The sequence below is a fragment of the Providencia sp. CIM-Carb-044 genome, from assembly GCF_033901115.1.
GTDB lineage: Bacteria > Pseudomonadota > Gammaproteobacteria > Enterobacterales > Enterobacteriaceae > Providencia > Providencia hangzhouensis.
Genome location: NZ_JAXADV010000001.1, coordinates 1 through 57,671 on the forward strand (window position 1 = coordinate 1; position 57,671 = coordinate 57,671).

Sequence of the window (57,671 nt, forward strand, 5' to 3'; positions counted from 1 at the left end):
GTCGTTAGCTCAGTCGGTAGAGCAGTTGACTTTTAATCAATTGGTCGCAGGTTCGAATCCTGCACGACCCACCATCTCAAGCCATTCCTAAGCAAATAATCCAATTTAACAATCACCTAAGTAAACACTCAGTCGTTAAGCCATACCTCGACAAGCTGGTTGCAGGTTTAGCCCGCAGGGCAAATCCGAAGGATTTCAATCCTGCACGACCCACCATCTCAAGCCATTCCTAAGCAAATAATCCAATTTAACAATCACCTAAGTAAACACTCAGTCGTTAAGCCATACCTCGACAAGCTGGTTGCAGGTTTAGCCCGCAGGGCAAATCCGAAGGATTTCAATCCTGCACGACCCACCATCTCAAGCCATTCCTAAGCAAATAATCCAATTTAACAATCACCTAAGTAAACACTCAGTCGTTAAGCCATACCTCGACAAGCTGGTTGCAGGTTTAGCCCGCAGGGTAAATCCGAAGGATTTCAATCCTGCACGACCCACCATCTCAAGGCATTCCTAAGCAAATAATCCAATTTAACAATCACCTAAGTAAACACTCAGTCGTTAAGCCAGACCTCGACAAGCTGGTTGCAGGTTTAGCCCGTAGGGCAAATCCGAAGGATTTCAATCCTGCACGACCCACCATTTCAAGCTATTATCAAGCAAGCAATCCAAGTAATATTTACCTAAGTAAGTACTTAGTTGTCTAATCGCTCACAACAATAAAAGCACCGCATTCCTTTGCTGTGCTTCATTTATATTTATCTTATTTTACAGTGTTTCAGGGAGTAGGGCGTTATCCTGCAAAATGCCAATAAGCAGTTCTTGCATTTTTTCTGCCATAAGCTGCATATCATTGAAGCCTTGAAGGCTAGCGAGCTCGGTAGCTACTTCATTAAAGCAACGCATTAAGCACTGAAGAGACAATGCTGCGCTCTGTGTCGTCCCACAATTAAAGATAATTTCTAGTGCTTCGATATAGGGTTTAGGCATCCACTCATGATAATTACGCCCTTTATACCAAACGTCGCATATTGAACCATTTTTGATAAAGATTAACTGCTCTATTAATTGCAGAAAATACTGTTTCATATCAGCACTTCTTGCCCACGCGACCCACAATTCGTCTCTAGTTAATGCTATCGTGACTTGATGAGCTTCATGCCAAAAATCAGAGACAACTTCAGTGAATTGTTCTGCTGTTAATTGAGGTGGTGCTAACATTTGTTGATTAATATTTTCAGGTAAGCCTTCAGTGATCCCTGTTTTATCTAGTAATACAGTAAAACCACGGGAAAAAGTGGCATCTAGACCTTGTTGCTTCATCTTTGATAGTCGTTCAGGTTCGGCAAATGTGAAATCCACTTTACGGCCTTCTTCAAAGATAACCAAACAGGTTGGCCAGTCAGGTGCATCTTCTTCCTGATTTAGTAAATGAAGAGCAACTAAAGGTTTACCAAATTGATTTACCCAAGACTTTTGATTAAATATTTCAGTTGTACCATGACCAATCAACTCAATATCAATATCTGAGTAGCTATCAATGTTTTGTTCTCGACCACGTGACCCCGTCAATACGACAGCTTCAATTCTTGGATCGAGTAATGAAATAGAGATAATTTTATTTATTAAAGATGCAGGTGGTTCCATAACTGACCTAATGAATTAAGTAAGGATGGCTACGATACCGATAAAGGCGTGTAAAAGCGAAGATTCAAACCTAAAAAGCGTAAAAAAGCTAAAGCAAAGCCATAAAAGGTTCTCTAATGAGTGAAAAGAAAGGAGACTTATTAAGCCAAGTGGGGTATCTTGTTTAGTATATAAAACAAAATGTGTGTAAACTTGCGGTTTTAAACTTGAATAAGGTAATAAAATCGCTTTTTGCTAAACAGAGGCAACCAATGAGCGTGTTTATCGATTTTGACCAGTCAGTTTATCCGTTCCCAGCAAAACCAGCACGATTAAGCTCGGATGAAAAAGAATTTTATCGGCAGAAGATTAAGTCGCTATTGGTGGAGAAAAATGCGGTAATCGTTGCACACTACTATACTGATCCTGAAATTCAAGCACTTGCAGAAGAAACTGGGGGCTGTGTTGCAGATTCACTTGAAATGGCGCGTTTTGGGGCTAAACATTCGGCATCTACCTTAGTTGTTGCTGGAGTGAAATTTATGGGCGAAACAGCAAAAATTCTCAGCCCAGAAAAACAAGTCTTAATGCCAACATTAGAAGCCCAATGTTCCCTTGATATAGGTTGCCCTGAAGAAGAATTTATCCGTTTTTGTGATGAGCATCCAGATAGGACTGTGGTGGTGTATGCTAATACTTCAGCAGCAGTAAAGGCTCGGGCTGATTGGGTAGTCACATCCAGTATTGCTGTTGAATTAATAGAGCACCTTGATAGCTTAGGTGAAAAAATAATTTGGGCTCCAGACCGCCATCTTGGGCGTTATGTCCAACAACAAACCGGGGCTGATATTCTGTGTTGGCAAGGGGCTTGCATCGTTCATGATGAATTTAAAACACAATCATTAGAAAAAATGAAAGCCCTATACCCTGAAGCTGCGGTATTGGTTCACCCTGAGTCGCCACAAGCGATAGTCGACCTTGCAGATGCGGTCGGTTCTACAAGTCAGTTAATTAAAGCAGCACAAAATTTACCTAACCCATCGATGATAGTGGCGACGGATAAAGGTATTTTTTACAAAATGCAGCAAGCTTGCCCGGAGAAGACGCTTTATATCGCTCCAACAGCTGGTGAGGGCGCAACATGTCGAACTTGTGCACATTGCCCTTGGATGGCAATGAATGGCTTAAAAGCGATTGCTGATGCCTTAGAAGGGAATTCGCAAGACCATCAAATTCAAGTCAGTGAAATATTACGAGAAAAAGCATTACGACCATTAAATAAGATGCTAGATTTTGCAGAGAGTCTAAAATAATAAAATACAATTTCAATGAAATACTGAGCAATACAACATTAACGAACACTTATAAAGGATTTTGGGATGGATTTCTTTAGTACAGCCAATACGTTAGTGCAGATCCCACTTTGGGGATCAGTTTATGATTTATCTTACATTGAAGCCGTGGGGACCATTGCTGGTTTACTTTGTATTCTACTTGCGAGTCTAGAAAAAACGATTAATTATCTATTTGGGTTAATTAACGTTTCTCTGTTTGCAGTTATTTTCTTTCAAATTCAGCTATATGCAAATCTATTGTTACAGATATTTTTCTTTGTCGCCAATATCTATGGCTGGTACGCATGGAGCAGAGTTACTAGTTCGCAGCAAGCAGAGCTAAAAATTCGTTGGTTGAGCTTACCAAAAGCAGCTATAACATTGGTTATTTCAGTTATCGCTATTATTTATCTGACATTTAATATTGATTCGGTATTTGGTGTGCTGGCGAGATGGGCCGTCGAGTTATTAAATCTATTTGGCGCTAACCTCGCAATGCCTGCAATTGAACCTGATGCCTTCCCATTCTGGGATTCGACGATGACCATTCTTTCCGTTGTCGCGATGATTTTAATGACACGTAAATATGTAGAAAACTGGTTGTTGTGGGTCATTATTAACGTCATCAGTATTGTGATTTTCTTTATTCAAGGTGTTTATGCCATGTCCTTAGAATACTTAATTTTATTAGGTATCGCCCTAAATGGCTCTAGGCTTTGGATAAAATCAGCAAAAGAAAACGGCTCCATGCCCATTTCTCGTACTTAGACAGAAAAAATCATCTAAAACAGCTAAAGTGGCATTATCGTCATTTAGCTGTTTTAGTTATTATTTGCTCTGAAAAATGCCAGTTTTGCCTACTTATCATGCTAAATTTCAACATTTCACCTCATTTTATAATTGGCTACTAATAAAGTCCTAGTTTTATCGTGCGCTTGCCTGTTTACAGATGTCTGTTGAACGGTTAGATTAAAATTTCGATGCTAATTATCTTTTATCCTTTCGAGTACAGTGAAGGAATTCAGCTGTCTACTCTGCGCTTTGTTCGGGCGAAACCAACTTGGATAAATTTGGCATGTAAATCAACTACAGTAAAAATAATAAACATTGGATATACAGGTATGAATTATCAGAACGATGACGTCAGAATAAAACAAATAAAAGAATTATTACCACCAATTGCTCTGCTTGAAAAATTTCCAGCAACCGACAAAGCTGCGTTTACCGTTCATGAAGCACGCCTGGCAATCCACAATATTTTAGCCGGTAAAGATGACCGTTTAGTGGTAGTTATTGGCCCTTGCTCGATTCATGATACTAAAGCGGCTTTAGAATACGCAGAGCGCTTGGGTAAATTACGTGAGGAATTAAAAGGTTCTCTGGAAATTGTGATGCGAGTGTATTTTGAAAAGCCACGCACAACGGTGGGTTGGAAAGGGCTAATTAATGACCCTAAAATGGATTGTAGCTTTGATATTAACGAAGGTTTACGTATTGCTCGTGAATTATTGCTGACAATCAATAACCAAGGCTTACCAACTGCGGGTGAGTTCTTAGATGTCATCAGTCCACAATACGTGGCAGATTTGATGAGTTGGGGAGCTATTGGTGCTCGAACCACTGAATCACAAATTCACCGTGAGCTAGCGTCTGGTTTATCTTGCCCTGTTGGTTTTAAAAATGGTACAGATGGCACAATTAAAATTGCCATTGATGCAATTAACTCAGCGCGTTCAGCCCACTGTTTCTTGTCAGTGACCAAGTGGGGCCACTCTGCGATAGTGAACACCAGCGGAAACCCAGATTGCCATATTATTTTACGTGGTGGTAAAGAACCAAATTACAGTGCTAAGCATGTGCAAGAAGTCCGTGAAGGGCTAGAGAAAGCGGGGCTTGTGCCTAGTATCATGATTGATTTTAGCCATGCAAATAGCTGCAAAAAATTCGAGAAACAAATGGAAGTGGCGACGGACGTTAGCGAGCAAATCCGCCAAGGTGACCGTTCGATTACAGGGATTATGATTGAAAGTAATCTTGTTGAAGGTAACCAGAATCTCGAATCTGATGAGCCATTAGTTTACGGTAAAAGTGTGACGGATGCGTGTATTGGTTGGAGTGATACTGAAAAAGTATTGCGTCAGTTATCAGATGCGGTGATCGCTCGTCGAAATAAATAATTTAAGAATAATAAGTACATAAAGCCAGATATTTTAATATCTGGCTTTTTTTATATATATACAGCACGATGGAATTTTATATTTTTTATCATACAAAAAATAAATTAGTTTTTTATTCTAAGCTGCATTATTATTTTTTTGTCATTTTTATTAATGGCATTCTTTAAAGTTAGTTAAGTTTTCATATAAAGGAGTATATAAAATGGCATTAACTGATAAATCAAGAATTAATTATGAAATCAATCTTAGAGTGCTTTCTAATAAATTGAAAGAGAATGCAGAAATAATGCAAGAAAGTATTATGAATGCTAGGAAAGAGTTAGAGGAAGATCGTGTAAGGCTGAATAATGATATTGATATTAGCATTAGAGGAGGCTGGGGGAATGATAAAGATAAAACCGATTCATTTAAATATATTGATTCGTTAAATGATTATCTTAACATAAGAGCAAGTGAATATAAGGATAATATTAAGGTATCTGAGTTAATGAATGAGTACATTGAAAACCCAGATAAAAGAACGGCTATCTTAGAACAAATCCGCCCTCTCGCTGAAAAGGTAAGTCAATTAGATGAAGTGCCTATTTTGTCTCGCAAAAACTATCCTTCAATGAATTCAGCAATTTGGTATGATTTGAAAGCGAATATTTCTGGACCTAAATTAAATAATGATTTCAAGTATGAAGTTGAATATATATTTAATTTAATGAATGCAGAAATAGATAACGATAATGGATATATTTCCAATAATGTCTATAATTATATGGAGGATGTTAAATATATTCGGGAAGGAATCCCCCGCATTGAGAAATCAATTTTAGAATATGAGGCAGACTATGTATCGGACAAAGAATCATTTCCTAGCACTGAATATTACAATGAATTTATATCAAGTTTAAAAGATAAAGTTAAAGAAGATAAAAGAATAGTTTCTATTATTAATGAAACTATTAAAGAATATGCAATTAAAAATCCTAATAGTACACTTCATTTAAGTGGGAATAGTGGTTTTTCTCCAGTAGATATTTTGGGAGAATGGACTGTCTCGTTCATAGATAATCACTTTATTAGTATAGGTTCTCCTAATGAAGTGAATATTATTAACTTGACTCCACCTGTAATGCCTATGATACCTAACGCAAATTAATCGTAACGACTGCCGGCTTGTCAAGCGGCAGTCATTGTGTCGCCCACTTACTGTTTTTTTTGAATTTGGTTAATGAAGGTATTCAATTTTGACTGTTCTTCAGGTGTTGCATTTGCCGGAGTTGCCGTTAATTGCAATCGTTCAGTATCGGTCTGGACATCAAAATGTACTTTGCCTTTCTCGCCTTTTGTATATTCCACCTCTTTTAATGGAATACGATAACAGTAAGCGAAAATGTTTGGGCGAATATAGAAATATGAGTCTTTAATCGCTAAATAGACACCATCACCCGCTTTTTTGCCAAAGTAACCAAGGAAAATGGTGAAAACAAACAGGAACATCCCTAAGCTTTGGCTTAATATAATAAAGGTGATACTGATTAAGCCAAGTGCAACAACTAAAATACGGTTATTGCGTTTGTTGAACTCAACGCGTTGGTCAAATTGAACATTTAAAGAGGTATCAAATTGGGTTAACTGATGGTAACGCCAGCGGATCGCAGAGAAAATCATTCCCATGGTAAATACAATGGTGATTGGCATTAATGCTAGGCTACTGAGTACGGCAAGGACAATGGATAACCGAGGTTTATAAGTCATCACCATCATACTAATAATTTGTACTGGGAAGCTGATACAAGCAATGATCATTAAGGTTTTCATCAGCTCGGCATTAGCAGCACCATTTGAACCATCAACGACTAATTCGCCACCTTGGATCATATACAGCAGGGAACCCAAGATACTGGCGCTAAGTACAAGGCCAACCCAAACATACATATTAAATTTGTTCATTTTATTGTTTTATCAACCTTTCAATGTGTTTTCCCTATAATAATCGGTTATTGGGATTTCTTACACTGTGAGTTAAGTTTTTTTGAGGAATAGAAGTAAATGGATAAGAAAAAAGGGCTAAGCATATGGCTTAGCCCTTCAATATTTAGAGATAAAGTTAATAATTACTTCGCTTTACCTTGGTTTGCTACTGCGGCTTGTTTTGCAGCAATTTCATCTTGGTTACCTAAATAGTAACGTTTGATTGGTTTCATGTTTTCATCGAACTCATAAACCATTGGTACCGCAGTTGGGATGTTTAATTCCAAAATTTCATCTTCACTTAAGTTGTCTAAGTGTTTCACTAAAGCACGCAGAGAGTTACCATGAGCGGCAATAATGACTTTCTCGCCACTAGTAACGCGAGGCTTGATGACTTCTTCCCAGTAAGGAACGACACGCTCAATAGTGGTTGCTAAGCTTTCAGTAACGGGTAATTCTTTATCTGACAGTTTCGCGTAGCGAGGATCGTGCCCTGGGTAACGCTCATCATCTTTTTCTAGGTCTGGAGGTGTGATAGCAAAACCACGGCGCCATAATTTAACTTGTTCGTCACCGTATTTTGCCGCGGTTTCTGATTTGTCTAAACCTTGCAGAGCACCGTAGTGGCGTTCATTTAATTTCCAGCTTTTTTCAACGGGTAGCCATGATTGTTCAACTTGATCAAGGATATTCCATAAAGTATGAATAGCGCGTTTCAGAACGGAAGTGTAAGCAAAATCAAACACAAAACCTTCGTCTTTTAGCAGTTGGCCTGCAATTTTTGCTTCTTCGCGGCCTTTATCGGACAGTTCTACATCAGTCCAACCTGTGAAGCGGTTTTCTTTGTTCCACTCACTTTCACCGTGTCTTACTAAAACCAGTTTAGTTACAGCCATAGCTAAAACTCCTATCAGTACACTCAAATTAAAAATGAATTATTGCTGACCTACATTATAGGGATAGTCAACTCGAACGCTAGTAGCAACTTGCATTTTCTCCCTATCAATGCGAAAAACAAATTTTACACGAGAGTGATGACTTGTTTTCTAGGTTCATAGATCCTGTGGATACTCTAAATTTAACTCGAATTGAATCGATACAGCAAGTGGTAAAATGATTGTTTGTGCATTCCCATGATAGATATCAATCTAAGCACTCAATTACCTCTAACAAGAAGAACCAGTAATGGTTGTTTTTTACGAGTTATTGGAGATTATTGCTTCTATCTATAATTTTACAGCATTAGATTCTCTTTTCGTATGATTTTTGTTCAAGGATGCATTCACTCTAAATTTTTTAATGATATAGCTAAGAAAAATGAGTATGAAAGTGACTAATGGATTGATAAGGTTGAATTTTTTAATGTTCATTTATGCGTTATTTTATAATCTTATATTGAGTAATATCATTTAGGTGCTTTAGGGGTATCAATCGAATTATTATATTCCTCTATCCTAAATTAATTGTTTTTTGATTTTTTTGTTTCATTGTATCTCTTTAAATTTAGCCAATAAGAAAAATGACATTCTATATAAAAACATATAAAAATAGCTTCTATTGGATTAATATAAAAAGCTCAGATTAATAATTAATAGTATTGCGAAATTCTTAGATTATTATACTTTTAGGTTTTCAGTGAGGTTATTATTTATCTAAAAAATTTATTTTAGATAAATCTTTGATAATCAGGTTTTTATTGAAAAATGAAAATAGCCATTAATATTTTTAGCATTTTAATTTTTATTTAATTTAATAAATGAGGGTGGAATCACAGTAATTTTCTATTTTATACGTTTAGAATGGTACTAGTTTCTAAAGGGGGACACTATGTCTTTACATTTTGCTTTATTTTTTAAAGGCTGCATTTTATTTTTGCTATCACTTGATAGCAAAATGAAAGCTTTATTAAGCAAAATTTGCTGGTTTGTACCAATTGCTTCCCTTGAAAAAGATGAATCTGAGAATTCTAATCAATCTGAAAATGATTTCTCAGTTAATTGGTCGCAGTTATGGCAGAGTGCACAGAAGCTTTATATTTCTGTATTTGATAGCGATTTAACTAAATTAGAAAGAAATGCTTATGTTAATCCTTTAATATCATTAAATATTCGTAAACGTCACGAATTGATCTTTTTATTCCTTGTGTCCAGTTTGCGCCACATAATGATTTGTCGTCATTCTAGTGGTGCACCTGGAAATATTATTTCTTTACCTTTAGCTGCCTTTAAAAAGCACAATGCGCATTTATGCCATTGTGCTTTTTTTATTGTCTGAATTAAATTTTAAGGAGTTGTTATGTTTATTGTTTGTGTTGCGGCTTGTCCTACTGGTGTTGCTCATACATATATGGCTGCTGAATCGTTGGATATCATAGGAAAAAAAAGAGGCCATGAAATTAAAGTTGAAACTCAAGGGAGTATGGGAATTGAAAATGAGATTACCAGTGACGATTTAGCAAGAGCAGATGCGGTCATTTTGGCTGCTGATGTCGCTGTTATTAATAAGGAGCGATTTAATGGGATGATTAAGCTTGAATGCAGTGTTGCAGACCCAATCAAGTATGGCGATGCAATTATTGATGCAATTGAGGAGGAAATGAAAAATGGGGCAGTCTAATGGAACATCGAAACTAGGCATTGGTACGGAAATAAAAAATGCCATTATGACGGGTGTGTCATGGATGCTGCCATTTGTTATCGCAGGTGCAGTGATTATGGGGATATCTCGTATTGGTGCATCTTTATATGGTATTGATAATATTTGGGATTCTAGCCATCTGGAAGCTACAAATTTCGTCGTCCAAGTGCTTCATAAATTTGATGGTTTTGGAGGATTAGCACTCTCTCTTATGTTACCTATCGTCGCGGGGTATATCAGCTTTGCTATCGCGAATAAGCCTGGTTTAGCGCCTGGAATGGTCGGTGGTTTGTTGGCAAGTAATTTAGGCACCGGGTTTTTAGGGGCCTTAGCAGCAGGGTTTATTGCTGGTTATATTGTACGTTTGTTAGCTAAATATACGAAATTACCAAAATCACTTGCATCAGCAGGACCGATTTTTATTTTGCCAGTAGGTGGTACATTACTCACCTGTATTATTATGGCATTTGTGATTGGTGCACCTTTAGCGGCACTTAATCATGGTATGGAGCAATGGCTTTTATCAATGTCGGGATCTAATAAAGTAATTCTTGCTGCCGTTATTGGCGCAATGGTTGGATTTGACCTTGGTGGCCCGGTTAATAAAGCCGCAGTAACCACTGCAATGGCATTATTAGCATCGGAAATTTACGAGCCAAATACAGCAGCTCAAGTTGCTATTATTATTCCCCCAATTGGGATCGGTTTAGCAACGCTAATTTGGTCAAAACGTTTTCCTGAATCATTAAGAGAAGCAGGAAAAGCTTCTACGCTAATGGGGTTAATTGGCGTTTCTGAGGGCGCGATCCCATTTGCTCTTGCTAATCCAAAGATTATTATCATTAACATTATTGGTGCAGCAACAGGTGCAGCTATGGCGGTCGGTCTAGGTGCGATAAATCATGCTCCTATTTCGGGATTTTATGGGTGGTTAGCCGTAGATAAATGGCCGATATATATATTATCGGTTGCTGTGGGATCTGCAATTATTACTATTGGCTCTTTATTAATATTTCGTGGTAATGAAACGATAGAAACTAAAAAAACAGAAACAGCTATTCCTAAATTTAAAGTCGGTCGTTAATTAGAGAGTTATTTTAATAATGTCGTACAGTGTTAATTAGCGTGAATAACGTGACGGGGCTGTTCTGCTAAAAATATTTTAAGGTCATAAAATGAAAACGGTACATTTAATTCAACATACGCACTGGGATCGTGAATGGTATTTCACTGAGAATGATTCAAAAATTGTTCTTTATTATTTCATGAATGATTTAATTAAACATTTAGAAGAAGATCCTTCTCTTGGCCCCTTTGTTTTAGATGGGCAAACCGTGGTGCTGGAAGATTATTTACAGGTTGCACTAGAAAGGCGTGATTGCTTACAGAAATTAATTAAACAAGGCCGAATTCTTATTGGCCCTTGGTACACACAAACTGATTTTTTAGTCGTTGGAGCGGAATCTATCACGCGAAACTTACTGTTGGGAAAAGTAGATTGTGAGCAATGGGGCGGTTATATGCCAATAGGCTATGTGCCTGATTCATTTGGACAAAGTGCACAGCTACCTATGTTTTTGCAAGAGTTTGGTATCAAACATGCGGTCGTATGGCGTGGATGGTGTGAACATGATGTCGCAAGTAGTGAATTTATTTGGAAATCGCAGTCAGGTCATAGTGTGGCTACTGCTGTATTACCTTGGGGCTACGGCTGCGCGAAATGGTTACCTGATAATCCAGAAAAAGCCTCTGCCGTTTTACCTGCTATCTTGGAAAAACAAGCCCGTTTTGCTCACTCAGACCAAATATTACTACCTAATGGTAATGACCAATCCCCTTTTGAATATGCCGTACCTGCGATGCTTGAGCAATTAAATAAAGCTCAAAAGGAATATTATTTTGTCAAAAGTAGTTTCAGTGCATTTTTTGATGCTTTACAAGCAAATAGCACTGAACTACCTGAATTTAATGGTGAATTGCTGAGCCCGAAATATATGCGTGTACATCGTGGTATTTTTTCTACTCGAATGGACATTAAATTATTAAATGCAAAATTAGAACAATTTGTTAGTCAACAACTTGAGCCTCTTCTATCCATTAACTGGCGGCTTGGTTTACCTTATCCACAAACTGCGATTGACAATATTTGGCGTAAAGCTATGCAGTCACACGCTCATGATAGTATCGGCGGATGTAATTCTGATCGTGTTAATAGCATGGTGAAAGCACGCTTACAAGATGGTTTAGAAAGTGCAAATCAACTGTTTGACCTTAATATGAAGATGCTTGCTCGCGGGATTGAAGCAAAACAAGATGGTAAAAAAATTATCATTTTCAATTCGTTGCCACATAAAAGAGATGCTCAAGTTCGTATTACACTTTATACACCTGAAAATGATTTTTGTATTAAAGACGATGCAGGAAAACCTTGCCGCTGGCAACTTATTCATGAAGAAAAACAAGATATGTCTTTGATTGTACAAGAATTGGCGAATAGTACGACAACGACATGGTACCGGAAATGCGAAGTCTTGCTTGAAGTGAAAGAGTTACCTTCATGTGGTTATCAGACTTTTTATTTGGTTGAAGGGGAAAATTCAGGTTTTGAAATTCAACAAAACATTCAAACTGAAAATACATTAGAGAATGAATGGCTGAAACTTGAACTGCACCAAGGGCGATTGTTATTAACTGATAAACGTAATCAACAACAATACCCAAATATTCTTAGATTAATTGATGGTGGGGACGAAGGAGATAATTATAACTATTCGCCACCTGAAGATGATTGGTTAATTAGTAGTGATGGACACTTACAGCAATTTAACTGTGTAAGAGCATCGTTAATGGATTCATTTATTCTAAATTGGCGAATTCCAGTACCACAGAATGCAATTGCCCGCCAAACCAAACAGGTTAATGCGCGTTTATCTGCCACAATGCAGGTTTCTTTACCTCATGATAAGGCATGGCTAGATGTTGAAATCACAATTGATAATACCATTGAAGACCATCGAATTCAGGTTGAAATTCCTACGGAAATTCAACAGACATTTCACTTTGCAGACCAACCTTTTGGTTTGATTCAGCGAGAAAATAATCCAGCCAATATGGATATTTGGCAAAGTGAAAATTGGGTAGAGGCACCAACAGCGCTTTATCCAATGCAAAGTCTGGTAATGCAACATGATGATAAAAAAGGTATTTGTATCGTTACTGAAGGACTAAGAGAGTATGAAATCCCAGCCAATCAACCTGACATGATAAGAATAACACTTTTGCGCAGTGTGGGTTGGCTAGGCCAAGCAGAACTAACTTGGCGGCCAGGGCGTGCATCAGGTATGGTTTTGCCGTCACCGGAATCACAAATTCAGGGGCTTCATCATTTCCATTTTGCTGTATTGCCGATAGAAAATGGCCAAAGTGCTCAACTATGGCGTGATATTGAGCATTGGCGTTTACCTGCATTTGGTTACCTAGATTCCGGTTGGTCTCAATTTAAAACGAATCCTCATTATATTGTTTTTCCTGATAATTATAGTCTATTGACGTGGGATAGTGAGCTGCACTTCAGCACGTTGAAAAAAGCACAGAATCAAGAGTCACTGATTTTACGTGGGTGGAACCCAAGTAGTGAAACCAAAACCTATACAGAACCTAAGTCGAATACGTTGATACATCAAGTTACTTTATCGGAGTCTATATGCATAAACACAGATAAAGCAGCTCCTTGTACACCTGTGTCTTGGTTAATTGACTAATTAATAAAGGAAAAATTATGCAAATACTTCCATTTCGTTGTGAGTTACCTAATGGTATTCATGCAAGACCAGCGAGTGCAATTGAGCAAAAAACAGCTTGTTTTCAATCAGATATTTTACTTTTTAATAAAAGCAAACTACGCCAAGCCAATGCGAAAAGTGTGTTGGCTCTTGTTGGGGCAGATGTCGCTGTTGGTGATGAATGTTATTTTACAATCAGTGGAGATGATGAAAATCTGGCTTATGAAAAACTAAAGGTATTTATTGAACAAGAATTTATTCATTGTGATGGATTAATGCCCAAAAAAGATAAACCAGAGCAAGGAATGATCCCTATATATCTGAGTTGGACATCATCTCAAATTATTCAGGGTTATGGTGTTAGCCAAGGGATTGCAAAAGGTAGGGCTATCTATATGAAATCTTTTGATTTACAAAAGATTTCATTATTAGAGCCATCAAATTCACAATCAGAACAATGTGAAATACTAAAACGTGCGTTACAAAGTGCTCGTCAACAATTTAGTCTAGATATTCAGCAAGCTGATAAAACAGCGGTTGATATTTTAGAGGCACAAAGCCAATTATTGGATGATGAGGATATTGAAGCGTGCTTACTTGAACCAAGAGAGGCAAATAATGCGATTGCTGCGTTATCAATGGCAATTGAAGAGCTCAGCTTACCATTTCGAAGCAGTAGTAATGAATATTTACGCCAACGTGAGTTAGATATTAAGGATCTGGGATTGCGTATAGCAAGGCATCTTGGTATCGAATCTAAAATACAACTTCCTAAATTAACAGAAGATTCGATTATTATTTGCCAAGGATTACTGACACCAAGCGAATTATTGGCATTGAGAGGGGAGTATTTGCAAGGTATTGTGATGGCTTCAGGGGCAGAAACATCACATACCGCTATTTTAGCACAATCTTTCTCTCTTCCTTTAATATGTCTTTCATCTTCCATAATTGAATCAATTCAATCTGCTCATGTTTTATTATTAGATACGCAATACGATTTATTAATTATTGAGCCTGATACATATGCAGATAATTGGTTCAAGTTTGAAAAAGATAAACTATCTCGTTTGTCTATCTCTGCTAATACGCCAAAAAATGATTATTCAGTATTGGATCCGTCTTTAATTTTTCTTGATGAAAGAATGGAAAGTAAAGAGGAAGTTATTAAACGATTAACTGATAATTTAGAAGTTAATCACCGAACTGACTCTGGATCACAAGTTGAACAAGCAATATGGCAAAGAGAAGAGATTTTTAGTACGGCATTAGGTTTCTCAATTGCAATACCGCACTGTAAATCACCTTTTGTTAAACACAGTAGTATTTCTGTATTACGTTTACCGAATGAGTTAGCGTGGGGAGATAATGTTAATGTTAAATTAGTAATTATGCTAACAATTAATTATTCAGATGAAAACCAGCATATGCGAATCTTTTCTGTTCTCGCACGTAAATTAATGCATGAGTCTTTTAGAAATGAAATGTTAAATGCTAAAAAATCAGAGGATATTGTTGAATTATTGAAGCTGGAATTAGAGTTATGAGATAAGAATATAAAAAATTAAAATTTTAATAAATTAATTTTCTTTTAAGTTATTTAAAAGGATGGGATGGTTTTTTTCTAAAAATATAAGGGGTATATCTATAAATAAAAGATAGATAATGAATCATTGTTTTAACGATTAAATAAAAAATAAATATTAATTATAGGAATCAGTTTATGAAAAACTTAACTCTAGGTATCTCTACATTATTATTTTGCACAGCAGCGAATGCGACATATATTGACTATCGTCATGAATGGTTAGGGGATGAACATCGCCATGAAGACCGTGTCAAAATTGGCCATAGCATGCAAAATGGAACTTATTTTAGCCTTGAAGGAAAATGGAGAAGTCGAGATGGTGGTTTTGGTGAAAACCTATCATCAAAAGGAAATGAGGTTGAAGTTGGTTATAAATATAAAGCCACAAAAGATTTTGTTTTAACACCTTCTTTTGCTCTAGATTCAGGAGATAAAGATACGGCTTATAAATTCAGTGTCAAAGCTGCCTATAATTTAACGGATGATTTTAATATTGGAACTCGTTTACGTTATGGCGTAAGGCATTATGATAACTCTAATAAGCCTAAAAAAGATAATCAGCATTATTGGCAGAGTAATTTTTATTTAGGTTATAAGCTGCAAGATTTTTCATTAAGTTATGACTTTGAATATAAATTTGATACTGATTATCCTGCATATAAAGGTAAAGAAAAGGATTATGCACATAATCTGAATGTGTCTTGGGTTGGTAATAAGACATGGGTTCCTTATGTTGAATTAGGGTATGTGTCCTATGATGATGGTTCATATGTCAAAAATGGACAAACTTACCGTGATGCATGGCAGTGGCGTTATCGCGTTGGCATTGCATATAACTTCTGATAGAAATAATTAATTATCTAAAGGGAACAAATATGAACAATAAATTAAAATATAGTTTTGCCCTTGCATTAATGTCCATTGGAACTGTCGCAATGGCAAATGCCCCTACGGCTCAACCTTATAATTATCGCGTCGCGTTTATGCCTGATATCCATTTTCATGATGTATATGGGCAGTTTGCTGATAATGCATTTGAAGGATTAAAAAATAGTAAAAGTGGTCAAAATGCCGTTATTCGTTCTATGTATGCACAATTAACATCTACGCGTTTATTTAATGAAAACTATTTTGCTCTACGTGCTGCACTTGATGATGCAGGTAAGAAAGGTATTAAACTTATTGCATTACCTGGTGATTTTACTGATGACGGCCAACCTATTCACTTACGTGGGTTAGTAAAAGTATTGCAAGAGTACGAGCAAAAATATGGTATGCGTTTCTTTGCTACACCAGGGAATCATGATCCGAACCGTCCATTTGATATGCCAGCAGGAAAAGAAGATTTTCTTGGAACTGATGGTAAAACGCAGCGTATCTTTAGTTTAGGGGCAAGTGAGTGTACGGGATATAAAGGAAAGACTGCCGTTATAGAAACGGGAGCTGAGCTGCCAACAATTTGCTCTGAAGAGATGGTATATAGTGGTTATGGTCGAGTGATGGATGCAATGAAATCATTTGGTATTAATCCGTTACCAGAAGATATTTATTGGGAAACACCATACTCAAACTATGGTTCTCAAGGTTACAACTATGAAGCAGCCTTAAAAGCCAGTGATTTTAACCAAAGGCAGTATGAAATTTGTACTCAAGGAACAGGCGGTAAATATAAACAAGAGGGATATGGGCCTTGTTTTAATGTTGCAGACAGCAGTTACCTTGTTGAGCCTATTCCTGGTTTGTGGTTAATGGCCGTTGATGCCAATGTCTATGTTCCTTCTGAAAAAGCAGATATTAATCACCCTAAAACAGCTAAAAACTTTGCAGGGTCGGGGAATGCGGGTTACAACAAAATGTTGACACACAAACAACAGACTGTTGAGTGGATGGCAGATGTTGCAAAGCGCGCGAAAGAGCAAAATAAAACATTAATCACGTTTAGCCATTTCCCGATGGTTGAATTTGATAATGGTGCAGCAGATGACCTTGAAACCATTTTTGGCAAAGGTAAATTTCAGTTAGAAAGGGCACCAAAAGAAGACACTAGCCATGCAATGGCAAAAACAGGTATCGGTGTTCATGTTGGCGGTCATATGCATTTTAATGATACAGGTGTACGTAAGTATTCGGATGGCAGCTTACTTTTTAATATTCAAGCTCCTTCAATGGCTGCATATGTTCCTGCTTATAAAATATTGAATTTTAGAAATGCGAATGAAATTGATGTACAAACCATTGTAATAGAAGATGTTCCTCGGTTTGATGAGTTATTTGAGCACTATCAGCAAGAGTGGGAACACCTCAAAAATACTAATTCGTCGCATCTTTGGAATAAAGATATCTTAAGCGCAAATAATTATTATGACTTCACTAACTGGCATATTACTGAACTGACACGTTTACGTTTTATTCCTGAGGAATGGCCATGTGAAATTCGTCAAATGTTATTTAGTTTGAATGGCGAAGAGATGCTTATTTTAAGCCAGTTAGATACTAAGAAAGCTTATAATGAAGTATTAACGGCACCATTGAGTCAAAATCATGAAATTTGCGCTAAAGACCCGGGAACTGTCAATGTCACCGAAATCTACTTGAATAAAGACTCCGATGCATGGAAAAAAGCCAGTGATAAAGCTGCTACTCTTGCTAAAAATACAGGGTATCAGTTAAATGATTTTGCAAAATGGAATGGTTTTGACCTTGCTGTGGATTTTTATCGTTTACGTAATGCAGACGAGCTTGCGTTGCAAGATATACCTGTAGAAAGATTAAACCAATATCGATTCCTCACAGGAACCTTGTTATCGTCATTACCAAATGAGACTGATAAAATTAACGCGGATAGTTCATTTGAGAATATTTTTAAATTACGCTTTGGCAGTATTTTCACTGTAATTGATAAATATCTACAAGGAAATCCAAGTCGAGATTTTTATCTTAATATTGAGTCTGGGGAAATTAAGCCAATGAATGTTAATCAAACTAGTCATTAGATTAACGATAGATAACATGGTTATAATAATGAAAAATCACTAACATTATTCGTGTTAGTGATTTTTTACGGTGAAGATCATCCAATTTTTGAGTGATTATGAATTTTTAATTAGTTAACATTAATTAGAAACCAACTTAATTGGATAAGTAAAAAATAACAGATGTCCCAAATTTAACCCGAAGTGAATCGATACAGCCAGCCATAATTTACCACTCCACATCCAAGCTAGGCCATAAATCAAACCCGCTAATGTAGCAAAGAGAATTAACAGTGCTCCACCTGCAAAATGCACGGCGCCAAATAACAGTGAGGTAATCACTAGTGCTAGGTAAGGAGACCTCAACCAAAGGGTTAGACGTTGTTGCAAATAGCCACGAAATAGCGCTTCTTCAGCTAATGAAACAAAAAGTAGGTTGCAGAGCACAAAAGCAGGTAACCAACTAGGAAAATGCCATTCAAAGGCTAATCCGCCAGCAGCAGTTGCGACCAGCAATAAAAGTGGCACAGAAATAACCAGCAATACCCATTGAACTTTAGTTGCATGCTTGGCTGGCCGACAGACAAATAACGTTGGTAAGCAGGCGAGTAAAATAAAGGGGACGAGTGCCTTATCAAAATTAAAATACATTGTGAAAGGGGCGCTATGTTCCCCTACGGTAACTTTATCGAGATATTTCAGGTTATTAAACCCAGGGAATAAGTGAATAAATAACCCAATCGTACAGGTTAGTAAGATGATTTCACTAATAATTTTGGTGGATAGATAGTGTTGGAAACGCAAACGAATAATGGCAATTATTGTAATACAAACCAATAGTAGAACCGCTTGCCAATCAATAACGTGTGTAAGTGCTGCGGTAATAATTGTGCAAGCGAGTAAAAAAAGAGCAATTAAACGGTGTGTTGCAAGTACTGCAAGTGAAGAGGCTAACATTAACCAAGCCATAAAAAATATCCATTATGATGTCTAAATTATTAGAATAGGCGCAGTGTAATGATTTTATGTGAATTTTCTAATTTAAAATAACCTAAAAAATATAAATAAAATAAAATCAAAGAGTTATTTGTGTATAACTTAGTTACCATCTATTAAACATTAGATTAATTTGCCAACAGTTTCATCGTGTCTATTGGCAAATAAGTCAAAAATTAAAGTTTTTCAATATCGTAACGGTATTTCCCATTATCAGGGACAAAAGTGAGCCGATGTGTAATACAAGCAGGGGCGTCTTCTTGATGATGGCTGACGAATAAGAGTTGTGTGTTACCTTGTCTTAGCATTACATCAATAAACCGCAGAACTAACAACCTATTAAGGCCATCAAGCCCTTGCAATGGCTCATCTAGAATAAGCATAGCAGGGTGTTTAACTAGTGCTCGAGCTATCAAGACTAAGCGCTGCTGCCCCCACGAAAGACTGTGGAAAGGTTGTTGAGCTGTTTGCGTAGAAAAACCTAACAGAGCTAGCCATTCATACGCTAATTGTATTTGACGATCAGAGGGGGTTTGGTACAAGCCAATAGAATCATGAAAACCGGAAATAATGACATTGAGTACACTGGTTGCGACACGGTATTCTTGGTGAATGCTATTGCTGACGTAACCAATATGGCGCTTAATATCCCATATGGTTTCTCCTGACCCACGACGGTGACCAAATAAGGTTAAGTCATTACTATACCCTTGAGGGTGATCTCCTGTAATCAAGCTCAATAAGGTGGATTTTCCAGCGCCATTTTCACCGATAATTTGCCAGTGTTCGTTTGGGTTTACCTGCCAATTTAAACCGTGCAAGATCGGTTTGTCATTGTAGCTAACAGTTCCATTTTTCAAAATAATACGAGGTGTCGTGTCATCCAGTTTTTCATCTGCGGTTGGAGCCTCAGTTTCAGGGATAGAAAGCTGTTTAATTTTCTCACTATGCTGTAATTGCGTTATTAGCGTGTTAGCAAGTACTGACTCCCTATTTCCCACCATTGCTAGTTTGCAATCAGCGACAACACCTATGTTTTCAATAAAATCAGGGAGTTCATCAAAGCGGTTCAACACTAACACTAAAGTTAAGCCTTTTTCAGACAAACTTGATAGTAGTTCGCTGAGCTGACTTCTTGAATAAACATCTAGGCCATCAAATGGCTCATCAAGGATCAGTAAGTCAGGATTACCCATCAATGTTTGGCATAACAGTACTTTGCGAGTTTCACCCGTAGAAAGGTACTTAAACCGACGAGACAACAAGTCACTGATACCGAAGCGAGCGGCAAGCTCAAGGCAGTATTCATTGTCCTTATGGTTAAATTGAATGATTTCAGCTGCTGTATATCCCGTGTCATCTTCATCATCACTGAGCATATCTGTATTATTGCGCTGCCACTCTTCATTAATGATTTTTTGTAATTGTTCAAATGATAGACGAACAGGAGAGGTGAATGTATTTTTTACGACACCAGAAAGAGGAGGGAGCTCATTGGAAAGTACTCGAGCAAGTGATGATTTACCACTACCATTGGCACCAATAAAAGCCCAATTTTCCCCTTTTTCGATGTTAAGTTGCTGAATGTCTAAAGTCTGAATTTCGCTGAGCTTAAAGTTGCCATGTTGTATTGTTATTGTGCTCATCAAGCTTCCTTATCATGATTATTTACCTTGTCATCTATCACAAATAATCAGGATTGAAGCTAAAGTCAACAACAGAACGATATGATAAGGAAAAAAGGTGAATGCTTACTTACTTTTATTGTAAGTAAGCAGGGCAAACTAGCAAATTAGCAAAGTGTGGCAACAATCACTTGGTCCGCATTGAATAATGCCATAACGCTATTATTCACTTTCAAAGATTGGGCATCGATTTCGCTATTTGGCATAGTTGAACATAAAGTTTCACCGCCTGTGAGTGTCACAATCACTTCACTGTTCTCATCACCCCGCTCTAAAGTGGTAATTTTGCCTTCAAGGCGGTTATCAAAGCCTGTTGGGTTAGGTTGTTTAGTAATTTTGACCCAAGGTGCTTTAATCAATGCAAGCACTTCTTTTCCTTCGGCTAACCCTAAACGGTTAGCGCTTTGCTCTGTCAATGCGGCGTTGATCACCGTTCTGTTGTCTGCTAAACGAATTTGTACATGTTGCTGAACTTGCATGTGGTCGCGTGCAATTAACGTCCCAAAAAATTGGTTACGGGCACTGGTTTGCAGTGAAAAACGCGAAATAGCTGCTAATAAGCTGTCTAAAGGGAGATTATCTTCTTTGAGTACATCAAAGGCTTTTTGCTGAATTTGTGCTAGTAAATCATATAGTTGAAGTAATCGCTCACCATAGTGAGTCAGTGTTGTGCCGCCACCGCCTTTACCACCTGTCGCCCTATCAACAAGGATATCATCAGTGAGTTGATTCATTTCATTGATGGCATCCCAAGCACTTTTATAGCTGATCCCTGCGAGTTTAGCGCCTTGGCTGATTGACCCTGTCGCTTTAATTTGTTTTAGTAGCGCGATACGGCGAGGATCAGCAAATAAACTGCCCTGTAGTTTCAGTGTGAGTAAAATTTCGGCCTGCATAAATTTCTCCCTTCCGGCGTGGCTGGTGATGACAGACGTAAAAAGCACGTTTAGTATGTCGTTAGTATAATATTTTGTCTAAAATAGTCTCCATTATAACGTAATTGTGCGTTATTATTTTGATTTGATTTATACTCAATATACTGAGAGTCAAGTTTTCCCTCGTCAGCGTATCTTGTAGGCTGGTGGGTACAGTATCACTGAAGAGGCTTTTTCCTATGTTAGAACTAATTAAAAGTTTGGGTTTTGCCCTGATGATGGTTCCAGTTGTTATGTTTTTGATCATGGGTTTGATCTACGGTTTGGGCGCGTTCTTTAACTTACTGTCTAAAGCACACGTACCTCATCATCATAATACTGAAAACAAGTAATTTTTAACAAAATTTCTTGTCTGACTGATTATAGACCCCCTGATTGTAAATGCAGTCAGGGGGGTTTTCATATAGCAGTGGGCATTATAATGATGGATATTTGTTATCATGGTAATTTGAATATAGCTGTCTGCGGTTTTGAATATTAAACTCTTTTTGTTCAGCCATCGTCTTTTTTATAAAACTTTCTTGAAATTCTTTTAATGTATCATAAGGATCTTGCTGAGTATTTTCAGTGAGTTGCTTAATAGCTTCAACAACGAATAATCCACATCCGTTAGGGACTTGTTGTTGGATATTCCCTTCAATATAGGTTATATCTTTTTCTATGATACCTGCCTTTTCTGCGGCTTTTGCTATTTCATTAGTAATTTCAGGGCTGACATTTTGGTATGAATTAAAGACGACACATTTCATATCTTGCTTATGTTCCGGCTGATAGAACACAGCTAAGACCCAATGGTTATCATTGATATTGATAGGAAATAACTCACATTTATCTAATGTTTTATTATTTAAAATTTTTTGTTCAATTACATCGGCTAATAAGTTGTAGCCATTTTGCATGAGTCCTATTGAGCAATTGATGGTCATGTTTGATGGCAAAGTTGGGTTATTTTTATTGCTTGCATCAATCTCATCACTTGTTGTCATCCTGTTATTATCCCAAAGAGTAGATTCCGCGGGTTCATTTTTCATCAATAGTTTAGTTAAACTAATTTTATCAATAACTTTTTCTATTGCAGATCCGACAATATAAAGGAGCTTAGAAGGGGTCGTTAGTTTCGAATCTTTTAGGTGTTTTTTGATTTTTGTATTAAGGTGTAATTGATATAATTTTTTGCTAGTTTCTTGTATTTCTTTATCTATACCTTTCTTTGCAGGCAGCTTTCCACTAAATAAATCAAATAGGATATTTTCTGCTTTTCTTCCTTCGTTGTCTTGCCGTAGAGCGATATTGTGTAATAAATCGATACTCTCTAAGTTCCCATTACCCGCTGATTCTGCTAAAGAAGCTAAAGCTTCAGGGGAAATATTTTTTTCAAATAACCCATTAAATTGCTCAATGGTTAATCCACTCATATAGTGAGCTTGGGTTGGAGAAAGCGCTGTCGGTTGAATAGCCATATTATCTCCTCTGTTTTTATCTATCTGCAAAAGTTGGATAAAATATTCAATTGTGTACGATTTGTGCCGATAAAGTTACAAAGGATATAAATTGTTCTCTATATAAAAACGATTTTACGGCTGAGGAATTTTTCATCGTTAGTGGGGTTTTAGAGAAAACATGCAACAAAATTGCATCATTTCTTGCGCCAGCACACTTTTATCACGAGTTTGACTTTAAGTTATCGCTGTGTCCTGTTATATATAACGTGTCGATTAATACTAGGGTAGATAAAAATGAAAAAAGGTTTGGTATCACTTCTCGCTGGCGCAACATTAACGTTAACGATGGCTAGCAATAGCTTTGCAGCTGATAAAATTACGGTTTTTGCAGCGGCTTCTCTAACTAATGCACTGAATGAAATTTCTGAGCAATATAAGAAAGACACTAAAGTAGAGGTTGTTGCATCCTATGCGTCTTCTTCAACGCTGGCTCGTCAAATTGAGCAAGGTGCCCCCGCTAATTTATTCATTTCGGCTGACCAGCAATGGATGGATTATGCTATCGATAAAAAATTGATGGTAGAAGATACACGCTATACATTATTAGGTAATGAATTGGTGTTAATTGCACCGAAAGATGCCAAAATTGATAAAGTTGAAATTAATAAACAAACTGATTGGAAAAAACTGTTAGATGGTGGTCGTTTAGCCGTTGGTGACCCTGACCATGTCCCTGTTGGTATTTATGCCAAAGAAGCATTAAGCAACTTAGGTGCATGGGAAACAGTTGACCCGCTGTTAGCACGTACAAATAACGTGCGTAGTGGTATGGCATTGGTTGAGCGCCAAGAAGCGCCTTTAGGTATTGTATATGGCTCTGATGCTGTCGCTAGCCAAAAAGTCAAAGTGGTAGGTGTCTTCCCTGCTGATACCCATAAACCTGTTGAATACCCAATGGCAATTGTTAAAGATCAAGATAACAAAGCAACCCGTGATTATTATGAATACTTGAAAACCCCAGCGGCTTCAGAAGTATTCAAACGTTATGGTTTTGAACCTCGTACTAAATAAATGTTAAGAGAGTATTTTTTTGCAGATGTTAAGTCCTTATGAATGGGAAGCGATTTATCTAAGTCTAAAAGTATCCAGTGTGGCTGTAATTTTCAGTTTGCCATTGGGTATTTTAATGGCATGGGTATTGGTTCGCTGTAATTTTCCTGGAAAAACACTGCTCGATAGTATTATTCATCTACCACTGGTATTGCCGCCAGTGGTAGTGGGGTATTTATTATTGATCAGTATGGGTAAACGCGGTTTTATCGGTGAATGGCTATATAACTGGTTTGGATTTAGTTTTACCTTTAGTTGGCGGGGGGCTGCGCTTGCGTCTGCCGTGGTTGCGTTTCCACTGATGGTACGTGCGATCCGTTTAGCGCTTGAAGCGGTTGACCAAAAATTGGAATTAGCCGCGAGGACATTAGGCGCAACACCGTTACGTGTCTTTTTCACGATCACCATTCCGCTTTCTCTTCCCGGTATTATTGTCGGAACAGTATTAGCATTTGCACGTTCACTTGGTGAATTTGGCGCCACAATTACTTTTGTTTCGAATATACCAGGTGAAACACAAACCATCCCATTAGCGATGTACACCTTAATCGAAACGCCAGGGGCTGAGGTAGACGCTGCACGTTTATGTGTGATTGCGATTATTTTAGCCTTGATTTCATTACTGATTTCAGAGTGGCTCACCCGTTGGGGTAAAAAGCGTTTGGGGGTGGCTTAGCATGTTAGAACTCGACTTTTCTCAAAAACTAGGGGACTTGCAGCTTGAAGTCACAACGCAATTGCCAACGGAAAGTATTACTGCCGTTTTTGGGCTTTCAGGCGCTGGTAAAACCTCGCTTATCAATGTGATAGGTGGGTTAACTAAACCTAATACAGGGCGTGTTGTATTAAATGGCCGTACATTGGTGGATATGGAAAAAGGTATTTGCTTACCACCTGAACAACGCCATATCGGTTATGTATTTCAAGATGCACGGCTATTTCCCCATTATCGGGTGAAAAGCAATTTGCGTTATGGCATGTCACCCGTAATGAAAGACCGCTTCGATGATATTGTTGAATTGTTAGGGATTGAAAAATTACTCAATCGCTATCCGATAACCCTTTCTGGTGGTGAAAAACAACGAGTCGCCATTGGCCGCGCATTACTTACAGCCCCTGAAATTCTCCTAATGGATGAGCCGTTAGCCTCTTTGGATTTACCTCGAAAGCGTGAATTGCTGCCGTATTTAGAAAAGCTTTCTCAAGACGTGAAAATTCCCATTTTATATGTCAGCCATAGTTTGGATGAAATATTGCGTCTGGCTGACAAAGTGATTGTCATGGCGCAGGGAAAAGTTAAAGCATTTGGCGCTTTGGAAGATGTTTGGGCAAGCAGTGCTTTACGCCCTTGGTTACAGCAAGAAACATTAAGCAGTGTGGTAAGTGCAACGGTGCATAGCCAACACCCTGATTATGAAATGACAGCGGTGATTGTTGGTAGCCAAAAACTGTGGATCCCTCGAGTTGAAGCCCAACAAGGTGTTGATGTGCGTATACGTATTGACGCTGCAGATGTTTCTTTGGTACTCGAAAAACCACAAGTGAGCAGTATTCGTAATATTTTAGCCGCAGAAGTGGTTGAATGGATTGAAGATGGCGAGCAAGTAGATGTGAAGCTAGATTTAGGCGAAGAACATTATTTATGGGCGCGGATCACTCGCTGGGCAAGGGATGAGCTTTCTATTCGCAAAGGGCGTAAAGTTTATGCGCAAGTGAAGTCGGTGTCACTTTCCCGCCATTTATAGCAAGGACATATTTTTCTCTTCTATCCAAAAAGTAATCAATAAGAGATATCGCAGCTTACGTATAAAATACGATATCTCCTTTCATAGATTAATTTTTATGTATAAATAAAGTTAATCTCTACTTTACTGTTTGCTGTAGATAGTGCTTAACTGTTTCACGAGCGCCAACAGAGATTAGCTGCTGATAGGCTGTTTTTACATTTTTGACGATATCTTGATTTTGAGAAAACTCAAGTGGAAAGATAGCGTTAATCGCTAAAAGCCTATCAACAGCTTCCAAACCAACCCCACATAGGTGATAGATTTCAGCAAATTTATGTTGTAAAGGATCCTTAATATCTATTGCATTACCTTGCTCATCTTGTCCACTGACATATTTCATCCAGGCAGCAACTCCGAGAGCGAGAAATGCATAGTCTGAGCCGTGCTTTTGATGCCACATTATTGAGTCTAGTAAGCGTTGAGGTAATTTTTGGCTCCCATCAGCCGCAATTTGTGCAGTTTTATGTTTGATTGTCTTGTTAGAAAAACGCTTTATTAAAGTTTGTGTATATTGTAATAGGGTTGTATTGTCAGGGATGAAAAGTGTAGGTGCTTGTTCGTTTATTATTAAGCTGTACGCCGCTCTACTGTAATCAGAGTTTTGCATAGCATCGGAAATAAATTCATAGCCACCTAAGTAACCTAGATAAGCAAGAAAAGAGTGGCTTCCGTTTAGCATACGTAATTTCATCATTTCATAGGGTGTGACATCAGGCACAAATTGAGCACCGACATGCTGCCAGTCTGGTCTACCATTCACAAAATTATCTTCAATAACCCACTGGCGAAATGATTCACAAATGATGGCACATGGGTCATCTCTGCCAATTAATTGTTTAATTTCTGCATATGATTCTTGAGTCATGGCTGGGACAATTCGATCAACCATTGTACTTGGGAATGAAATGTGTTGATCAATCCATTGCGCTAGTTGTTTATCTTGTTGAGCGGCTAAACCAACAATAGCACGCCGTGCGGCCTCACCGTTTTTACGAATATTATCACAAGAAAGAATGGTAATAGGGGGTTGTTGTCGTTGAAAACGTAAACGAAGTGACGCGACGATATAACCTAAAACCGATCGTGGTTTTGTTGGGTGTGCGATGTCATGTTGTATGTTGGGGTGTGACAAATTCAACAGGTCTGTTGCAGGAGAAAGGCAATAGCCTTTTTCTGTGACCGTTAATGAAATAATTGCTGTATCAGGGGAAGCCATCTTTTCTACCACAGCATCTATGCCATCAATGCGTGGATGCATTGCTTCTTTTATCACCTTAATCGTTCTAACGGTCGATTTTTCTTCGTCTTTTTCAAGTAAAGTGTAATGGCCGTTATATTTATTTAATTGATTAATTAACACAGCTCCGCTATCGGACATCAAATTAATTTCACAATATCCCCAATTAGAGAGAAATTGTTCAAATAATAAGTGAGTGTAAAGAGCTTGATGAGCTCGATGAAATGCACCACAACCAAGGTGAACGATACGGGGAACGAGCAATGGTTTAACTTCTTGAACGGGCTGGAAAGTTTGATTATTTAAGTGAGGGGTATGTGGCATAACTCGATCCTTATAATAGAAGCAATCAATGTAGAGTAAAGACATTTCAATATGGCAAATTAAATATTAAAAAACAAATATGTTTTAAATCAATTGGCGGTTATAGAGAGATTATTTATAATCAAATATCTTTTATATTATAAATATATTTTTAATTGAGCAGGGGTTATTTTAATGATTACAATGTCTTTTTTGTTATATCTATTTGATTTTTATTGTGATGTTAATTGTTTGTTTGTATTTTTAATAAAAAATTAAAATAAAATTAAAATAAATTATTTTAAATAAAAGTATATGTTTTCTCATTGAAATATGATTTCGATCTCATTTCTAAATAATTTAAGAACGATCGTGTTCTAAATTCCGTTTAATAGTGCTAATTTCAATAGTGCGCGCTTTTTGTCCGTTTTGTTTGAACAAAACATACCTCAAATAATGTATTCCTAAAATAAATGTAGGGGGCAGTATGAGTGACACTATTTCAGAACAATTAGCTACCGATACTGCAGCTGATAAGCCAGCTGCAGATAAAAAAACGATTAGAAAAGTGATGATGGCTAGCGTGTCAGGAACGGTCATAGAGTGGTACGACTATTCATTGTATGGTGCAGCAGCAGGGCTAGTGATCAATAAACTTTACTTTCCGAATCTATCACCCACAATTGCAACATTAGCAGCGTTTCTTACCTTTGCTGTAGGCTTTATTTCACGTCCTTTAGGGGGGGTAATAATAGCTCATATAGGAGATAGATACGGGCGCAAACCAGCTCTTATTTTTGCCATTGTTTTAATGGGGATCGCAACACTCGCTCTTGGATTACTTCCGACTTATTACCACATTGGCATTTGGGCCACGATTGCATTAGTTGTAATCAGATTAATGCAAGGTTTTGGTTCAGGCGCTGAGCTAGCAGGTGCCCAAACTTTTGTTGCGGAATATGTCCCTATGAAGCAGCGGGGGTTTTATACCTCGTTAATTAATGCATCTACAGGGATCGCCATTCTATTGTCGACTGCCGCTTTTTTTGCTGTATCACAACTCCCTGATGATGCCTTTATGAGCTGGGGTTGGCGTGTTCCTTTCTTGCTATCTATCGTTTTATTTATTGTCGCTATTTATATTCGCAAGCAATTGGATGAAACCCCTGAATATGTTAAATCAGTCGAAAAAGCAGAGAAAGATAAAAAAGAGCAAAAAATTCCGATTAAAGAATTATTTATTCATAGTCGAAAAAATTTACTCTGTGGTTTTTTTAGTTTGGCGGGGCATCAAGCAAATGGTTATGTACTTAGTGTATTCAGTATTAGCTACCTCACTAATACGTTAGGAATGGAAAAATCTGATGGATTGATGGCATTAATGGTCGCTGTACTTGTTAATACAGTCATGACGCCTGTTATGGGGAAATTAACTGATAAATATGGCACAACTACAATCTTCTCATTCGGCGCTATTTTCTTAGGGGCTTTTGCGTTCCCATTATTTTGGTTCCTTGGCAGTGGTAGTTTAGTACTGGCAACTCTGGGTATGTGTATTGCTTATGGTATTGGCCATGGCGCGACATCAGGAGCTCAAGGCGCATTCTTAGCTAATCTATTCCCAACACAATATCGTTATTCAGGTATTGCACTTTCTCGTGAACTAAACAGTGTTATTTTTGCAGGCTCAACCCCAGTTATTGCAGCTGCTTTAGTTTCTGTTGGAGATGGAAAACCGACTTATGTTGTTTACTACTTGATTTTCTGCTGTGTGCTGACATTAATCGCCGTGCAAATGGCCAGAAAATTAAAACAACACCAATAAGATACAGATTAAATTTTTACTTATTTAATATGAGGTTCATATGGATATTATTGTTTCTGAAGATAAACAAATGTTAGGTAAAAAGGCCAGCCAAGCGGGAGCACTTGCGATTAAACAGGCGCTTAGTAAAAAAGCAGATGTCGCCATTATCGTCGCAACAGGAGCTAGCCAATTTGAAATGCTGGAAAATTTAATTAATGAAGATATTGATTGGTCTCGTATTACTATTTTTCATTTAGACGAGTATATTGGCCTGAATGAAGGACATCCGGCTAGTTTTCGCCGTTATTTACAAGAACGACTTGTCAATAAATTGCCATCACTGAAGCAATTTATTGGGGTAAATGGTTCTGCTGAGAATATAGAAAAAGAAATTCAGAGGCTAAATCATATTATTCGCCAGTATGACATTGATGTCTGTTTTGCAGGAATAGGAGAAAATGCACACTTAGCGTTTAATGACCCACCTGCAGACTTTAACGTGAGCTCGCCTTATCTTGTGGTTAACCTTGATGAAGCATGTAGAAAACAGCAATTGGGCGAAAAGTGGTTTGCCCATTTGAATGAAGTACCTAAGCAAGCTATTTCTATGAGTATTTCGCATATTTTAAGTTCAAAAACTTTAATACTTAGCGTACCTGACTTACGTAAATCTATTGCAGTAAAAAATACAATAGAAGGTGAAATAACCAACCAAGTTCCTGCGTCAATTATTCAACAACATCAAGATTGCCGAATATTCTTGGATAAAGATTCTGCTTCCTTGTTAACAGGGCGCTATTAAGGAAAAGTATTGAGGGATCAAACGATGAAGGTAACCAGTGGACTATTTGATATTCAGGTAAATGGTTTTGCAGGTATTGATTTTAATGATGAAAATATTACTGCAGAAGCATTAGATTATGCACTAGATAAAATGTTAAAAACAGGAGTAACATTTTGTTTACCAACGTTAATTACAGCATCGGAGTCTTCTCTTATAGAGCGTTTTCGGGCATTAGATAAGGCCGTATCGAAAAGCCATCTTGGTAAACTTATGGTTCCTGGTTACCATTTGGAGGGGCCATTTATTAATCCAGAAGTGGGGTATGCGGGATGTCATCCTCCCTGCGATATTATTAAACCAGATATTAATTTGGTTGCTAGTTTAGAAAGAAAGGTTAGCAAGCCGATACTGCTAGTGACTTATGCTCCAGAGTTTGACCGGCAATTTCAATTTGTAAAACAGTTAGTTGCCATGGGGAAGTGTGTGGCGGTAGGGCACTCTAATATCAATTTTAGCCAAATGGAGGAAGCGGCCAAAGAGGGTGTTTGCATGAGTACACACTTAGGAAATGGTATTCCTCAATATTTACATAAATTGGAAAATACGCTTCAAGCTCAATTAAGTTGCGATGCTATTGGTGCCAGTTTTATTGCTGATGGAATACATATTCCATTTCCCGCATTAAAAAATTTATTACGAACTAAGACGGTCGCTAGGTCAATTTTAGTGACAGACGCTGTCAGCGCTGCAGGTTGTAATAAAGCAGGGAATTACCAATTTGCAGCTATGTCAATTGAACGTACTGATGATGGCACCGTGCGGGTTCCCGGGGAAGCTAATTTAGCGGGGTCTAGCCTGACATTAGACCAAGCGGTACGTAATATAGTGAACAATAAGATAGCAAGCTTTGATGAAGCTATTATGATGGCGACCACTAATCCACGCCATTATTTACAGCCCGCATTGATGAGGTGTGGAATAACCCCTCCAGTATCAGCAATTACCTGGGATGACCAACTAAATATTGTAAAGAGCACTATCAATCGTGAAGTTGTGCGTGAATATACATTTTAATTACTTTAGCGTATTGTTTTAACCAGCAAAAGCCAGGCTGCCTTACCGCGTTCTGGCTTTTTTCTTTTATTAATAAGGATTGATTGACGATAGACCCTTGAGGCATACTTTATCGATAGTTATTTACCATTTTTCTGACTTGAGAAGGGGTAAGCTGTAGGTAGGTTGCCTATTCCTATTTGATGAATGGTGCAGGGACCTAGATTAAACGGCTTTATATCGAATTATTATGATATTAAAAACAACGACTGGCTTTTTATCACATTTACCGATCACTCAGTCTATTACAAATGATAAGGAACGTATTTTTTTTGCCATTTTAAATGGCCAAATCACGACACGTCGTGAAGCAGTAAAATTTCTGAATATCCGCTCAACTACCGTATCAGAACATGTTACTGAGCTTTTAGATAACCGTTTATTGACCGAAACAATCAGCCAACATTCAGGGCGAGGTCGGCCATCAATGATACTGGTAGTGAATCCTAATCGTTTAGTAACATTAGTTTTCCAAGTCATTAGTTTGTCATTACATGTTTTTGCTATCAATTTAGTTTCTAATGTCATTGCGCATGAGCAGCTTGAAGCATCACCTGAGTGTGATAGCCAAGCATTAGCCAGCAAAATTAGCCAACTTCACAAAAATATTCTGCAAAAAATACCGAGAACAGCGGAAGTTTCGGGGTGTGTCTTCTCTTTAGGGGGGTTATTTGATCGCAAAACTTATCATTGGATACATGCATCTCGTTGGCCTAGAATGAATAATTTAGATATCAAAAGTTTATTTCCCCCTGAGTATCGTGTTGTTTTATCAAGAACTTTGGACGACGAGTTAATGCTACATGTACTTGAGCGTCGCAAAAGTACGTTATTACTGCATTGGGGGTACGGTGTCGGGGTTGCCTTTAGTACCGCAGATAATTACATCAATATAGGTGGACATGCTTTTGGTGAAATAGGGCATTGGCATATCCCAGGGCAAAATAAGCCGTGTCAGTGTGGGCAAGTTGGGTGCTTAGAAACGGTTACTGCATTATGGGCAATTGGTTCAGATGTGCTTGATGGTAAATTTAAAGCCCATGATGATGAAGAAAATGTGGCAGAAATTTTGGCTACTCATGATCTAGTGAATAATGCAGCGATGCAGCAAGCTGTTTCTCATATGGCAAATGCAGCATCAAATATTTGTCGTGTATTTTTCCCTTCACGTTTAATTGTGTCGGGGCCTTTTGTGAAAAACCCGCAAATCTGGGCTGCGTTTTGTGAGAGCTTCCAACAGCAAAATCGTTTTTTTGGCCAATCATTACCGGAACTCTCAATGAGTCAGATGAGCCGAAACTCACGAATTTATGGCGCGGCCTTACCTGTATTAGAGCAAGCGTTAATCGAATTACTTACCCAATAAGTTGTATTGATTCATCAATTATGTAGAGTTTTTTCCGGTTACTGACAATCTTTAACCGAAAAGTATGGAGAGTGTCAGTAACCAGAATTGAACTAAGTTTTCTTGTTATTTCATAACCCCGTTAGAGAACGTATTTACGGATAACTTCAGCAATACCCGGCTCCGTGTTGATGCGAGTGACTAACTTGGCCTGCTGCTTAATTTCATCAACCGCATTGCCCATCGCTACACCTAAACCTGCGGTTGTCAGCATACTTAAGTCATTAAAATTGTCACCGAAAGCCACAACATCATTCATCGTCATCCCTTGGGATTCGACCCACTCTTTTAAGCGTTGGCCTTTGCTATTGCCTTTGCGGCCGACATCAACCTGATCCATCCAAGACCATTCACAGTCCAAACCAAAATCATTTTCAATTTCGCTAACGACTCGATGAAGTTGCTCCGTATTTGGCGAGCTAACAGCAAATTTCCAAATAGAATCATAGTTATGCATCACATCAGCGTAATCTTCAACAAATTCAATGGTTGGGCGCTGTGCAACAGGTAAGGATTCGGCCCAATTCAATGTACGCTTAATGCCTTCTGTTTGTGCGTTATAGAGCATTGCATTATCAACATACATTAAATGCTGAATATCTGTTCCACGCAGTTTGTCTATCATTTGTGTGACAGAATTGAGGGTCATAGGATCTGATTTTAGAACTTTTTTGCCTAAATAGTCGTATAGGTAGGTTCCATTACAACAAATGGCTGGAGTATCGAGATCTAAAGTTTGATAAAACGGATGAATCGCAACATGATGGCGGCCTGTGACAATGATCACTTTGACGCCTTGGCGGCGTGCTTCTTGTAAGGCTGCTAAAGATTCAGGCAGAATTTTCTTTTGGTGATCAAGCAGTGTTCCATCAAGATCGAGCGCAATAACGCGGTATGACATAAACGGCTCCACGTGATTTAGTTGTTACCTATCTTACTAAAGGGGTAGAGATAGGGAGATGATGAATTTAACGAATAATGAGAAATTATTGCTATAAAAATAGTCAACTTGATATGTTTTATCATCATAACGTTAACTGAACCGTTTTAGTATCATTATTATTTGTTCTTGGTACGATATGTAACAGCCGCGTCAGTGCTATTTACCCAGTGTAATTTGCATAATATAAAGTATAGTGAAGCCAATATAGTGGATTATAGATGCGGTTTTGTATTTTTATCATGAATTAAGGAGTCAGGATGAATCAGGTTGTTTATATTGCGAGCCCCGAGAGTCAGCAAATTCACGTGTGGTCGATGAATGAGGTTGGGGAGCTTACTCTTCTGCAAACGGTAAAAACACCGGGTCAAGTGCAACCTATGGTATTCAGCCATGATAAAAAACACCTTTATATTGGTGTGCGCCCGAATTTCCGTGTCGTAACCTATGAAATTGAAGAGAAAGGGTTACTACGTTTAAAAGCGGAGACATCAATTCCAGGTACACCGGTTCATTTATCCCTTGATAATAATGGCAAATATCTATTTGTTCCTTCATATCATCAACATAACTTGTCAGTGTTAACCATTAATGAAGAAGGCGTCCCAGATCGCGTTGTTCAAGTGATTGAAGGCTTGCGTAATCCACATTCTTCCCATGTTGATGTTGATAACCAACAGCTTTGGGTTCCTTGTTTAGGCGAAGACCATATCCGTTTATTCGATTTACATGAAAATGGTTATTTAACCGAAGCAACCGCAGATCAAATTACCACAGCTGAGAAATCCGGCCCCCGTCATCTGGCTTTCCATCCTACTGAAAAAGTCATTTATTGTGTGAATGAGTTAGACTCAACGGTAGGCGTGTATCGTAAATTTACTCGCTATCGTAACATGCAAACTTTGGCAAATTACCCATTAGGTAACGAAAGTCAGCGCTGGGCTGCAGATATCCACATTACGCCAGATGGCCGCCATTTGTATGTTAGTGAACGTTCTGAAAGTTACCTCAGCCACTATCTGGTTTCTGATGACGGTTGCGAGCTAACATTAGAAGCACGTTACCCAACAGAGACGCACCCAAGAGGCTTTAATATTGATGTGACAGGGCGTTTTTTAATTTCGAGTGGGCAAAAATCAGACCATATTTCAGTTTCTGAAATTGACCCGATTACAGGGAAATTGACACAAATAGGACGGTATATGGTCGGGAAAGGTCCTATGTGGGTTATTTCAGTCATCCTTTGAGCCGTAACTGTGTTGGCTACGTTTACTAACCCTAGTCACATACTGGTGTATGCTCCTAGGGCTTAGTTTCACTTGCCGCCTTGTTACAGCTCAAATGATTTATGAAATACTCTAGATTAAAAATTCAGTAAGAATCACTTCGATTACCATTGAATTTATTGTGCTATCCCAACACTTTTGCCATTGCATTTGTTACTTTACTGAGTTGCTCGGGGGTGATGATATACGGTGGCATAACATAAATAAGTTTGCCGAATGGGCGAACCCAAACACCATTTTCCACGAATACTTTTTGTAAAGCGGCTGTATTGACTGGCTGCTTCATTTCAATCACGCCAATTGCACCAAGAGCACGTACATCTGCAACACTAGGGTGGGATATTAAAGGCATCAGTTCAGCCTTAAGTTGTTGTTCGATAGTGGCAATTATTTTCTGCCAAGGACTATTGAGTAACAAACTCAGGCTGGCATCCGCCACCGCACAGGCAAGAGGGTTACCCATAAAGGTTGGTCCATGCATAAAGCAACCTGCTTCACCATTGCTAATGGTTTCTGCCACATGGCGAGTTGTGAGAGTGGCAGAAAGTGTCATATAGCCCCCAGTTAGTGCTTTACCTAAACACATAATATCGGGTGATATATCAGCATGATGGCAAGCAAACAATTTACCCGTACGACCAAAACCAGTCGCAATTTCATCAGCGATCAACAGTAGACCATATTGATCACACAAATGGCGGACTCCCTTTAAATATTCAGGGTGATAGATACGCATTCCACCAGCCCCTTGAACGATCGGTTCAAGGATGATCGCCGCAATTTTATCGCTATTTTCGGCAAGTTGAACTTCAAGAGGATGCAAATCGGCGCTGTCCCATTCGTCGTAAAAACCGCATTGAGGGGCTTCCACAAAAATATGCGGAGGTAAATACCCCTTATACAGGCCATGCATTGAATTATCTGGGTCACAAACGGCCATCGCACCGAAAGTATCACCATGATATCCATGGCGTAATGTCAGGATGCGCTGACGCTTTTCCCCTTTTGCTTGCCAATATTGCAATGCCATTTTCAGAGCAACTTCAACTGCCACGGAGCCTGAGTCAGCGAGAAACACACATTCCAGCGGCTCTGGTGTGATAGCAACCAACTGTTTACATAGATTCACTGCGGGTGGGTGCGTAATCCCGCCAAACATCACATGGGACATTTTCGCTAATTGCGTTGTTACCGCTTGGTTTAATACAGGATGATTGTAACCATGAATGGTTGCCCACCATGAAGACATACCATCAATTAATTTTTTCCCATCGGCCATGATTAGCTCGGCTCCATGGGCTTCAACAATCGGATAAGCCGGAATTGGCTGGCTCATCGAGGTATAAGGGTGCCAAATATGTTTGGCATCAAACTGAATATCTACGTTATCCATTTGCTATCATCGTCAACTTTTTTAGATCATTTTAGTTGACATGATAATCGCAATATTTAAACTGGCAACAACTTTTTCAACTGGAGAGTTTCCGTGAGCCAATTAAAACAGTGGACAATAAAACAAGCTAATGAACTGTTTTCAATGCCTTTTTTTGAATTATTATTTCAGGCACAGCAAATTCATCGCCAACATTTCGACCCCCAGCAAGTGCAAGTCAGTACTTTGCTATCGATTAAAACTGGGGCTTGCCCAGAAGATTGTAAGTATTGTGCGCAAAGCGCGCGCTATAAAACAGGACTAGAAACTGAAAAACTAATGGAAGTTCAGCAAGTTCTGGAGTCTGCGAAAAAAGCTAAGCAAGCAGGTTCAACGCGTTTTTGTATGGGCGCGGCATGGCGGAATCCGAAAGAACGCGATATGCCTTATCTTGAAATGATGGTAAAAGAAGTGAAGTTATTAGGGATGGAAACCTGTATGACTTTAGGGATGATTGATAACTCTCAAGCTCAACGCTTAGCAGAAGCCGGGTTAGATTATTATAATCATAACCTTGATACCTCTCCTGAATACTATGGCAATATTATTACGACTCGCAGTTATCAAGACCGCTTAAATACACTCGAAAATGTCCGAGACGCAGGGATCAAAGTCTGCTCTGGTGGGATTTTAGGCTTAGGCGAAAAAGTCAGTGACCGAGCGGCCTTATTGGTGCAATTGGCAAATTTACCTAAACCGCCAGAAAGTGTGCCGATCAACATGTTGATGAAGGTTGAAGGAACCCCGATGGCAGATAACGAAGATGTCGATGCGTTTGATTTTATTCGTACTATTGCCGTTGCACGTATCATGATGCCAACGTCATACGTTAGGCTGTCGGCAGGCCGTGAATACATGAATGAGCAAACTCAGGCATTATGTTTTATGGCCGGTGCGAACTCAGTATTCTATGGGTGTAAATTATTAACGACGCCAAATCCTGATGAAAACAAAGATTTAGCACTATTTAGAAAACTGGATATTAACCCTGAGCGAATTGAAACTGGCGAAGGGGATAACCATCAAGCCGCTAAGTTAGCCGAAACGTTGTTAACCGCCGATAACCCTCAATTTTATAACGCAGCAGTATAATGACTTGGCAATCATTTATACAAAACCAGATAGAGCAGCGTAAGCAGGCTTCTATCTGGCGTCAACGGCAGTGTATTGATAGTGCCAATGGTCGTTCGCTTTTTCTGGCTGGAAAAGAATTTCTTAATTTCTCATCCAATGATTATTTGGGATTAGCCCATCATCCTCAAGTGGTTGCCGCGTGGCAACGTGGGGCTGATGAATATGGTGTGGGTAGTGGAGGATCGGGCCATATTACAGGGTTCACCAAAGCACATGATAAATTAGAGCAAGCTCTCGCTGATTGGCTCGGCTATCCAAAAGCCTTATTGTTTATTTCAGGTTTTGCCGCGAACCATGCGGTGATCACGGCATTAATGACGGCAAATGATCGTATTTTAGCGGATAAACTTAGCCATGCATCAATAATGGAGGCCTCGATTCATTCAGGGGCTCAATTAAGGCGCTTTAAGCATAATAACCCTCTATCACTTGATAACTTAATTCAAAAACCGGTTTCGGGAAAAACGCTTGTCGTCACAGAAGGCGTTTTTAGTATGGATGGCGATAGTGCTCCACTTCAACAATTGCAGGAAATCGCTAGAAATCAGCATGCTTGGCTGATGGTTGATGATGCACACGGTATTGGTGTTATCGGAGAACAAGGCCGTGGTAGTTGCTTCGCGAATGGGGTTAAACCTGAAATTTTAGTCGTGACATTTGGTAAAGCGTTTGGTTTAAGCGGCGCAGCGGTATTGTGTGATGAGTCAACGGCTGAATTTTTTGTCCAATCCGCACGCCATTTAATTTATAGCACTTCAATGCCTCCGGCTCAGGCTGTCGCGCTTCTAGCGGCAGTTGAGCAAATTCAGCTCGCAGATCAAGCACGAGAAGACCTTAACCAACATATTGCGTATTTTAGAAATAATGCTGATTTTAATGGCATGCAGCTGGCTAATTCAATGACGGCTATTCAACCATTAATTATCGGGGAAAACCAAGCTAGCCAACAGTTAGCCAATTTCTTACGCAAAAAAAATATTTGGGTGCAAGCGATCAGGCCGCCAACGGTTCCGACTGGGAGTGCTAGGTTACGAGTCACATTAAGCGCTGCGCATCAACGTCAAGATATCGATCAATTATTGGAGGCTTTACATGACTTTATCGCTCAGTCGTGAAAAGCATAAAATTGCAGCGGCATTTGGCCGTGCGGCTAAAAGTTATGACTCAGTGGCAAGTTATCAACGATCAACAGGAACACAACTGCTTGGTCAACTGACTTCAGTCTTAAACAGTTCAGAAATCACAGCACCATTACATATTTTAGATGCAGGGTGCGGTACGGGGTATTTTAGCCATAAACTGAAAAATCAAGGACATCACATCACGGCTTTAGATCTTTCTGCTGGTATGCTCGAAATGGCGCAAACGAAAGCTGTGGCTGATCATTATTTATGTGCTGATATAGAATCCATTCCGTTAGATTCACAAACCTTTGATGTGGTTTTTTCCAATTTATCGGTCCAATGGTGCCAAGATCTCAGCAAAGCATTAAGTGAATTATATCGAGTGACAAAACCGGGGGGAGTTGTGGTGTTCACCACACTTGCAGAGCATTCTCTCGCAGAATTGTCTTCAGCTTGGCATTCACTTGACGGCTATTCACATGTGAATTCCTTTCTCAGTGTTCAGCAGATACAAAATAGTTGTCAGTCATGGAGACATAAACTTATTTTTCAGAAGGATACCGTCTATTTTCCTGAATTAATAGCGTTGCTTCATTCATTGAAAGGCATTGGAGCGACACATTTGACTGCTGGGCGTAAAGCAGGGTTAATGACCCGCCAGCATTTGCAGCAACTTGCTTTGCTCTATCCAATGACAGAGCAAGGCTTACCTCTAACTTATCATACGGTGTTTGGAGCGATTTACCGTGACTAAAATGTACTTTGTAACAGGAACGGATACAGAAGTAGGGAAAACCGTTGTAAGTTGTGCTTTATTGCAAGCTGCGGGTTATCAAGGTTTGAATACGGTGGGCTATAAGCCTGTCGCATCTGGGAGTGAGCTCACGGCGGATGGCCTACGTAATAGCGATGCGTTGTTATTACAAGCCAATAGTCGAGTAAAATTACCCTATGAGGCGATTAACCCTATTGTATTTGAAGCGCCAACTTCACCGCACATTATCAGTGAGAAATTAAATCAACCCATTGAATTTTCAGTGATAAATAAAGGATTGGTTTATTTGAAGTCCCAAGCGGATTGGTTATTAGTCGAGGGGGCTGGTGGATGGTATACTCCGTTATCTGTAGAAAAAACTTATGCAGATTGGGTGATTGAACAGCAACTCCCCGTTATTTTAGTTGTTGGTGTTAAGTTAGGCTGTATAAACCATGCATTGTTAACCATGGAATCTATCGAAGCTGCAGGTTTACCCGTAGCCGGCTGGGTTGCCAATGAAGTTGAACCCGCAGGTATTTTCCAAGAGCAATATTTGTCAACACTTAACCGAATGATCAAAGTACCTTGTTTAGGGGTGATCCCACACCAAAAAACACTCAACGGTAAATTAGGAAGCTATTTGGATCTTTCTTTATTAACTATTTGATTATATAAAAATATCAATACTTTTCCCCAAGCCACACTCAATGCTTGGGGCTGATCAATTGTTATATAGGGAGCCGATCTTTTTTAACGTTCTCAACTAAAATACTGTCAAGTATTTCAGTAAAAATACCACTCAGATCTTAATAAAAAATATAAAATCTGTTTTTCATAGCAGTTACTACTTAAAAATTTTTTCATTAAACTGCCATCTTTTTGTCATTTTGCCTCCATTGAGCAAATCTTAGAGATCCTGTGAATCCATGAGCTCTAAGGGCTTCAAGAGTTATCCACCATTTCTGTGGATAACCTTGTGTATTAACGTTATAAAACAAGTTCTACGCTAGGTGACAAGCGGCTTTGGGTTTATTTGATGTGATTCTGGACTTTAAATTAATCTATAATAAATACAAATGGTTAAATAAAATCAAGCCTTCAATTTATATTTGAGGTATGGCATAAAAATGCAATAGCATAAAATATAAAGTTTCAAAAAGGTCAAGTACTTTTTTGGGGATAACATTTTTATAAACATATCAGAGCGGAGATTAACAGAAAATTTAGCTTCAATACTTGAAGCTGGTTTTTTATCCAGTATCATATTGGAAGAAACTTGTTAAGGGGCGTTAATATGAGTAAGGATTTTAAGCTGTATTCTGATTTTCAGCCGGGAGGGGACCAACCCGAAGCTATCCATAAATTAAGGGAAGGGCTACAAGATGGACTTGCTCATCAAACTCTATTAGGCGTAACGGGGTCCGGTAAAACGTTCACTATTGCCAACGTCATTGCGCAAGAGAACCGGCCAACCATGCTAATGGCGCATAATAAAACCTTAGCGGCACAGCTTTATAGTGAAATGAAAGCCTTCTTCCCAGATAACGCCGTGGAATATTTCGTTTCTTACTATGACTATTATCAGCCTGAAGCTTACGTCCCAAGCTCAGATACTTTCATTGAAAAAGACGCCTCTGTAAACGAACATATTGAGCAAATGCGTCTATCTGCGACTAAGGCCTTACTCGAACGCCGCGATGTAATTGTGGTGGCTTCTGTGTCAGCTATTTATGGTTTGGGTGACCCTGACAGCTATTTAAAAATGATGTTGCACCTAACGGATGGCATGATCATCGACCAGCGCTCAATTTTAAGGCGTTTAGCGGACTTACAATATACGCGTAATGACCAAGCCTTCACGCGAGGGACTTTCCGTGTTCGCGGCGAAGTTATCGATATTTTCCCAGCGGAATCAGACGAATATGCCTTACGCGTTGAGCTATTTGATGACGAAGTTGAACGGTTATCATTATTTGACCCATTGACAGGTCAAATACAACATCGTGTTCCTCGCTTTACCGTTTATCCAAAAACGCACTATGTCACACCGAGAGAACGTATCCTTGAAGCAATGGAACAAATTAAGATTGAATTAGCGGATAGGCGAAAAGTATTACTGGAAAACAATAAACTACTTGAAGAACAGCGTATTACCCAACGAACACAATTCGACTTAGAAATGATGAATGAGCTCGGTTATTGTTCAGGTATCGAAAACTATTCGCGCTACTTATCGGGTCGTGCGCCCGGTGAACCACCTCCGACATTATTCGATTACTTGCCTGCAGATGGCTTGCTAGTGGTAGATGAGTCTCACGTTACCATCCCACAAATAGGCGCGATGTACAAAGGGGACCGCTCAAGAAAAGAGACCTTAGTTGAATATGGTTTTCGTCTTCCTTCTGCATTAGATAACCGGCCAATGCGTTTTGAAGAATTCGAAGCTTTAGCGCCGCAAACTATTTATGTTTCAGCAACACCGGGTAACTATGAGCTTGATAAATCAGGCAATGAGGTGATTGAGCAAGTTGTTAGGCCTACAGGCCTACTTGACCCGATAATTGAAGTTCGCCCAGTTTCTACCCAAGTAGATGATTTACTGTCTGAAATTCGTATACGTGTGCAGAAAAATGAACGTGTGTTAGTCACCACATTAACTAAACGTATGGCCGAGGATTTAACGGAATATCTCGAAGAACACGGGGAGCGAGTTCGTTATCTTCACTCAGATATCGATACAGTCGAGCGCGTGGAAATTATTCGCGACTTGCGGCTTGGTGAGTTTGATGTGCTGGTTGGGATCAACTTATTAAGAGAAGGCTTGGATATGCCAGAGGTATCTCTGGTGGCTATTTTAGACGCGGATAAAGAAGGTTTCTTGCGTTCGGAACGTTCGCTTATTCAAACCATAGGGCGTGCGGCTCGTAACTTAAATGGTAAGGCAATCCTCTATGGAGACAGGATCACCAACTCCATGCAAAAAGCGATTGCAGAAACAGAGCGTCGCCGTGCTAAACAAATGGCGTTCAACGAAGAACATGGCATCGTTCCACAAGGGTTGAATAAGAAAATCGGTGATATTCTGCAAATTGGCCACAAAGTGGGTGGCAAAGGAAAAAGCCGCACGAAAGACAATACCAAAAATAATAATTCGGTTGATATTCAATCAATGTCAACAAAAGAATTGGAGCAACGGATTTCGCAACTTGAAGCGCAAATGTATAAGCATGCTCAAGATCTTGAATTTGAAGCGGCTGCGCGAGTCAGAGACGAATTGCAGGAGATACGCTCCCAGTTTATCGCTAATTCCTAATTTTCATCATTTTCTTCATACTTCGCGTTGTGGGGGTGTTGGCTTCGTTCAGTCACTCGGGTCACATATTTATGTATGCTCCCCGAGCTGCCTTTATTTTCTTCATACTTCACGCTGTGGGGGTGTTGGCTGCGTTTAGTCACTCGGGTCACATATTTATGTATGCTCCCCGAGCTGCTTTTATTTTCTTCATACTTCGCGTTGTGGGGGTGTTGGCTTCGTTCAGTCACTCGGGTCACATACTTTATGTATGCTCCCCGAGCTGCCTTCACTTGCCGCCTACCCACAACGCAAAGTATTTTGAAAATGGGTATTGTAACAATAAGGTTGGAAGAGTTTTCCGCTGCGGGTATTTAGCAGCGGAATGGCGGTTGGGGATTATAACAAGTTGATGGTTTCTTCGATGGCTTGCAGTAACAGCTTTCTATCATGGCGATACGGAATATCGTCAGCTTCGAGTACCCGTTGGATTATTTTGCGGTCAGGGCTGATATTATTGGTTTGTGTGCGTGGGCCAAGGATTAACGCATCAATTTTTTGGCAGCCAATATACTGTTCCATCATTTTTAGTTTGTCAGGTAAAGACAGGTTTGCAGCAGGGGAGCTAATTTCTTTCGCTAAATTGCCAATATAAATCATCGGGGCTTTACATTCGCGTAGTGCAGCCGCAATTTCATCCAAAAGTAATAATGGCATTAAACTAGTAAAAAAACTGCCAGGGCCGATAATAATTAAGTCTGCTTGGTGGATAGCCTGCAAGGCTTCTTTAGTTGCCTTGACTGTTGGATACAAACGTAACTCTTGTGGGATTTCATGTAAGGCATCAACATTCACCTCACCGTACACTTCATTACCCATTTCATCGACAGCCATTAAATCAACAGGAGATTCCGACATCGGGATCAACTGCGCATCGACTTTTAGCATATTACGGATAAGATTTATGGCTTCTAGTGGGCGCACACTTAAGTGATCTAATGATTTTAACATTAAATTACCTAAATTATGGCCTGAAAGCTCACCATTTCCGCTAAAACGGTATTCAAACATCGCTGAAGCAATGGACGGCTCAGTAATTAGCTGATTTAAACAGTTACGCATGTCTCCCCAAGCTATCCCACCTTCAGAGCGACGAATACGACCAGTCGAGCCCCCATTATCGGTTGTGGTGACAATACCCGTTAAACGAGAACCTAAAGAAGAAAGTGAAGACATCACGCGACCAAGCCCATGGCCGCCACCTAAAGCGACAACATGTTTGAGATCCGCCAGACTACAATTCGGCATAGTGTTCCTATATCAGTTAATTTTCAGTACTTATAAAAGCAAGTAAACCAGCGAGTTACGAAATACGTTTTTTACGCTAATGCCCGTTTTATGGCGACTAAAATAAATTGGGCGTTAATCTACCATAAAACATCATTCTTGGCTTAAGTACCGTGACAAAAAACAATAAAAGAGACGATTCTGTATTGGTGTGTAATTCCAAGGTATCTTCATCTGTCGCCTAATCACAACTAACAACGCAAATTATTTAGCGTTTTGATTAATGAATTCTGTGCTTCACTATTTATTTTTAATTGATATGCCAATTATTCAATTTGAAATATCGGTTTTGATAAGCGTTAAGTGCTGATATTTATAACGTAAACAATCAGATGGGGAGCTTGCTCCCCATTTTAGATCTATATCAATAAATGTTTAATTAAATAGTTAGAGATGTTAATCAATTAGTATGAAATTATACGGTTTGAAACCACTCAAAATGGAAAATTGTCATTGATAATAATAGCTTCGGTGATTCAACTATGTCTTTTGTAAGTCGTTGTATATAATGATATATATCGAATTGCAATTCGCTTTTTCAATTTCTATCGGCTAGAATCCTTACATAAATTAAGTGAACAGAGTGACGCATTTTGCAGTTTAAAATCAGTGACTCGGTTCCAGATAAAACTCCTAGCCTTTGCGTCTAAGTTTGAACGACTGAATATGATGCACTGGCCGTGGCCTAGAGCCACCAGGGTGCAAGATAGAAATGTCTGCATCTCCCGTACTTGGAAAGGTGTGATTATGCAGCAACTTGTCGATCAATTTGACCGGAAATTTTATTATCTTCGGCTTTCTATAACAGATGTTTGCAACTTTCGTTGCACATACTGCCTACCCGATGGCTACAAGCCAAGCGGTCGCCATGAATTCTTAACATTAGATGAAATTCGTCGTATCAGTACGGCATTTGCAGAATTAGGCACAGAAAAAGTGCGTATTACGGGCGGTGAGCCGACTATGCGCAAAGATTTCAGTGATATTATTGCTGCCATCAATGAAAATGAATCAATCAAAAAAATAGCCGTAACAACCAACGGCTACCGTATGGCGCGAGATGTGCATGAATGGAAAGCCGCAGGGTTGAACGCGATCAATGTGAGCGTTGACAGCTTAGATCCACGCCAATTTGCGGCCATCACAGGGCAAGATAAATTCTTTCAGGTGATGAAAGGCATTGATGCCGCCTTTGAAGCAGGCTTCGAAAAAGTAAAAGTCAATGCAGTGCTCATGAAAAATGTCAATGATATTGCGTTGAAGTCATTCCTAAATTGGATCAAGCACCGACCAATTCAATTACGTTTTATTGAACTCATGGAAACCGGTGATGGAAGTGATATCTTCCAACGCTTTCATATTTCAGGCGAAACTATTCGCGAACGTTTAATCGAAGAAGGCTGGTATATGCTTCCTCGTTCTCGTAGTGATGGGCCAGCTCAAGTCTTTAGTCATCCAGATTACCAAGGCGAAATTGGGCTTATCATGCCTTACGAAAAAGATTTTTGCCAAAGCTGTAACCGCTTACGTGTTTCCTCACTAGGAAATCTCCATTTATGTTTATTTGGTGAAAATGGTATTCCACTTCGTGATTTATTGGGCGCAGATGACCAAAACGAAGCGTTAAAAGCGCGTATTCAACGGGGCTTACACCATAAACGAGAAACCCATTTTCTGCATATGGGCGATAGCGGAATTACACCAAATTTATCCGTAATCGGCGGTTAACTCTTTTTTATTTCAGGAGAAAATATGTCCCAACTGACTCACCTCAATGCGTCGGGCGAGGCGCATATGGTTGATGTTTCAGCCAAAGCTGAAACTGTCCGTGAAGCTCGCGCAGAAGCTTATGTCACCATGAACCCAGCAACCTTAACGATGATTGTCGATGGTAGCCATCATAAAGGAGATGTGTTCGCCACGGCACGTATTGCGGGTATTCAAGCGGCAAAAAACACTTGGCAGCTTATCCCATTATGCCACCCATTGTTGTTAACCAAAGTTGAAGTGACCTTGAAAGCGGAACCTGAACATAACCGCGTCCGTATTGAAACTTGTTGCCGGTTAACAGGGAAAACAGGGGTAGAAATGGAAGCGTTAACAGCCGCATCCGTTGCTGCGTTGACGATTTATGACATGTGTAAAGCCGTGCAAAAAGATATGGTGATTGGCCCTGTTCGTTTATTAGAGAAAACAGGCGGCAAATCTGGACATTTTAAGGTGGAATAATGATCACAGTATTATTTTTTGCTCAGGTACGTGAGCTAGTTGGAACGGAACGTTTAGAACTTACAGACTCATACCAAAAAGTGGAAGACTTGCGCCAAGCACTTTCACAAAAAGGGGATCGTTGGGCGTTGGCACTTGAAGATGGCAAATTACTTGCCGCTGTTAATCAATCATTTGTTTCACTAGACCACCCTCTCTCAGAAGGGGACGAAGTGGCATTTTTCCCACCTGTCACTGGGGGGTAATATGGAAAACACCCATATTGCAGTACAAACTGAAAATTTTAGTGTTGGTGAGCAATATCAATGGCTTGCACAGTGTGATAGTGATGGCGCAGTGGTGATTTTTACGGGGAAAGTGCGTAATCATAATTTAGGTGACAGCGTTGCGGCATTAACACTCGAACACTACCCAGGAATGACTGAAAAAGCGTTAGCGAATATAGTCATAGAAGCAAAAGAGCGTTGGCCATTGCAGAGAGTTAGTGTGATCCACCGCATTGGCACCTTACAACCCGGCGAAGAAATTGTTTTTGTTGGGGTCACGAGTGCTCATCGTAATGCAGCATTTCAAGCGGCTGAATTTATTATGGATTACTTAAAAACGAAAGCCCCATTTTGGAAAAAAGAAACCTTACCTGAAAATGAACGTTGGGTGGAAGCGAAAGAAACCGACGAGGCGTCTGCAAACCGCTGGTAATCGCATTTTTTCCGCTAAAAAATACGAATTTGCTGAATGGTATTGTCAAAAGAATGTGTTAGACTTTGGTTAATTTCTCCGATTGCAGTATTTTTACTGGGTCGATTTTTCTTTTAGCGAAAGGGTAACCATCATGGGTCAGTTTGATCAACGTAATGATTCTCTTGTCCAGGGTGCCAATACTGGCGTTCAGGCATTTATGTCGCAAGTATACGGCTGGATGACAGTCGGTCTACTGCTGACAGCTTTTGTGGCATGGTATTCTGTAAGCAGTGGTTTGTACTACACCATTGCAACCAATAAGATTCTCTTTTTTGGAATGATTATTGCTGAACTTGGTTTAGTGATGGGCATTTCATTCCTGCTGCAAAAAATTAGTGGCATGGCAGCAACGGGCATGTTTATGCTCTATTCATTGCTCACCGGCTTAACGATTTCAGTTATTCTTGCCGCATATACTGGTGAGTCCGTTGCGGGCACATTTGTCATTACTGCGGTAATGTTTGGTGCATTAAGTTTCTACGGCTATACCACTAAACGTAGCTTAACAGGTATGGGTAACTTCCTGTTTATGGCGCTGATTGGTATTGTTGTCGCTTCTTTGGTTAACATCTGGCTGCAAAGCACCATGATGTATTGGGTGATCACTTACGGTGGTGTTTTACTGTTTGCTGCTTTAACTGCTTATGACACTCAAAAACTGAAAGAAATGGGTTCACAAATTGATGAAGACGACAGAGAAACAATGCGTAAATACTCTATTATGGGTGCGTTATCTCTGTATTTAGACTTCATTAACCTGTTCTTAATGTTGCTGCGTATCTTTGGTGACCGTCGCTAATTTGAGTGGCTTTCCTCATTACTCAGTGAAATGAGGGGATAGAAGTCGTTAAAATTGAAAACCCTTGTTACTTTGGTAACAAGGGTTTTTTGATCTAAATACTATCGTAAAATATGATTTGAATATTATTAACTTGTTTGTGATTCAAGGCGTTAATGATAGTTCCAATGCTTTTAATTGTATTTTCAAAGTGTAATATTATTTCTTTTGATCACGCTATCTTCTTCCTAAATAAGTAATAGGCCACTGAACTGGTGATTATCGCAATGATGAATAATGGCCATAAACTATGGAAGATAACTGAAAAATCAGCATTTTTTAGGTATATCTGTTTGGTGATTTCAGTGAAATGACGAATTGGGTTAATCCAAGTGATTTGTTGCAGCCAAATTGGCATGTTTTCGACTGGGGAAATATAACCTGATAGCAGCACTGCTGGCATCATAAATACAAATACTCCAATGAACGCTTGTTGCTGAGTTGAACACAGTGCTGAAATAAGTAAACCAAACCCCACCAAGGACAACCCATAGAATAACATTGTGGCATAAAAGAGGAGTAGGGAGCCAGCAAAAGGAATTTGATAGCAAAAGATCCCAATAACTAGGACTAAACTTGCCTGTGCAGTCGCTACTATCAATGCAGGTACCGCCTTACCAATAAATATTTGCCAAGTGGTAAGGGGAGAAACGAGCAATTGGTCCAGGGTGCCTTGTTCTCTTTCCCTTGCGATAGAAAGAGATGTCACAATCAGTACCCCGATCGTAGTTATTAAAGCTACTAATGAAGGCACAATAAACCATTTATAATCTAAATTGGGGTTGTACCAATTACGAACGATTAATTCACTGTTGTTCGGCAGAGTCTGTGATTGCGTTAGCTCATGTTGGTATTGAGTGACAATTTGTGCAACATAATTTGCTGCAATTTGCGCACTATTTGAATTACGTCCATCAAGGAGTAACAGCATATTAGCGTTATGGTGGCTTGCAATATCAGCACTAAAGTTTTGCCCAAAACGGACAACCAGCAGAGCCTTACGGTTATCAAGCGTTTCACGAATTTCATGTTCATTCTTCAATAATAAAACTTGAGAAAACGCACTGGCTTTGGCGAGACGTTGAGTCAACTCGATAGAATGTTCACCACTGTCTTGGTCAAAAATTGCAATGGTGGTGTTAGTGACCTCAAGAGTGGCAGCCAGAGGAAATAAAATCATCTGAAATATCACGGGTAAAATCAAAATAGCCCGTGTTTGTGGTTCTTGAAGTAATGATTGAAGCTCTTTCATAATTAAGGTGTATAGGCGATAAAACATAACTTCACCTCAATCCAAACGACGGCGAGTTTTTAGCGCCGTCAGTCCAATAAATAGTATTGCAGAAGCGATGAGTAGCAGGAAATCTATCAATAAAACAATATAGATATCACCTGCAAGAAAGAGAGTTTGTAAACTGCTGACAAAGTACCGGGCAGGGATAAAATAAGTCACAGCTTGAATAATGGCTGGCATACTATCAATTTCAAAAATAAAGCCAGATAACATAATAGCAGGTAAGAAGGCGGCATTCAGAGCAACCATCGCTGCATTAAATTGGTTACGAGTAATTGTTGAAATCAATAACCCCATCCCTAATGCCGTTGCCAAATAAAGGCTGGTAATGACAAATAATACTAATAGAGAGCCGCGATAAGGTACTCCTAAGACAAAAGTGGTGACAAACATGCATAATACCATCACAAAAGTACCAAGCACTTGGTAAGGCAATAATTTTGAAAGTAATAACTCAGTTTTAGTGATTTGGGTTGAAAGCAATGCTTCCATCGTGCCACGTTCCCATTCTCTTGCAATAACTAAAGAGGTCAAAATAGCACCAACTACGGTAATAATGATGCTAATTGCTCCTGGAATAATAAAATGCTGACTAATTGCCGCTTCATTAAACCAATAGCGCATATTAAGTTCAATTAGTGGGTCTGTTGGGTAGCCTTTATTTTCCCCTTGCTGCACCAGCCACGTTTGCCACACACCTTGAGTATAAGCTTGCACAAAGTTAGCCGTATTCGGTTCGCTGCCATCAGTAATGACTTGAATTGCGGCATGACCTTGTTTTTGCAGCAATTGGGCTGAAAAATTTACAGGAATGACGATAATGCCGCGAATTTCACCCGCTTGCATTTTATCGATTAATAAATGGCGGTTATTACTAATAGTCGCATCGATAAATGGCGAACCAGTGAAGGTATCAACCAATTCACGAGCTTGCGAACTTTGTTGCTCAAGTAAAATACCGACACGTAATTTACTTGAGTCTAAATTGATACCATAACCAAAAATAAATAGTAACATCAATGGAATAAGCACAGCTATAAGAGCGCTGCTAGGATCCCGCACAATTTGTTTACTTTCTTTCCAGCATAGTGCTTTAAGCCTACGCCATGAAAAATGAGAAGCGGTGTGAGTCATAGTGCCTCCTGTTGCTTATCATAATTCATGATTAGCTCGATGAATGCATCTTCCATGGATGGGTCAGGGTTTTCAGCACTTGCGACTTGCTGTTTCAGTTCATCAGGGGTTCCTGCCGCAATAATTTTTCCATGGTAAACCAGCCCGATACGGTCACAATACTCTGCCTCATCCATAAAGTGAGTCGTGACCATAACGGTAACACCTTTATCAACCATTCCATTGATATGTAACCAAAATTCTCTACGAGTTAGTGGGTCAACACCTGAGGTTGGCTCATCTAAAAATAAGATATCAGGCTCATGCATTAATGAGCAGGCGAGGGCTAAACGCTGCTTATACCCCAGAGGGAGGGATTCAGTCACCTGATTGATAATCGGTTTGAAATTAAAGGCCTCAACCATTTCTTGGATTTTTTTGGTTTGTTGTTGATGATGTAAACCATAAACACCCGAAAAAAATTTCAGGTTTTGCCCCACTTTTAGGTTACCGTACAGCGAGAACTTTTGTGCCATATAGCCAAGGTGCTGCCTGACTTTGTTTGAACTCGTTTTTAAATCCATTCCAAGAACGAGTGCTTGCCCATCTGTTGGCTTCATTAACGCACACATCATTTTAAAAGTTGTCGATTTTCCCGCACCATTTGGCCCCAATAAACCAAAAATTTCTCCTCGTTTAACTTGGAAATTTACGGTATCAGTTGCCGCAAATTGGCCAAATTTTTTGGTTAAATTACGCGCTTCTATGACGGTTTCTTCAGGATTAGGTGGAATTTGCGGTACGATAGCGGCTAATTCCGAACGATGAGATGGGCCCCCGCCTAATAAGTCAATAAACGCATCTTCAAAACGTGGCTGTGCTTCAATGAGTTTTCCATCTGCCATATTTAATGCAGTTAATAAATTTGTCTGTGATGCATTAGGCTTCAAAATTAAGCGAATATAGCGGCCTTGGATTACACCATCGGTAGTTTCTGGTAATACGAGTGCGTTTTGTAATACAGTACGTTTTTGTGTGGCTGGTACATCAAGTAAAAACGAGCGTCCCGCCATTTTTTCAGTTAATAACTCGGGCTTGCCTGCATAAAGCTGTTTGCCTTTATTTAATAGCAGCACATTTTTACATTGCTGAGCTTCATCTAAATAGGAAGTACTCCAAAGAATGAGCATTCCATCATCGGCAAGAGTATGAACCATTTGCCATAGTTCGCGTCGAGCGATGGGGTCAACACCAACACCGGGTTCGTCGAGTAAAAGGACCTTGGGTTTTCCTAATAATGTACAGGCTAACCCGAGTTTTTGCTTCATCCCCCCCGATAATTTACCGGCTAGCCTATTGGTAAAAGGGGCTAGGCTGGTGAAAGAAAGCAGTTGCTGATAGGTTTTTTGGCGCTCTTCGCCGAGTACGCCACGCAAATCTGCGTACAAATTTAAATTTTCTTGTACGGTCAGGTCTTCATATAAACCAAATTTTTGGGGCATATAACCAAGGCCAGCTCGCATAGCAATGCTGTCGTCGATAGGGTCGAGCCCCATCACGCTAATTTTCCCTGCATCTGGTTTTAATAGCCCTGCAATCATGCGCATTAAAGTTGTTTTTCCTGCACCATCAGGGCCGACAAGGCCTGTTACAGAGCCCCCATGAATATCGATTGTTAAGCTTTCAACGGCTGGAGTATCCAAGCCAACAAATGTTTTCTCGACATTGGATAGGCGGATACTGTAATCATCACTCATAGCAAACTCTTACTGTTTATTATCAGTAAATTGAATAGTTACAGGCATACCTTGGCGTAAAGCATCATCTGCATCATTGACGACGATGCGTAGTCGATAGACTAAATCGGTTCGTAAATCCGGTGTTTGTACGCTTTTAGGGGTAAATTCGGCGGTAGGGGAAACAAACCCAATGGTACCATGGTAAGGCTGATTTGGGCGGCTATCCGTATACAGCAAGACTTCTCTACCGGGGATGGCATCACCGAGGTGCGGTTCGCTAACATAGGCTCTGACCCAAACAGGATTTGTTAAAGTGACGCTAAATACGGTATTACCTGCACCGATGATTGTGCCAGGTTCGATTGCTCGGGTTAAAATAGTCCCAGAGGAAGGTGCAGTTAAGACGGTGTCTTGTAAGTCGAGTTCAGCTTGAGCGACAGCCGCTTCGGCTTGTAACCATTCGCCTCGAGCGGCAGCTATCTCTTCTTGGCGAAAACCGCTTTGGTATTGATTTAGTTTATCTTGTGCCGCTTGAAGGGCGGCAAATGCTTGGTTTCGATTGTTCTTCGCGTTATCTAAATCATTAGCTGAAATAACGCGGGAGGCAGCAAGCCCTTGCTGACGTTTATAGAAGTTATCGGCATATTGCCAAGCCGCTTGTTTTTGAGCCACTTCAGCTTCAACTTGTGCAACCTCTTGAGTACGGTAACCACTTTCTTTTAAAGCAAGTTGGGCTTTGGCGCTGTCACGTACCCCTTTGGCTTTATTTAACGCGTTAATGTAGGGGGCATCATCCAGTAGACCAAGTTGCTCGCCTGCAATAATTTTTGCACCTTCATCGACGCTTAGGGATTTGAGCTTACCTGACACTCGAAAACCAAGATTAACCGTTCGGACATCAACATTGCCGTAGAGTGTTAATATTTTGTCTTGCTGTGATTGATAGTAGTAATAACCACCAATTGCAGCACCGATTAATATGAGAATAATGAAAACAACAACAGAACGGTTTTTATTGCTCATAGCTAACCTTACTTAAAGAATCAACGATATGAAAACAAAATTTGTTGTTAGAGGCCGCTGTTTTTAATGAAGAAATGTGGCACCAGCTGCAATAAAATCACCAGCCTCTAGTTATTATCAATGTGAATGAATCACTTTAATTATTTTATCATATCACTTTTCATATTGTTTGCGATGGCGTAAGCCTGCTAATAATATATTTGTATGTTCAATAAGAACTTGATTAATAATTTTAAATTCATTTTCATTGATATGTTTCCAACCCGTTTGGCGTAACAAAGTTTCTCGAGCAATTCGAAATGAAAGTGTTTCGCCAAGGATTGCGTGTGTGTGGATTAGCGTTGTTAAATGATTGGGGTCAGCACCAATGTAAATCGCAATCAAGCGGTTTAGGCGCGAATGTATTGGGCCTAAAGCCTGTTCATGGATTACCGTATAGGCTTCGGTCGGGTTGAGTTGTTCACGTGCTAATATCCGAGAAAAACTTAAATTTTTCTTTTCCAACTGAAAATGATTATAGGCAATGACTGTTTTTTGTAGTAAATCAAGTGCATCATCAGTTACTTGTACTGACAAAGGTTGATTTAGAAAGTTGTCAATTGCTTGAAAAACATCATGGAAATCGTCCCGAATAGTTTTTGCGATAAGCTGAGCTACCGCTAAGTAAAGACCTTCTTTTGAGCCAAAATAATAAGAAATTGCGGCAATATTTTGCCCTGATGCCTGTGCGATCTTGCGTGTAGTAGCGCCATCAAGCCCTTGTTCTCCATATACATCAGCAGCAGTGAGAAGCAATTGCATTTTCGCATTTTCTCCTCGCAACGTTGACGATGAACCTGTATTCATAACCATTCCTTTAAAAATTCAGAATTAAATAACACCTAATTAGCTCTTAATGGCTTTTCATTTTTATAAAAAGTAAAAAACGACATCTCATAGTACAATGTAAGTATATATACTATGTGGGTCGGATTTTATATTAATTTATTAACCAAACTAAATTAATATATTTATCATCTGTAAATAATGTTAGAATTTTACACAGTGTCGCACGGCAGTTTGCGCTTTATCTTCTGACTCACTTCCCCCATAACTGCCACATTCAATTTGAAGCGGTGAAGCCCGGAGTAATTTAATTTGACTACTTTTTCAGACCTCGCGTTAAACGAGGAAATTTTGCTTGCCATTAATGAATTAGGTTATGAAAGCCCTACGCCTATTCAACAACAAGCTATCCCAGCCGTGCTTGCAGGAAACGACCTTTTAGCTAGCGCCCAAACTGGTACAGGTAAAACAGCGGGTTTTACATTGCCAATTTTACAGAAGCTGATTACAACTCCTCGAGCAGGAAAGGATCGCAAGCCTATTCGTGCGTTAATTTTGACGCCAACAAGGGAGCTTGCAGCGCAAGTTGCTGAAAATGTAAAAGAATATAGCCGTCACCTGCGTATTCGTTCTTTTGTCGTCTTTGGTGGGGTAAGTATTAACCCACAAATGATGAAGTTACGTGGCGGGGTTGATATCTTAATTGCAACTCCGGGGCGCTTATTAGATTTAGAACATCAAAATGCAGTAGATCTTTCCCAAGTCGAAGTTTTTGTTCTGGATGAAGCTGACCGTATGTTAGATATGGGGTTCATTCATGATATTCGTAGGGTGATTAATAAATTACCTAAAAAACGTCAAAACTTATTGTTCTCAGCGACGTTTTCTGACGAAATCAAACAATTAGCGAATAAATTACTCAATAACCCTGTAACTATTGAGGTTGCTCCGCGAAACTCAGCTTCTGAGCAAGTGACTCAATATGTTCATCTGGTTGATAAAAAACGAAAAGCGGAATTACTTTCGTTTATGATTGGCCGTGAAAACTGGCAACAAGTTCTTGTTTTTACACGTACAAAACATGGTGCAAACCGTCTCGCTGAGCATTTAAATAAAGATGGTGTCAAAGCTGCTGCTATCCATGGTAACAAGAGCCAAGGGGCTCGTACTCGTGCATTAGCTGATTTTAAATCTGGGGATATTCGTGTGTTAGTGGCAACGGATATCGCAGCTCGTGGCCTTGATATTGAACAGCTTCCTTATGTGGTGAATTTTGAGCTTCCTAATGTTGCAGAAGACTATGTTCACCGTATCGGTCGTACAGGCCGTGCAGAAGCAACTGGGATGGCAGTTTCCTTAGTATGTATCGATGAGGCTAAGTTACTCAAGGATATTGAAAAATTATTGAAAAAATCTATTCCATTGATGGCGATTGAAGGCTATGAGCCCGACCCCTCCATAAAGGCGGAGCCTATTCAAAAAACACCACAACGCAATGAACGTCGTTCAGGTGATAGAAACCAAGGTAAACCACCACGTCGCAGTAATTCGCCATCGTCAAAGCCTAGTTCAGGGAAGGGGGCAAGTTCCCCATGGAAAAACGCCCAGAAAAAAGTCAAACAAGGGCGAAGTGACAGCTAATCTTCCATAAAGCTTGTAGCTCTTTTTAATGTTAATGGCATTAACTGGAGCTACCTGTGAAACTATTTCAAGCCTGTTACTGGTCACCCCCATCTTAGAATTTTCCTGCTCATCTATTCAATAAACGGTATGATAAGCAGGTGTTATTACGTTTTTTGTGAGCCATTTATGCGCGTTTTATTAGCTCCTATGGAAGGAGTTTTAGACCCTTTAGTACGTTGTCTATTAAGCGAAGTTAATGACTATGACCTGTGCATAACAGAGTTTGTTCGCGTGGTTGATACTCTTTTACCAGCAAAAACTTTTTACCGTTTATGCCCTGAACTAAAACATGGTAGTCGTACCCCTTCAGGGACATTAGTTCGCGTGCAGTTATTAGGGCAACACCCTCAGTGGTTGGCAGAGAACGCAAATCGAGCGGTCGAGTTAGGATCTTGGGGGGTTGATTTAAATTGCGGGTGTCCATCAAAAACAGTTAATGGCCACGGTGGTGGTGCGACGTTATTGAAGCAACCTGATTTGATTTATCAAGCTGCGAAATCAATGCGTGAAGCAGTTCCAAAAGAATTACCTATTTCGGTTAAGGTTCGTTTGGGGTGGGATAGTTCCGAATTTGCTTATGAAATTGCAGATGCGGTTCAACAGGCGGGGGCAACAGAACTTACTGTCCATGGTAGAACCAAAGAAGACGGTTATAAAGCAGAGAGTATTAATTGGTCTGCCATTGGAGAGATCCGCCGTAAATTATCGATCCCAGTGATTGCTAATGGTGAAATTTGGGACTATGCAAGTGCACAGCGCTGCCTTGAAATCACAGGTTGTGATGCCGTGATGATTGGTCGTGGAGCACTAAACACCCCAAACCTAAGTCGAGTGGTCAAATTTAATGAATCTAAAATGCCTTGGGAGCAAGTTGGCAGGTTGTTATTAAAGTATACAGAACTTGAAAAACAAGGGGATACCGGCCATTACCATGCAGCCCGGATTAAGCAATGGCTAGGCTATTTACGTAAAGAATATCATCAAGCAGATGAACTTTTTTCTCAGGTTAGGTCGTTAAAAAATGCCCAACAGATTGCGCAAGTGATAACTGAAATTGTGAGCAATTAGTTATGAATAATGTTGATTGGCAAAATTTTATAGTTGCGAAATTAACTTATAGGGTCTTTACTTAATTGGTAGGAGAGCGATTTTATTTATTTAAAGCTCTACTATTATATGAGAACATTTTGACATTATAGTGAAATTACCTAGTCTGGGAGGCGTAAGATGGGTGTAATTGCTTGGATTATTTTTGGTCTAATTGCAGGTGTTTTAGCTAAGTGGCTGATGCCAGGTACTTATCACATGGGGTTCATTATGACCACCGTGCTGGGGATTGTTGGTGCCGTTGTGGGTGGTTACATCAGTACTTTCTTTGGTAAAGGAAAAGTTGATGGTTTCAACTTTGGGAGTTTTGTTGTCGCGGTTATCGGTGCGATTGTCGTACTGTTCTTAGCCGGGATATTTGCCAAATAACCATTTCCTCTACTTGGTAAATCTTCATTCTATAAGCCACTTAAATATCAAGTGGCTTATATTTTTATGGAAGAAGAGGATTACGACTCGATTGGCAGGCCGTTATCTTGCCCCCATTGGGCCCATGAACCATCATACAAACGCACGTTTTGGTTACCTAATAATGTTAATGCCATTAATACCACAGCTGCGGTCATTCCTGAACCACAGGTCATCACTGAAGGTGCATGGATATCCACACCTTGTTTAGTAAAAATAGCTTTAAGTTGCTCCGGTGATTTGAATTCACCCTTTTCAACGAGAAGATCCCATGGGACGTTTTTGCTCCCAGGAATATGCCCCATACGTAGACCCGGACGTGGTTCTGGCGCTTTGGCAAGAAAGCGTGGTTCTGCACGAGCATCAATAATTTGAATTTTTCCTTGATTTACAATATCAAGCATGTGCTCTTGATTCAGTGCGTTACTGTCTTTACGTATGGCATGGAATTGTTTCGCAGCTGGCGGAGTGACTTCCCCGGACTGAACATCAAACCCTGCTGCTTTCCAAGCATCGATGCCACCGGCTAAAATTTTAACGTTTTTGCAGCCCATAGTGGTGAAAGTCCACCACGCTCTTGGGGATGAAAATAAGTTATTCTGCGAATAAATAATAACTTGGGTGTCATTACCTATGCCCATGGCACTAATTGCTTGACTAAAAACATCGGCACTTGG

General features: G+C 39.4%; 50 protein-coding genes and 1 riboswitch (1 of these 51 running past the window's edge). Of the genes, 33 read left to right on the forward strand and 17 right to left on the reverse strand.

Going from position 1 to position 57,671, the window contains the following annotated elements; all coding sequences use genetic code 11:
* Positions 1 to 768: 768 nt before the first annotated feature.
* On the reverse strand, positions 769 to 1,647 hold the full coding sequence (locus tag SJ312_RS00005) for an aminoglycoside 6-adenylyltransferase (protein WP_110591345.1): 879 nt from the start codon (positions 1,645 to 1,647) through the stop codon (positions 769 to 771).
* 251 nt (positions 1,648 to 1,898) lie between these two features.
* On the opposite strand from SJ312_RS00005, the gene nadA reads away from it, so the two are divergent.
* From nadA to SJ312_RS00025, 4 genes are all read left to right on the forward strand, one after another.
* Complete coding sequence (gene nadA, locus SJ312_RS00010) at positions 1,899 to 2,939, forward strand: quinolinate synthase NadA (protein WP_004256768.1); 1,041 nt, start codon at positions 1,899 to 1,901, stop codon at positions 2,937 to 2,939.
* A 66-nt stretch (positions 2,940 to 3,005) separates the two neighbouring features.
* The gene (gene pnuC, locus SJ312_RS00015; protein ID WP_272574714.1) at positions 3,006 to 3,728 is read left to right on the forward strand and encodes a nicotinamide riboside transporter PnuC; all 723 of its coding nucleotides are present in this window, start codon (positions 3,006 to 3,008) and stop codon (positions 3,726 to 3,728) included.
* Between the two features lie 353 nt (positions 3,729 to 4,081).
* On the forward strand, positions 4,082 to 5,137 hold the full coding sequence (gene aroG / locus SJ312_RS00020; protein ID WP_036957937.1) for a 3-deoxy-7-phosphoheptulonate synthase AroG: 1,056 nt from the start codon (positions 4,082 to 4,084) through the stop codon (positions 5,135 to 5,137).
* Positions 5,138 to 5,339: 202 nt separating this feature from the next.
* Complete coding sequence (locus SJ312_RS00025) at positions 5,340 to 6,284, forward strand: hypothetical protein (RefSeq protein WP_110591346.1); 945 nt, start codon at positions 5,340 to 5,342, stop codon at positions 6,282 to 6,284.
* A gap of 47 nt (positions 6,285 to 6,331) precedes the next feature.
* Here SJ312_RS00025 and SJ312_RS00030 read toward each other — a convergent pair whose 3' ends face one another.
* On the reverse strand, positions 6,332 to 7,078 hold the full coding sequence (locus SJ312_RS00030; RefSeq protein WP_004256754.1) for a hypothetical protein: 747 nt from the start codon (positions 7,076 to 7,078) through the stop codon (positions 6,332 to 6,334).
* A gap of 164 nt (positions 7,079 to 7,242) precedes the next feature.
* Positions 7,243 to 7,995 carry a 2,3-diphosphoglycerate-dependent phosphoglycerate mutase gene (gpmA, locus tag SJ312_RS00035; RefSeq protein WP_004256752.1) on the reverse strand — a complete coding sequence of 251 codons (753 nt, stop codon included), beginning with the start codon at positions 7,993 to 7,995 and terminating at the stop codon, positions 7,243 to 7,245.
* 931 nt (positions 7,996 to 8,926) lie between these two features.
* On the opposite strand from gpmA, the gene SJ312_RS00040 reads away from it, so the two are divergent.
* From SJ312_RS00040 to SJ312_RS00070, 7 genes are all read left to right on the forward strand, one after another.
* Positions 8,927 to 9,373 (forward strand): hypothetical protein, encoded by a 447-nt coding sequence (locus tag SJ312_RS00040; RefSeq protein ID WP_004256749.1) that lies wholly within the window; start codon positions 8,927 to 8,929, stop codon positions 9,371 to 9,373.
* Between the two features lie 21 nt (positions 9,374 to 9,394).
* Positions 9,395 to 9,715: a PTS fructose transporter subunit IIB gene (locus SJ312_RS00045; protein WP_004256746.1), complete on the forward strand. Its 321-nt coding sequence runs from the start codon at positions 9,395 to 9,397 to the stop codon at positions 9,713 to 9,715.
* Positions 9,702 to 10,820, forward strand: coding sequence for a PTS fructose transporter subunit IIC (locus SJ312_RS00050; protein ID WP_004256743.1), 1,119 nt, complete (start codon positions 9,702 to 9,704; stop codon positions 10,818 to 10,820). Before SJ312_RS00045 ends, SJ312_RS00050 begins: the two co-directional genes overlap by 14 nt.
* 91 nt (positions 10,821 to 10,911) lie before the next feature.
* Complete coding sequence (locus SJ312_RS00055) at positions 10,912 to 13,497, forward strand: glycoside hydrolase family 38 C-terminal domain-containing protein (protein ID WP_319866639.1); 2,586 nt, start codon at positions 10,912 to 10,914, stop codon at positions 13,495 to 13,497.
* A gap of 17 nt (positions 13,498 to 13,514) precedes the next feature.
* Positions 13,515 to 15,065 (forward strand): fructose PTS transporter subunit IIA, encoded by a 1,551-nt coding sequence (locus SJ312_RS00060; protein WP_153673658.1) that lies wholly within the window; start codon positions 13,515 to 13,517, stop codon positions 15,063 to 15,065.
* A gap of 176 nt (positions 15,066 to 15,241) precedes the next feature.
* A complete protein-coding gene (locus SJ312_RS00065; protein ID WP_110591349.1) occupies positions 15,242 to 15,949 on the forward strand; it encodes an oligogalacturonate-specific porin KdgM family protein in 708 nt (235 codons plus the stop codon).
* A 32-nt stretch (positions 15,950 to 15,981) separates the two neighbouring features.
* Positions 15,982 to 18,099 carry a metallophosphoesterase gene (locus tag SJ312_RS00070; protein WP_319866641.1) on the forward strand — a complete coding sequence of 706 codons (2,118 nt, stop codon included), beginning with the start codon at positions 15,982 to 15,984 and terminating at the stop codon, positions 18,097 to 18,099.
* A gap of 120 nt (positions 18,100 to 18,219) precedes the next feature.
* Here SJ312_RS00070 and SJ312_RS00075 read toward each other — a convergent pair whose 3' ends face one another.
* The 3 genes from SJ312_RS00075 to modE all read right to left on the reverse strand — a co-directional run bounded on the left by SJ312_RS00075 (position 18,220) and on the right by modE (position 21,655).
* Positions 18,220 to 19,047, reverse strand: a complete 828-nt coding sequence (locus SJ312_RS00075) for a CPBP family intramembrane glutamic endopeptidase (RefSeq protein ID WP_153673656.1) — start codon at positions 19,045 to 19,047, stop codon at positions 18,220 to 18,222.
* 203 nt (positions 19,048 to 19,250) lie between these two features.
* Entirely contained in the window at positions 19,251 to 20,720 is a 1,470-nt protein-coding gene (gene modF / locus SJ312_RS00080; protein ID WP_004256733.1) for a molybdate ABC transporter ATP-binding protein ModF, read from the reverse strand.
* Between the two features lie 146 nt (positions 20,721 to 20,866).
* Positions 20,867 to 21,655, reverse strand: coding sequence for a molybdenum-dependent transcriptional regulator (modE, locus tag SJ312_RS00085; protein ID WP_004256732.1), 789 nt, complete (start codon positions 21,653 to 21,655; stop codon positions 20,867 to 20,869).
* A gap of 218 nt (positions 21,656 to 21,873) precedes the next feature.
* Here modE and SJ312_RS00090 point away from each other — a divergent pair, with 218 nt between their 5' ends.
* Positions 21,874 to 22,026, forward strand: coding sequence for an AcrZ family multidrug efflux pump-associated protein (locus SJ312_RS00090; protein WP_004256731.1), 153 nt, complete (start codon positions 21,874 to 21,876; stop codon positions 22,024 to 22,026).
* Positions 22,027 to 22,110: 84 nt separating this feature from the next.
* Here the strand turns inward: SJ312_RS00090 and SJ312_RS00095 are convergent, their stop codons facing one another.
* Positions 22,111 to 23,154 (reverse strand): ElaD/SseL family deubiquitinase, encoded by a 1,044-nt coding sequence (locus tag SJ312_RS00095; protein ID WP_319866644.1) that lies wholly within the window; start codon positions 23,152 to 23,154, stop codon positions 22,111 to 22,113.
* A 276-nt stretch (positions 23,155 to 23,430) separates the two neighbouring features.
* Between SJ312_RS00095 and modA the strand changes: the two genes are divergently transcribed.
* The 3 genes from modA to modC are packed head-to-tail and all read left to right on the forward strand — an operon-like array spanning position 23,431 to position 25,991.
* The gene (gene modA, locus SJ312_RS00100) at positions 23,431 to 24,207 is read left to right on the forward strand and encodes a molybdate ABC transporter substrate-binding protein (RefSeq protein ID WP_096864111.1); all 777 of its coding nucleotides are present in this window, start codon (positions 23,431 to 23,433) and stop codon (positions 24,205 to 24,207) included.
* Between the two features lie 25 nt (positions 24,208 to 24,232).
* Positions 24,233 to 24,922, forward strand: a complete 690-nt coding sequence (modB, locus tag SJ312_RS00105) for a molybdate ABC transporter permease subunit (RefSeq protein ID WP_094962413.1) — start codon at positions 24,233 to 24,235, stop codon at positions 24,920 to 24,922.
* A 1-nt stretch (position 24,923) separates the two neighbouring features.
* Positions 24,924 to 25,991 carry a molybdenum ABC transporter ATP-binding protein ModC gene (gene modC, locus SJ312_RS00110; RefSeq protein WP_094962414.1) on the forward strand — a complete coding sequence of 356 codons (1,068 nt, stop codon included), beginning with the start codon at positions 24,924 to 24,926 and terminating at the stop codon, positions 25,989 to 25,991.
* Positions 25,992 to 26,109: 118 nt separating this feature from the next.
* Here the strand turns inward: modC and SJ312_RS00115 are convergent, their stop codons facing one another.
* Positions 26,110 to 27,594, reverse strand: coding sequence for a mannitol dehydrogenase family protein (locus SJ312_RS00115; protein WP_153673652.1), 1,485 nt, complete (start codon positions 27,592 to 27,594; stop codon positions 26,110 to 26,112).
* A 466-nt stretch (positions 27,595 to 28,060) separates the two neighbouring features.
* Here SJ312_RS00115 and SJ312_RS00120 point away from each other — a divergent pair, with 466 nt between their 5' ends.
* The 4 genes from SJ312_RS00120 to SJ312_RS00135 all read left to right on the forward strand — a co-directional run bounded on the left by SJ312_RS00120 (position 28,061) and on the right by SJ312_RS00135 (position 32,643).
* Positions 28,061 to 29,398 (forward strand): MFS transporter, encoded by a 1,338-nt coding sequence (locus tag SJ312_RS00120; protein WP_004256715.1) that lies wholly within the window; start codon positions 28,061 to 28,063, stop codon positions 29,396 to 29,398.
* A gap of 40 nt (positions 29,399 to 29,438) precedes the next feature.
* On the forward strand, positions 29,439 to 30,182 hold the full coding sequence (locus SJ312_RS00125) for a glucosamine-6-phosphate deaminase (RefSeq protein WP_004256714.1): 744 nt from the start codon (positions 29,439 to 29,441) through the stop codon (positions 30,180 to 30,182).
* 24 nt (positions 30,183 to 30,206) lie between these two features.
* Entirely contained in the window at positions 30,207 to 31,238 is a 1,032-nt protein-coding gene (locus tag SJ312_RS00130; RefSeq protein WP_096864114.1) for an N-acetylglucosamine-6-phosphate deacetylase, read from the forward strand.
* A gap of 229 nt (positions 31,239 to 31,467) precedes the next feature.
* On the forward strand, positions 31,468 to 32,643 hold the full coding sequence (locus tag SJ312_RS00135; protein ID WP_165879238.1) for an ROK family protein: 1,176 nt from the start codon (positions 31,468 to 31,470) through the stop codon (positions 32,641 to 32,643).
* Between the two features lie 121 nt (positions 32,644 to 32,764).
* Here SJ312_RS00135 and SJ312_RS00140 read toward each other — a convergent pair whose 3' ends face one another.
* Positions 32,765 to 33,583, reverse strand: a complete 819-nt coding sequence (locus SJ312_RS00140; RefSeq protein WP_319866648.1) for a pyridoxal phosphatase — start codon at positions 33,581 to 33,583, stop codon at positions 32,765 to 32,767.
* 299 nt (positions 33,584 to 33,882) lie between these two features.
* Here SJ312_RS00140 and pgl point away from each other — a divergent pair, with 299 nt between their 5' ends.
* Entirely contained in the window at positions 33,883 to 34,869 is a 987-nt protein-coding gene (gene pgl / locus SJ312_RS00145) for a 6-phosphogluconolactonase (RefSeq protein WP_110591356.1), read from the forward strand.
* Between the two features lie 163 nt (positions 34,870 to 35,032).
* On the opposite strand, the gene bioA is transcribed toward pgl, so the two are convergent.
* Positions 35,033 to 36,301 (reverse strand): adenosylmethionine--8-amino-7-oxononanoate transaminase, encoded by a 1,269-nt coding sequence (bioA, locus tag SJ312_RS00150; protein ID WP_319866651.1) that lies wholly within the window; start codon positions 36,299 to 36,301, stop codon positions 35,033 to 35,035.
* A 93-nt stretch (positions 36,302 to 36,394) separates the two neighbouring features.
* Here bioA and bioB point away from each other — a divergent pair, with 93 nt between their 5' ends.
* The 5 genes from bioB (at position 36,395) to uvrB (ending at position 42,668) form a co-directional block, all read left to right on the forward strand.
* The gene (gene bioB, locus SJ312_RS00155) at positions 36,395 to 37,432 is read left to right on the forward strand and encodes a biotin synthase BioB (protein ID WP_004256686.1); all 1,038 of its coding nucleotides are present in this window, start codon (positions 36,395 to 36,397) and stop codon (positions 37,430 to 37,432) included.
* Positions 37,432 to 38,589: an 8-amino-7-oxononanoate synthase gene (gene bioF, locus SJ312_RS00160; RefSeq protein ID WP_319866653.1), complete on the forward strand. Its 1,158-nt coding sequence runs from the start codon at positions 37,432 to 37,434 to the stop codon at positions 38,587 to 38,589. The genes bioB and bioF overlap by 1 nt, the downstream gene beginning before the upstream one ends.
* Positions 38,567 to 39,352, forward strand: a complete 786-nt coding sequence (gene bioC, locus SJ312_RS00165) for a malonyl-ACP O-methyltransferase BioC (protein WP_319866654.1) — start codon at positions 38,567 to 38,569, stop codon at positions 39,350 to 39,352. The genes bioF and bioC overlap by 23 nt, the downstream gene beginning before the upstream one ends.
* Positions 39,345 to 40,022 (forward strand): dethiobiotin synthase, encoded by a 678-nt coding sequence (gene bioD / locus SJ312_RS00170; protein WP_272574707.1) that lies wholly within the window; start codon positions 39,345 to 39,347, stop codon positions 40,020 to 40,022. Before bioC ends, bioD begins: the two co-directional genes overlap by 8 nt.
* Before the next feature lie 627 nt (positions 40,023 to 40,649).
* Positions 40,650 to 42,668, forward strand: a complete 2,019-nt coding sequence (uvrB, locus tag SJ312_RS00175) for an excinuclease ABC subunit UvrB (protein WP_110591360.1) — start codon at positions 40,650 to 40,652, stop codon at positions 42,666 to 42,668.
* Between the two features lie 378 nt (positions 42,669 to 43,046).
* Here the strand turns inward: uvrB and SJ312_RS00180 are convergent, their stop codons facing one another.
* Entirely contained in the window at positions 43,047 to 43,955 is a 909-nt protein-coding gene (locus SJ312_RS00180) for a gluconeogenesis factor YvcK family protein (RefSeq protein ID WP_094962422.1), read from the reverse strand.
* 657 nt (positions 43,956 to 44,612) lie between these two features.
* Positions 44,613 to 44,752, forward strand: a riboswitch (molybdenum cofactor riboswitch).
* Here SJ312_RS00180 and moaA point away from each other — a divergent pair.
* The 5 genes from moaA (at position 44,742) to SJ312_RS00205 (ending at position 47,763) form a co-directional block, all read left to right on the forward strand.
* A complete protein-coding gene (gene moaA, locus SJ312_RS00185) occupies positions 44,742 to 45,722 on the forward strand; it encodes a GTP 3',8-cyclase MoaA (RefSeq protein ID WP_094962423.1) in 981 nt (326 codons plus the stop codon). Its footprint overlaps the riboswitch before it by 11 nt.
* Before the next feature lie 24 nt (positions 45,723 to 45,746).
* Entirely contained in the window at positions 45,747 to 46,223 is a 477-nt protein-coding gene (gene moaC / locus SJ312_RS00190) for a cyclic pyranopterin monophosphate synthase MoaC (protein WP_094962424.1), read from the forward strand.
* On the forward strand, positions 46,223 to 46,468 hold the full coding sequence (gene moaD / locus SJ312_RS00195) for a molybdopterin synthase sulfur carrier subunit (RefSeq protein ID WP_004256672.1): 246 nt from the start codon (positions 46,223 to 46,225) through the stop codon (positions 46,466 to 46,468). The genes moaC and moaD overlap by 1 nt, the downstream gene beginning before the upstream one ends.
* A 1-nt stretch (position 46,469) precedes the next feature.
* A complete protein-coding gene (moaE, locus tag SJ312_RS00200) occupies positions 46,470 to 46,922 on the forward strand; it encodes a molybdopterin synthase catalytic subunit MoaE (RefSeq protein ID WP_110591362.1) in 453 nt (150 codons plus the stop codon).
* A 133-nt stretch (positions 46,923 to 47,055) separates the two neighbouring features.
* Positions 47,056 to 47,763 carry a Bax inhibitor-1/YccA family protein gene (locus SJ312_RS00205; RefSeq protein ID WP_004256664.1) on the forward strand — a complete coding sequence of 236 codons (708 nt, stop codon included), beginning with the start codon at positions 47,056 to 47,058 and terminating at the stop codon, positions 47,761 to 47,763.
* A gap of 211 nt (positions 47,764 to 47,974) precedes the next feature.
* Here the strand turns inward: SJ312_RS00205 and SJ312_RS00210 are convergent, their stop codons facing one another.
* The 5 genes from SJ312_RS00210 to cecR all read right to left on the reverse strand — a co-directional run bounded on the left by SJ312_RS00210 (position 47,975) and on the right by cecR (position 53,823).
* Positions 47,975 to 49,081 (reverse strand): ABC transporter permease, encoded by a 1,107-nt coding sequence (locus tag SJ312_RS00210; RefSeq protein ID WP_094962425.1) that lies wholly within the window; start codon positions 49,079 to 49,081, stop codon positions 47,975 to 47,977.
* 9 nt (positions 49,082 to 49,090) lie between these two features.
* A complete protein-coding gene (locus SJ312_RS00215; RefSeq protein ID WP_004256657.1) occupies positions 49,091 to 50,230 on the reverse strand; it encodes an ABC transporter permease in 1,140 nt (379 codons plus the stop codon).
* Entirely contained in the window at positions 50,227 to 51,966 is a 1,740-nt protein-coding gene (locus SJ312_RS00220; protein WP_004256654.1) for an ATP-binding cassette domain-containing protein, read from the reverse strand. Before SJ312_RS00220 ends, SJ312_RS00215 begins: the two co-directional genes overlap by 4 nt.
* A 9-nt stretch (positions 51,967 to 51,975) precedes the next feature.
* Entirely contained in the window at positions 51,976 to 52,971 is a 996-nt protein-coding gene (gene hlyD, locus SJ312_RS00225) for a secretion protein HlyD (RefSeq protein ID WP_136135082.1), read from the reverse strand.
* A gap of 153 nt (positions 52,972 to 53,124) precedes the next feature.
* Complete coding sequence (gene cecR / locus SJ312_RS00230; RefSeq protein WP_004256610.1) at positions 53,125 to 53,823, reverse strand: transcriptional regulator CecR; 699 nt, start codon at positions 53,821 to 53,823, stop codon at positions 53,125 to 53,127.
* A 285-nt stretch (positions 53,824 to 54,108) separates the two neighbouring features.
* Here cecR and rhlE point away from each other — a divergent pair, with 285 nt between their 5' ends.
* The 3 genes from rhlE (at position 54,109) to SJ312_RS00245 (ending at position 56,955) form a co-directional block, all read left to right on the forward strand.
* Positions 54,109 to 55,437, forward strand: a complete 1,329-nt coding sequence (gene rhlE, locus SJ312_RS00235) for an ATP-dependent RNA helicase RhlE (RefSeq protein WP_110591365.1) — start codon at positions 54,109 to 54,111, stop codon at positions 55,435 to 55,437.
* Between the two features lie 168 nt (positions 55,438 to 55,605).
* Complete coding sequence (gene dusC, locus SJ312_RS00240; protein WP_096864122.1) at positions 55,606 to 56,547, forward strand: tRNA dihydrouridine(16) synthase DusC; 942 nt, start codon at positions 55,606 to 55,608, stop codon at positions 56,545 to 56,547.
* Between the two features lie 159 nt (positions 56,548 to 56,706).
* Positions 56,707 to 56,955 (forward strand): GlsB/YeaQ/YmgE family stress response membrane protein, encoded by a 249-nt coding sequence (locus SJ312_RS00245; RefSeq protein ID WP_004256598.1) that lies wholly within the window; start codon positions 56,707 to 56,709, stop codon positions 56,953 to 56,955.
* Positions 56,956 to 57,035: 80 nt separating this feature from the next.
* Here SJ312_RS00245 and sseA read toward each other — a convergent pair whose 3' ends face one another.
* A protein-coding gene (sseA, locus tag SJ312_RS00250) for a 3-mercaptopyruvate sulfurtransferase (protein ID WP_319866663.1) crosses the window boundary here: on the reverse strand, positions 57,036 to 57,671 show its 3' portion. Its footprint extends 204 nt past the window's final position; 636 of the gene's 840 nt are visible here — the last part of the coding sequence; the start codon falls outside the window, past its right edge; the stop codon is at positions 57,036 to 57,038.

Coding starts and splice junctions, on each gene's coding strand:
- SJ312_RS00090 (WP_004256731.1), top strand. CDS start 21,874: ATGTTAGAACTAATTAAAAGTTTGGGTTTTGCCCTGATGATGGTTCCA.
- SJ312_RS00180 (WP_094962422.1), bottom strand. CDS start 43,955: ATGCCGAATTGTAGTCTGGCGGATCTCAAACATGTTGTCGCTTTAGGT.
- pnuC (WP_272574714.1), top strand. CDS start 3,006: ATGGATTTCTTTAGTACAGCCAATACGTTAGTGCAGATCCCACTTTGG.
- SJ312_RS00050 (WP_004256743.1), top strand. CDS start 9,702: ATGGGGCAGTCTAATGGAACATCGAAACTAGGCATTGGTACGGAAATA.
- SJ312_RS00060 (WP_153673658.1), top strand. CDS start 13,515: ATGCAAATACTTCCATTTCGTTGTGAGTTACCTAATGGTATTCATGCA.
- bioF (WP_319866653.1), top strand. CDS start 37,432: ATGACTTGGCAATCATTTATACAAAACCAGATAGAGCAGCGTAAGCAG.
- SJ312_RS00095 (WP_319866644.1), bottom strand. CDS start 23,154: ATGGCTATTCAACCGACAGCGCTTTCTCCAACCCAAGCTCACTATATG.
- SJ312_RS00140 (WP_319866648.1), bottom strand. CDS start 33,583: ATGTCATACCGCGTTATTGCGCTCGATCTTGATGGAACACTGCTTGAT.
- SJ312_RS00120 (WP_004256715.1), top strand. CDS start 28,061: ATGAGTGACACTATTTCAGAACAATTAGCTACCGATACTGCAGCTGAT.
- moaA (WP_094962423.1), top strand. CDS start 44,742: ATGCAGCAACTTGTCGATCAATTTGACCGGAAATTTTATTATCTTCGG.
- SJ312_RS00215 (WP_004256657.1), bottom strand. CDS start 50,230: ATGACTCACACCGCTTCTCATTTTTCATGGCGTAGGCTTAAAGCACTA.
- SJ312_RS00130 (WP_096864114.1), top strand. CDS start 30,207: ATGAAGGTAACCAGTGGACTATTTGATATTCAGGTAAATGGTTTTGCA.
- aroG (WP_036957937.1), top strand. CDS start 4,082: ATGAATTATCAGAACGATGACGTCAGAATAAAACAAATAAAAGAATTA.
- SJ312_RS00205 (WP_004256664.1), top strand. CDS start 47,056: ATGGGTCAGTTTGATCAACGTAATGATTCTCTTGTCCAGGGTGCCAAT.
- SJ312_RS00135 (WP_165879238.1), top strand. CDS start 31,468: ATGATATTAAAAACAACGACTGGCTTTTTATCACATTTACCGATCACT.
- nadA (WP_004256768.1), top strand. CDS start 1,899: ATGAGCGTGTTTATCGATTTTGACCAGTCAGTTTATCCGTTCCCAGCA.
- moaC (WP_094962424.1), top strand. CDS start 45,747: ATGTCCCAACTGACTCACCTCAATGCGTCGGGCGAGGCGCATATGGTT.
- bioA (WP_319866651.1), bottom strand. CDS start 36,301: ATGGATAACGTAGATATTCAGTTTGATGCCAAACATATTTGGCACCCT.
- SJ312_RS00045 (WP_004256746.1), top strand. CDS start 9,395: ATGTTTATTGTTTGTGTTGCGGCTTGTCCTACTGGTGTTGCTCATACA.
- SJ312_RS00115 (WP_153673652.1), bottom strand. CDS start 27,594: ATGCCACATACCCCTCACTTAAATAATCAAACTTTCCAGCCCGTTCAA.
- SJ312_RS00065 (WP_110591349.1), top strand. CDS start 15,242: ATGAAAAACTTAACTCTAGGTATCTCTACATTATTATTTTGCACAGCA.
- dusC (WP_096864122.1), top strand. CDS start 55,606: ATGCGCGTTTTATTAGCTCCTATGGAAGGAGTTTTAGACCCTTTAGTA.
- hlyD (WP_136135082.1), bottom strand. CDS start 52,971: ATGAGCAATAAAAACCGTTCTGTTGTTGTTTTCATTATTCTCATATTA.
- SJ312_RS00055 (WP_319866639.1), top strand. CDS start 10,912: ATGAAAACGGTACATTTAATTCAACATACGCACTGGGATCGTGAATGG.
- SJ312_RS00210 (WP_094962425.1), bottom strand. CDS start 49,081: ATGTTTTATCGCCTATACACCTTAATTATGAAAGAGCTTCAATCATTA.
- modC (WP_094962414.1), top strand. CDS start 24,924: ATGTTAGAACTCGACTTTTCTCAAAAACTAGGGGACTTGCAGCTTGAA.
- SJ312_RS00125 (WP_004256714.1), top strand. CDS start 29,439: ATGGATATTATTGTTTCTGAAGATAAACAAATGTTAGGTAAAAAGGCC.
- gpmA (WP_004256752.1), bottom strand. CDS start 7,995: ATGGCTGTAACTAAACTGGTTTTAGTAAGACACGGTGAAAGTGAGTGG.
- moaE (WP_110591362.1), top strand. CDS start 46,470: ATGGAAAACACCCATATTGCAGTACAAACTGAAAATTTTAGTGTTGGT.
- modB (WP_094962413.1), top strand. CDS start 24,233: ATGTTAAGTCCTTATGAATGGGAAGCGATTTATCTAAGTCTAAAAGTA.
- modF (WP_004256733.1), bottom strand. CDS start 20,720: ATGAGCACAATAACAATACAACATGGCAACTTTAAGCTCAGCGAAATT.
- SJ312_RS00070 (WP_319866641.1), top strand. CDS start 15,982: ATGAACAATAAATTAAAATATAGTTTTGCCCTTGCATTAATGTCCATT.
- SJ312_RS00025 (WP_110591346.1), top strand. CDS start 5,340: ATGGCATTAACTGATAAATCAAGAATTAATTATGAAATCAATCTTAGA.
- uvrB (WP_110591360.1), top strand. CDS start 40,650: ATGAGTAAGGATTTTAAGCTGTATTCTGATTTTCAGCCGGGAGGGGAC.
- bioC (WP_319866654.1), top strand. CDS start 38,567: ATGACTTTATCGCTCAGTCGTGAAAAGCATAAAATTGCAGCGGCATTT.
- SJ312_RS00075 (WP_153673656.1), bottom strand. CDS start 19,047: ATGGCTTGGTTAATGTTAGCCTCTTCACTTGCAGTACTTGCAACACAC.
- cecR (WP_004256610.1), bottom strand. CDS start 53,823: ATGGTTATGAATACAGGTTCATCGTCAACGTTGCGAGGAGAAAATGCG.
- SJ312_RS00030 (WP_004256754.1), bottom strand. CDS start 7,078: ATGAACAAATTTAATATGTATGTTTGGGTTGGCCTTGTACTTAGCGCC.
- pgl (WP_110591356.1), top strand. CDS start 33,883: ATGAATCAGGTTGTTTATATTGCGAGCCCCGAGAGTCAGCAAATTCAC.
- SJ312_RS00005 (WP_110591345.1), bottom strand. CDS start 1,647: ATGGAACCACCTGCATCTTTAATAAATAAAATTATCTCTATTTCATTA.
- SJ312_RS00040 (WP_004256749.1), top strand. CDS start 8,927: ATGTCTTTACATTTTGCTTTATTTTTTAAAGGCTGCATTTTATTTTTG.
- modE (WP_004256732.1), bottom strand. CDS start 21,655: ATGCAGGCCGAAATTTTACTCACACTGAAACTACAGGGCAGTTTATTT.
- moaD (WP_004256672.1), top strand. CDS start 46,223: ATGATCACAGTATTATTTTTTGCTCAGGTACGTGAGCTAGTTGGAACG.
- modA (WP_096864111.1), top strand. CDS start 23,431: ATGAAAAAAGGTTTGGTATCACTTCTCGCTGGCGCAACATTAACGTTA.
- SJ312_RS00220 (WP_004256654.1), bottom strand. CDS start 51,966: ATGAGTGATGATTACAGTATCCGCCTATCCAATGTCGAGAAAACATTT.
- SJ312_RS00245 (WP_004256598.1), top strand. CDS start 56,707: ATGGGTGTAATTGCTTGGATTATTTTTGGTCTAATTGCAGGTGTTTTA.